Below are 57,671 nucleotides of genomic sequence, written 5' to 3'. Positions count from 1 at the left end.
TCCCGGCAAATCTTCTAATCCCAATATGGGATAATCCCAAAACCGACGCAAGGAAAGGCCTCCTTTTGTCGGTTCTTTCATGGCTCGGTCGCTTCGTACTCCCAAACATCGTCAGCTCCAATCCGGCCTTGCCGCGGCGCGCAAGGCGGCGGGGCTGACGCAGGTTCAGTTGGCGGAGAGATTGGGCCGGCCACAATCGTTCGTCGCCAAATATGAAGTCGGCGAGCGGCGGATTGATGTCATCGAATTCTGTGAGATCGCCGACGCGCTGAAGCTGGATGCCAGCGCCTTGCTGTCGTCCCTATTCACCGACCGATAGCTCCCCACCAACATTCATTCGGAAGGCCGCCGCCCGCCCCCAAAAGGCAGGGGCGGCGGCAAGCCGATGCCGGTCGCGGATTCGCGAACGCGCTTCACATCGCAGCGGAATTTTCTAGGTCGCCAGGTGGCGGTATTGACGTGGGGAGATTTCGTGGAGGCCGATTTCGCCATCGAGGATCGCGGCGATGACCAACTGCGTCCGGTTGTGGACCTCGTAACGGCCGCAGGCGGCTTCGATGTAGGATTTGATCGTCGCGGGAGTCAGGCCGAGGATGGTGGCGATGTCGGTGTTGCTCTTGCCCTGGGCGGCGAGGATCGCGCATTCACGCTGGCGCTGTTGGAGACCAACGGCGCGGATCGGGCGCGGGCGGCGGCCAATGATGCGGCGGGCTTTCTGGAAGGCAAAGCCGCCGACGATCTGGGCGGCGGCGATGTGGTGCTGCGTCAGGTCGGGGGTGCGCGGGCTACAGAAGTTGCAGGAGCCGCTGCGCTCGCCCAGCACGAAGGCGGGGACGGTGATGCCGTGGGCAACGCCGTGCCGCGCGCCGCGTTCCAGGAACGCGCGGTGGCGCGGGGCCAGTTCGATCAGGTCGGCCAGTTCGCACCATGCGAAGCAGGCGTTGGCGGCGATGCAGGCGTGAACGACCGGGTCGTCGCGGTGATAGAGGCCGCCGAAATAGGCCGCGGCATAGTCGGGCGGATAGTTGTTCATGTTGATGAGGCCGGGCGACGCGGCGCGGTGATCGTCGTGATGGATCATCGCATAGTGGCGGAAGCCCAATTCGCGCGCTGCGGCTTCGAGCAGCCGTTCGACGTCGGCGAGGCCGGCCGCCCGCTGGATTTCAGCGAGGAACGCCGCCGCGAAATTCAGCGCGCCCGCGTCCAGGCCTTGGTTCGGCACAAAGTCGTCGCCTTGCATCCCTTCACCTCCGGTTGGTCGTCGGGGCGGAGCGCCATGTTGGCCGCCTTCGCTGCCGGACAAATAAGGCCGCCGCCCGGTGCCGGGACTGGCGGGACGGCGGCCAAGGTGTCCCTCAGGGGAGAGGGAGTGCGAGAGACTGTTCCGCTAGGTCCAAAAAACCGGGCCGATGCTTGCCCGGGAGCAAGCGAGGCATCGGCCCGAGGCGTTCCCTCAGTGGAGAGAGGACTCAGAATTTCTTGGCGATGCTGAACCCGATGATGCGCGGGTCGAGCGTGAAGACGTTGGTCGTCAGGCCCGAGTCATCCGAGTTGAGGAAGGCATCGGTGATCGGCGTCGAGTTGAAGACGTTTTTCACATAGGCTTCGATCGACAGATCGTCGGGGCCATCGACACGCAACGAGATGTTGAAGTTCGTCCAGTCGCGCAGCCGGTCGTAGGGGTTGAGGTTGTAGACCCGCGCCCAGCTCTTCGCCTGCCAATAGCCGTCGCCGCGGATCGTCGCGCTCCAGTCGGTGCCGAACGGGATCGTATATTCAGCACCAAGATTGACCGTCCAGTGTGGCGAGTTCGGCAGTTCATTGCCGCCAAGCTCGGTGTAGAGACCTGCACCGCCATTGAGCTCTGGGTAGTTGGCCGGGTCGTAGCGCTGGCCCGTCAAAGGATCGAGTACCCGCGCTCCAAAGAGACCGCCGACGAGGCCGCGGATACCGCCACAAACATTCGCGGCGTATTGGAAACCCTGTGACATGTTGAGCCAACCTTCGGCGATGTGCGTGGGCACAACGCAGTTTGAAGGCAACTGAACCCATGGCTTGAAAACCGTATAATCGGGATTGCCGAGGTTGCGGTTCATCGGGTCGATCGACTTTTCACCTTCCCCGATTCGCGTACCAAGATAGCCGATATTGGCATTAAAGCGCAGACGATCGACGGGCTCAAACTGAGCCGAAAGCTCCGCGCCCCAGACCTTGGCGTCGAAATTCTCATTGACGGCCGTGCGATCGCGAATTTGCGAAACCTGATAATTTTTATAGTCATAGAAGAACGCCCCGGCATTCAACGTGAGCCTTCCGCCCATCAGCACATTCTTGGTTCCAATCTCGAAGGCATTTACGAATTCGGGTTCGAAGGTCGCGCCGTAGTTTACGGCCGTCAGTTCTAGCACCGGGAAGAATCCGGCCAGTTTGTAGAAATTTGCGTTTGCCTGGCTCACGATGCCAGCGTCGACCAGTTGCTCCGGAGTCGCAAATCCAGGCGTTGGCGGATTGATTCCTCCTGCTTTGTAGCCTCTGCTCAAGAACGCGTAGAGCAATGTATCATCGGTAAAGCCCAAATCAGGCTGCCAATCGATCCCCAAACGGCCAGTGAACTCGCCACCTTTCACGACAACATCGCGGTCTATCGGATGGCCGGTTCCGACAACGCCACCCGCAGCTATCGTCGGCGCGAGAAGCAGTTGACTGGGGACCAGGGTGAAACGCTTGTTGTCATTGGTGTAACGCAGCCCGGCTGTGAGCTTCAAATCGGGATTGATGTTGTAATAGGCCTCACCGAAGGCCGCATAACTGTTAAGTTCATAAGGGTTTGAACTTCTAAAATAATTGTGCCCTTCGCCACTTATATTTTCAACAGGGTTGGGGTCTATATAAGGACACATGGAATTCTTGATCGGAACGTTTGGTCCGGTAGCATAAATGGAGAAATATACATCCCAACTACATTGGGTCTGTGTGCCAGTAAAATTGAATGGCTCCGTCATGGCGATAGCCGTCAGAAGATTGCTCATGACATAATATTCATTTTTCGTCTTGAAATGCGTATAATTTCCGCCAACGCTGAAATTGAACGGACCATCGAAATCGGATTGCATTCGCACTTCTTGCGAAAATTGCTTTGAATCTGACGATGAAACATCAAAGACCGCTAGTCGGTCAGAGCAGCCGATTTGCGGATCGCAAAAAATTCCTCCCGGCGCCATGCCTCGCCACAGGCTCGGTGCCCCCTGTCCTCCGAACGCTTCCCAATTCGACGTATCGTTGAAGATCGGTACCGTGTTGAAGCGGTTATAATCCTGAAAGGAATAAACCCCGTCCCAGTTCCAGGCCGTCTGCGACGATAGCGTGAGGCTGTCCGACAGATCGACATCGAGGTTAAGCTGCAATATATCCGATTTGGCCCGATAACGCGGATCGCGGATCGACGCGACTTCTCGCAAGTCGCGGGATTGCATCATGCCACCATAGGGATCGATGGGTTTGAGTAGGAATCCCGATGACAACGGCGCACCCGGCGGCGCGTCGGACCCGTAGAGCCCCTGCGCTATGTTGAGGCCTGCCACATAGGCCAAACCCAACCCGTTCGGCGTGCCGAACGCTTCATCGGCATAGAGACTGCCTGCTTTGCAACCCGTGCTGAATAGGGCGGCGCGCTGTTCCTGAAATTCGGCAAAGAGTGGCGGAGGGTTCGGATCGCGAATGGTCGTCGAACCGATCACATCCGGACTTTCGTCGCGGTGGCAGAGCTGCTTGCCCGTGCGCGAACGATTGTCGTCCTCGCGGAAGCGCTCCCAGATAAAGCTGCCACGCAACCAGTCATTTTCGAAACCGAGGGTTGCCCGCAGCGAATAGAGATCTCGTCCGTTAATCCGATTGTCCGTTATCGAATTATAATCATAGCCGTCGCGCTGGGTCATCGCGCCAGCGACGCGCAGACCGAATGCGTCGGGAACGATGGGAATATTGAGCATGCCGACCATGCGGCGGCTGTTGTAGTTGCCGACCTCGCCCTTGATGTTGCCCTCGAACCGATCGAGCTTCGGCTTCGCCGTGATCAGGTTGACGACACCACCGGTTGCGTTACGGCCATAAAGCGTGCCTTGCGGCCCGCGCAGCACCTCCAAGCGCTCCAGATCGAAGAATTCCTGTTCGAAGAAGCGGTTATTGATCATCGCGACGTTATTGAAGCTCACGGCCACGCCCGGATCGGTGGATGCCGAAATCGCCTTGGTGCCGATACCGCGGATCGACAGGTTATAGCTGGTGAAGTTGGATTTGGAGAAGGTCAGATTCGGCACGGCGCGCATGATGTCGGAGCCGCTTTCGATTTTCTGTTCGTTGAGGTCGTCCTGCGACAATGCCGTGACGGCAATCGGCACGTCCTGAATTGATTCCACGCGCTTCTGCGCGGTGACGACGATTTCGTTGCCGCGGTAATCGTCACCGGTGGTCGATTGCCCCTCCGACGCGGCGACGATTGTTATGACGGCCGCGCTAGCAGGGTCACCCCGGGCGACGAGGCCGGTGCCGGCCAGAAGCGCGCGCAGCCCCTCGCTGACGCTCATGCTGCCGTGAACCGCGTTGGTCGTCTTTCCGCGCGTCGTGACGCCGCTGGCGACGATCTGGATACCCGCTTGCCGGGCAAATTCGGGAATGGCGCGCGCGGCGTCTTGCGCCGGGACGTCGAAACTGCGTTCTTGCGCCATCGCCGGGCTGCTCACCGCCACCGCGACGATCGCCGCCACGCTCGCCATCGTGCGTGCGCCGTTGAACTCGAGAATTCCCCGCATCTTGTCCCTCCCATGTAAGAGGCGCGTTGTGCGCCTTCATAAGGTAGGATGCAGCGCCGCCGCGTTTCCGATGCCTGCGCCGGAAAAAATCAGGAGCCGGTCGCGACGAGGTGCATGTCACCCGACCGCATTTCCACGCGCGCGCCGACCAGCGGCGCGACGGCGCGGGCGAAATCTCCGGGTTCGTCGGTGCGAAAATAGCCGACGATCGGCATCCGGGCGAGAACCGGGTCCTCCACCACCAGCTTGCGGTGATTGTAGCGATTCAGCTCCGCGACGGCATAGGACAGGGGCTCGCCATTGAGGGCGAGCCCGCCGTCGCGCCAGGCCAGAGCGCGGTCGATCTCGTCCGCGGCCTTCACCGCCACGATGGCCTGCGTGCCCGTCGCGACGAAGCTGCGTTCCCCCCGCGCGATACGGGTCCGCGCCGCCTCGTTGCCCTCTATCCATGTCTCGACCACGCCCTCGGTCACGAGGACGTCGACGCCTTCGGGATTGCGCCGGACTGAAAAGGCCGTGCCGACGGCGCGGACGCGGACGGCGCCGACATCGACCACGAAGGGCCGGTGCGCGTCGTGCGCGACCTGGAACCAGGCCTCGCCTTCCTCCAGCGTGATATGGCGCCGTTCGGGTTCGAGCGCGACCGCGATGCGGCTGGCGGTGTTGACCGTGGCGACCGAGCCGTCGGCCAGCGGCAGCCGCCGCACCTCGCCGACCGTCGTCGAATATTCCTGGCCCGACGGCATCAGCAGGACGCCCGCCACGCCGGCCGCGACCGCTGCCGCACCTCCGGCGAGAAAATGACGCCGGCCGAACCGCGATGGCGCCGGGGCCTCCTCCTCCAGTGCGGCGGGGCCGCTCTCCGCATCGATCAGAATGGGGTCGCCGGCGATATAGATCAGCGCCGCCTCGGCACGCAGCAACGCGCCCTCCCGCCGCTCGTCGGCGGCGATCCAGGCATCGAATTCCCGCTGTTCGTCGGAGGAAAGCGGGCCTGCATCGCGGCGGATGGCCCAGCGCGCCGCGCCGTCGTCATCCATTGCCCGATGTCCCTTTGACCGCCGTGTGGCGCGTTTCCGAAGGGTCGGCGCCTTCGCGATCTTCGTTCGTGATCGCCTTGAGAATGAGCTTGAGGCCGCGAATGGCCTGCTGCTCGATGGTATGTTCGGGCAGGTCGAGCCGCTCGGCGATCTCGCGCTGCGAGACGCCCTCGACGCGGCGCAGCTCGAATATCTCGCGGCAGCGCGGCGGCAAATCCTCGATCATGCGCCGCACGCGGGCCAGTTCGCGGCGCGCGGCGACATGCCGCTCCGGGCCGGGGGCGTCATCTTCGAGCGCCAGTGCCTGCGTGTCGGTCAGATGGTCGATCCGCACGATCCGGTTGCGGCGAATGCGCTGGAGCATCACCATCCGCGCGGCCGTGAACAGATAGCCGCGCCCGTCGCGGATATGTTCGACGCTCTTCAGCCGGGCGATGTTCAAATAGGTTTCCTGCACGATGTCGTCGATTTCCTCACCCGCAACCGCCATGCGCCGCAGACGCGCGCGCAGCGCGGCCTCGTGCGGAATCACGTTGCCGGCCACCCACGCGATAATCTCGGCACGGCTTTGCCCCAAGCCGATACTCCTCCTCTCCCCATTTCGCCTCGGTCGTTCCGTCCCTTTCTCGCCGCGGCTAAATAGTAGGATGCACCGCGGCGACTTTTCCGATTGCCGGGCGAAAGTTTTTGAAGAATCCCGCTAACGGGGCTTCTTTCCCTGCGCGCGTAGCTCGTCGAGGTGGTCGCTCCACCATTGCGCCATCTTCACGCGCTCCTTCCAATGCGTGCCGCGATGATAGGCGGCGCGGACTCGGTCGCCATCGCCGTGCGCCAGCGCGCGCTCGATCGCGTCGGGCGACCATAGGCCGGATTCGTTGAGCAAGGTGCTCGCCATCGCCCGGAAGCCATGCCCCGTCATTTCGTCGCTGGCATAACCGAGCCGCCGCAGCGCGGCGTTGAGGGTATTGTCCGACATCGGGCGCTTGCGGCTGCGGATCGACGGGAACGCATAGCCGCTGTTGCCCGAGAACATTTGCAGCGACCGGAACAGCTCGATCACCTGAAGTGACAGGGGAACGTGATGGGGTTTGCGCATCTTCGTCTTTTCCGCCGGGATCGTCCATAGCGCGGCTTCGAGGTCGATTTCGCTCCATTCGGCGTGCCGCAGTTCGCCGGGCCGAACGAAAACATGCGGGGCGATCTGCAAGGCGAGCTTGGTCACGACGTGCCCCTCATAATCGTCGATCGCGAGCAGGAGTTCGCCGACCTCCTTGGGATCGATGACCGCGCCATAGTGCGTCACCTTGGGCACGATGAGAGCGCCCCGCAAATCGCGCGTCGGGTCCGAATTCAATCGCACGGTGGCAACGGCGTAGCGGAACACGCCGCTGGCGAGTTGCAGCGTCCGGCGGGCGCTTTCGTAATTGCCCTTGGCCTCGATCTTACGGATGGCGGTGAGGACATCGGCGGGTCCGATGTCGGTGACGGGCAGGCGGCCGATGGAAATGCTAAGCTGCGAAAGCAGATACTCGCTTCGTTTCGCCGTCGCCGGCGCCCAGGCACGCGTGCCGTCACGCCGCCGCTTGCGGCAATATTCGTCGGCGATGGCAGCGAAGGTGTTGGCTGCCTCCATGAACGCGCGGTGCTTTTCGAGCTGCTTTTCGCGGGCGGGGTCGCGGCCATGGGCAACCATCTGGCGCGCTTCATCGCGGCGGCGGCGCGCTTCGCTCAAGCTGATGTCGGGATAGGTGCCCAGCGCGAGCTTTTTCTCGCGTCGGAGGACCCGATATTTGAATCGCCAAAGCTTTCCGCCGCTCGGCTGAACCAGCAGGAAGAGGCCGAGCGAGTCGCCCATCTTATAGGATTTTTCCCGGGGCTTGGCGTTGCGGATCGCGACATCTGAAAGCGGCATGGTTCAAGCCTTTCCACCGAGTGGCCCCCACGCTGGGGGCTACTCGAATTGAAGCCCGACGCTAGAATCGGCAAAATGGCCCCCAAACACGCTCGGATGCTGTCGGATCGCGCTGGACATCGTCGGAGAATGAAAGCCAATATACCGCAGTTTTCTGCGGTTTTCAAAAGCAAACTCGGACGATGTCGGATGAGGTCATGGAGCGGGTGAGGGGAATCGAACCCCCGTCGTCAGCTTGGGAAGCTGCTGCTCTACCATTGAGCTACACCCGCATTTCGGCGACCTGACCATGTCCAAGGCCGGGGGCCGAAGGCACTTGCCTTTGCCGCCATCCGTGTCGCCGGTCAATGGGTTCCTATCGGTCAATTTGCGCCTGCGCCCCGGAAGCGTGGAAAGTCGTCCCGGCTAAACCTCGAGGCGGAATATCGGGCCCGATCCGTCGAGAACGAGCTCGTGGATCATATCGATCCGCTCGCCGTTCCAGTGATAGCGGAAATGGCGGCCTTGCACCGGCCTCGCGACGACGTCGGGCCAGAAGGCGGCGATACATTCGCCGCCGGGGTTGCGAACCGAGGGGTAGACGATCCCGTCGCTCCCGGCCTCGCGCTGCCGGCGCGCGAAATTCTGCGACGGCGCATAATCGTCGGGGGCGAGGAGCGCATCGAAGCCGCTCGTCCGGATGTCGACGAGCTCGGCCGCCACGGCGCCGACGAGTTCGCGCATGTCCGAGATCCAGCCTGGCTCATCCCTCGTGTCGAGCAGGCGCCGGGCCTGATGGTGGGTGACTTCGGCGACCGCCGTCTCGAAATCCCCGGCGGTATAATAGGCGCCGAAATGTCCGTCATGGAATCGCCCCGGCCGGTCGGGCGAGCAATGGGTGAAGGGCGCCATCACATAGCTCGCGCCCGGCCCCGCGACGCGCCGTTCGACGGGCACGAGGTCGAGATTGCCGATCGTCTCGGCGATCCGGGGGTTCGTCTTCGCCTCGGCTGCGGCGAGCAAGTCCCAATCTTCCGGGTCGGCGAGGTCTTCGAACAGGTCGATCGGCGGAAATCTGCTTTCGATCAGGCGGACGGCCGACGGCCAGTCGACGCGAGACAGCGGCGCGTCCGGCATTCTCCCGTCACCAGACGCCGCGATAGCTGTCGAGATAGCGGCGCACGCGCATCAGGTCGGTCAGCTGGCCGCCGAGCATGATCTCGAGCGCCGAGCGGTCGCCGAAGGCGCGGTTGGGCGCCTTGATCCAGCGATAGCCGCGCTTCGCGTCGGTATAGAGAAGCCGCAGCGCCTTGTGGATGCCGATGAGGTTCGAGAGGCGCGCCGCCAGATCGACGGTCCAGCGGCCATATTCGCCTTGCTTCCAGCGCTGATAGGTCCGCACGGCGATGTCGCCGAGCAGCACCGCCGCCTGCGCGTCGGTCACGCCCCAATGGTCGAAGAGCCGGATCGCCGCGCGCTGCATGGCCTGCACTTCCGCGTCGGAGAAGCGGAGAGCGGGCGGCGGCGGTGCGTTTTTGACGGCGACGAGCTGCATGAGTCTTCCTGTGACAATTGACGTATATATAGACTAATAACGCCAATTGTCAATCTGCGATGGCAGAGCCTTAGCGCGCCGATTCGAGGATCGTCTCCATCGCGACGAAGGTCGAGGAGCTCGCGACGTGCGGCAGGCTCGAGATTTTCTCGCCGAGCACGATGCGATAGCGGCGGATGTCGGGGGTGCGGACCTTGAGCAGATAGTCGAAGCTGCTCGCGATCATGTGGCATTCCTCGACCTCGGGAATGCGCCGCACCGCATTGTTGAACTCCTTCAGCGCCGCCTCGCGCGTGTCGGACAGCTTGACCTCGGTGAAGGCGACATGGTCGAGCCCGACCTTGGCCGGGTCGACGATCGCGCGGAAGCCGACGATCAGCCCGCTGTCGACGAGGCGCTTCACGCGCTGCTGGCACGGAGTCTTCGACAGGCCGACCTGGAGCGCGAGCTCGGTGAAGGTGATCCGTCCGTCGCGCCCCAGAATCGCGAGGATCTTGCGATCGAATTCGTCCAGTTCGACTGTCGATGAGGGCTTTTTCATATGATTCGACTAGGATTGATATGAAACTTGGTCAATTCATATATAAAATGCCGGTAAACAAGTCGGATCGACTTTCTTCGATATGGTAGCAGGACGCCATGACCCAAAGCCCCGACCGTGCGTCTCTCCGCGCCCCCCTTCGCACCTTGGCCCGCCGCAGCGAAGCCGACATCGTCGCCGAACTGCGCGCTACCCTCGCGACCTCGCCGGCGAGTGTCGAGGCGGTCACGCGCCGCGGCCTCGAACTGATCCGCAAGGCGAAGGCCGACGGCGAGCGCGAGACGCTCGTCGCGCAGCTGATGAACCGCTATCGCCTGTCGACCGAGGAGGGCGTCGTGCTGATGTGCCTCGCCGAAGCGCTGCTGCGCGTTCCCGACAATGCGACCGCCAATGCGTTGATCCGCGACAAGATCGCCGGGCGCCACTGGGCCGAGGGCGACGATGACGACAGCCCGCTGATCGTCGCGCTGTCGGCGCGCGGCCTGTCGCTCGGGTCGGCGACTTTGATGCTCGACGCGATGGGCAGCAAGGCGAACCCGCTGACGCTCTTGAAGTCGATGATCCGCCGCTCGGGCGAACCGGTGATCCGCCAGGCGGCGCTCGCCGCGATGAAGCTGCTCGGTCAGCAATTCGTGATGGGCGAGACGATCGACGCGGCGGTCAAGCGCGCCGATAAGGAAAAGTCCGAACTCGCGAGCTTCGACATGCTCGGCGAAGCGGCGCGCACCGCCGAGGACGCGCTACGTTATTACGACAGCTACGCCCATGCCATCGCGCGCATCGGCAAGAATGCGAAGCCGGGCGATCCGCATGCCAATCACGGCATTTCGATCAAGCTGTCGGCGCTCCACCCGCGCTATGAATATCTGCAGGGCGCGCGCGTGGCGGGCGAGCTGATCCCGCGGGTGATCGAACTCGCTAGGGCGGCGCGCGCGGTCAACATCCCGCTGATGATCGACGCCGAGGAAAGCGACCGGCTGGAACCGCATATGGATGTGTTCGCGGCGCTGATCGACGCCGGGATCGCCGACGGCTGGGCCGGGCTCGGCATCGTGATCCAGGCGTATCAGAAACGCGCGCCGGCGGTGATCGACTGGCTCGCGGATCGCGCGCGGGCGCGCGGGGTCAGGCTGTCGATGCGGCTCGTCAAGGGCGCCTATTGGGACACCGAGATCAAGCGCGCGCAGACGCTGGGCCTCGGTGACTTTCCGGTGTTCACCGCGAAGCTCCATACCGATCTCAACTATATGCGCTGCGCCCAATTGCTGCGCGACTGTCAGGATTGCATCTTCCCGGCCTTCGCGAGCCACAATGCGATGACGCTCGCTTTCGTCGCCGAGCTGTTCGCGGGCGCCGATTATGAGCTGCAGCGGCTGCACGGCATGGGCGAGGGCGCGCATGACGCCTTGGTCGCGCTGTTCCCGCCGCCGCGCCCGGTGCGCGTCTATGCGCCGGTCGGCACACACCGCGACCTGCTCGCCTATCTCGTCCGCCGCCTGCTCGAAAATGGCGCGAACTCGAGCTTCGTGCATCAATTTTCGGACCCCGGCGTCACCGCCGAGGAGCTGGCGGTCGATCCGCGCGGCGTGACGAGCGCGGCATCCTCGACCATCGCCACAGGGCTCGGACTGTTCGACCCGGTGCGGCGCAACTCGCGGGGCTATGATCTTGGCGATCCGGGCGTGCCCGAGGCGCTGGTCGCGGCGATCGGCGCGGCGCGGCGAAGCGACCTCGTCGCGGCGCCGATCGTCGGCGGCGCGGCGCGCCAGGGCAAGGCCGAAGCGGTGCGCAATCCCGCGACGGGGGCCATCCTGGGTCAGGTGGTCGAGGCCGACGCCGCTACTGTCGCCGATGCCGTCGCCGCCGCGCGAAAGGCGCAGGACAATTGGAGCCTCGCGGGCGGCGCCTTCCGCGCCGAACGGCTCGAACGCGCCGCCGACCTGCTCGAAGAGCGTGACGCGCTGTTCCTCGGCCTCGCGATCGACGAGGCGGGCAAGACGGTCGTCGATGCGGTCGCCGAGGTGCGCGAGGCGGTCGATTTCCTCCGCTATTATGCGGGCCAGGCGCGCGCCGATTTCACTTACCCCGTCGCGCTCCCCGGCCCCACGGGCGAGCGCAACGAGCTGATGCTCGAAGGCAAGGGCGTGTTCGTCGCGATCAGCCCGTGGAACTTCCCGCTCGCGATCTTTCTGGGGCAGGTGTCGGCGGCGCTCGCCGCGGGCAATGCAGTGCTCGCCAAGCCCGCCGAGCAGACGCCGCTGATCGCCCACGCCGCGGTCGAGCTGCTGCTCGAAGCGGGCATCCCCGGCGACGTGCTCCATTACCTCCCGGGCCGCGGCGAAACTGTCGGCGCGGCATTGACGAGCCATGACGACATCATCGGCGTCGCCTTCACCGGCTCGACCGAAGTCGCGCGGATGATCAACCGCAGCCTCGCGGGGCGTAACGGCCCGATCGCGACGCTGATCGCCGAGACGGGCGGCGCCAACGCGATGATCGTCGATTCGACCGCGCTGCCCGAACAGGTCGCGCGCGACGCCGTCGCTTCGGCCTTCCAGTCGGCGGGGCAGCGCTGCTCGGCGCTGCGCCTGCTCTGCGTGCAGGAGGATGTCGCCGAGACGATGATCGAGATGGTCGCGGGCGCGATGGCCGAGCTCAATGTCGGCGACCCGGCGATCCTGTCGACCGACGTCGGCCCGATCATCGACGAGGAGGCACGGGCGAATATCGCCGCCTATGTCGCCGAAGCGCGCGCCGCGGGCCGCGTGATCGCCGAAGCCGGACGCACCGACCTGCCCGCGGACGGCCATTTCGTACCGCCGGTCCTGATCCGGCTCGACCATGTCACCGACCTCAAGCGCGAAATCTTCGGGCCGGTGCTGCACGTCGCGACGTGGAAGGGCGGCGAGCTCGATGCGCTGATCGATGCGATCAACGCCTCGGGCTATGGCCTGACCTTGGGCGTCCACACGCGCATCGACGGCGTGGCGGCGCATATCGCGGCGCGCGCGGCGGTCGGCAACGTCTATGTCAACCGCAACCAGATCGGCGCGATCGTCGGCTCGCAGCCCTTCGGCGGGCGAGGCCTGTCGGGGACGGGCCCGAAAGCGGGCGGCCCGCACTATCTGCACCGTTTCGCCGAGGAAAAGTCGATCTCGACCGACATCACCGCGGCGGGCGGCAATGCGGCGCTGATGGCAGGGTAAAAGGCGGAAAGATCGCGATCCCCTTGACCGGCATTTAAGAAAATCCTGTGTCCCCGCGAAGGCGGGGACCCATCTCCCGCCGGCTCGAAATGGCACGGACCGGAGATGGGCTCCCGCCTTCGCGGGAGCACGCAGCTTGATAATCAGAGGTTCCGGCGGAAAACCACGAGGCCCGATACAGAGTGGACGGCTGTCCCGGGCAATACGTCCGAAAGCGTCTCGCGGCGAAATGCCGCGGCGACCCTATGTTCTGGTTGCCCCCCGCAGCGGCGCCGGGATTAGCCTTTTCCCGGCGGCACGCCAACGGATATTTTACGCGCCGGGCACGCCGAGAAGCTGTGCCTGCGCCTTGAGGCGCGCTGCTGCCGCCGGGTTGGCGGCGATGCCGTCCTTCAGCGCCTGCGCCGCCTTCGCCGTTTCGCCCAGCGTCATCCGGCTGCGCATCAGCATGATCCAGCGGTCGACGTCGGCCGGATTGGCCTGAAGCTTGGCTTCGAGGCCGCTCACCATGCCCTCGATCATCGCGTCCTGCTGCCCTTTGGGAAGCTGCGACGCGGCTTCCATCTCGGCGCGGCTCGGCCCTGGAATCGCGCGCGCGGCGACGGGCATTTCGTCGGGCGTCAGCGCGCGCGGCTGCGTGGCGGCAAGCCGTCCGGCGACCTCGATCTTGTGGATCGCGCCGACCTGTTCGATCGTGCGGCGCAGGTCCGCTTCCCACGGCGCGCCCCGCGGCGTGTCGGCGAGCAGCGCGAACCAGTCCTCGATCGCGCCCTTGTGGTCGCCGCCGATATCCTTCCTGACCGCGAGGAAATAGCGCGCGCGCGGGTCCTTCGCGTCGAGCGCGATCGCCTTGTCGAACGCCTCCGACGCTGGGGCGGGCATCGGGTCGCTGTCGCTCGCCATCACCCGCGCTTCGCCGAGCGCCGACCAGAGACCCGCCGATTCGGGCGAAAGCCCGACGGCTTTTTCATAAGCCGCCACGGCGCCCGCGAAATCGCCGAGGTCGAATTTCGCCGCGCCGAGTGCGGTCCACGCATCGGCGCTGGCGGGTTCGCGCTGCGTCCGCGCTTCGAGCGCGGCGAGCTGGTCGGACGGCGCCGCGGCACTTTCGCCGGCCGGGCCGGCGGCGGACGGCGCGGAATCGCGCCAGATCGCATAGCCGATCGCAGCGGCGAGCAATATGAAGGCGGCGATCAATATCGCGCGATTGGTGCCCGTCATGCCGCCGGTCGCGGTTCCCGCCATCTTGTTGCCCTCGCTCATTTTTGCCCCTCATTTACGCCTCACAAAAAATGCGGGCTGTGCGCGCGGTCATATTGCCTTTGCTTGGCGATGGTGTAGCCTTTGGCCTATAAGGTCGGTCAACGATAAAATGGTCAGGGGTCGCACCGGCTTTCCCAGTCAACAGGGGAGGGGTGCATGGCAGTTTCGGATCACGTCGATTTTTCGACGTTCATGGAAGGCGTGAAGCGGCGCAACCCGGGTCAGCCCGAGTTCGTCCAGGCGGTGCAGGAAGTGTCCGAGGACATTTTCGATTTCATCGCCGACAAGGAAGAATATCACGCGCAGCAAATCCTGCGGCGTATCGCCGAACCCGACCGGGTCGTGTCCTTCCGCGTCTGCTGGGAGGACGACAACGGCAATATCCGCGTCCAGCGCGGCTGGCGCGTCCAGAACAACAATGCGATCGGCCCCTATAAGGGCGGGATCCGCTTTCACCCGAGCGTCACCGAAAGCGTGCTCAAATTCCTCGCGTTCGAACAGACGTTCAAAAATGCGCTCACCGGCCTGCCGATGGGCGGCGGCAAGGGCGGGTCGAACTTCAATCCCAAGGGCAAGAGCGTGCGCGAGATCATGCGCTTCTGCCAGAGCTTCATGACCGAGCTTTATCGTCACATCGGCGCCGACATCGACGTGCCCGCGGGCGACATCGGCGTCGGCGGGCGCGAGATCGGCTTCATGTTCGGCCAGTATAAGCGCATCACCAACGAATTCACCGGGGTGCTCACCGGCAAGGGGCTCGAATGGGGCGGCTCGCTGATCCGCACCGAGGCGACCGGTTATGGCGCGGTCTATTTCCTCGCCAACATGCTCGCGGCGAAGGGGCAGGACCTCGTCGGCAAGAGTGCGGTGATTTCGGGATCGGGCAATGTCGCGACGCACGCGGCCGAAAAGGTCGTCCAACTCGGCGGGAAGGTGCTGACGCTGTCCGATTCGGGCGGCTTCATCCACGATCCCGACGGCATCACGCAGGAAAAGATCGACTGGGTGAAGGCGCACAAGACGCACCGCCGCGGGCGGATCGAGGAATATTGCGAAGAGTTCAAGACCGCGACCTTCACCCCCGGCAAGACGCCGTGGGGCGTGAAGTGCGACGTCGCCTTGCCCTGCGCGACGCAGAACGAACTCACTGGCGAGGATGCGAAGACGCTGGTCAAGAATGGCTGCATCGCGGTCAGCGAGGGCGCCAACATGCCGACCAACCTCGAGGGTGTGCATGTCTTCAAGGATGCGAAGATCATGTTCGCGCCGGGCAAGGCGGCCAATGCCGGCGGCGTCGCGGTGTCGGGGCTCGAAATGAGCCAGAACAGCGGCCGCCGCGCGTGGAGCGAGGGCGAACTTCAGCAGATGCTCAAGGACATCATGGACGGTATCCACAAGAATTGCCTGACCTATGGCGATCAGGGGGGTGGCTATATCGACTATGTGAAAGGCGCCAATATCGCGGGATTCAAGAAGGTTGCCGACGCGATGCTGGCTTTCGGGGTGGTGTAATTCGGCTCAAGGCGTAATAAGCGCCGGGTTGGGAAAAAGGGGTACTGCGGATGACGGCGCACGCTGGGAAGGAGCGCGGCGATCGGCCTCGGACGGCATTTGCCGTCCGTCTTCCCACGCGCACGGCATTTGCCGTCCTCGTCGCCATGCTGTGCGCGCTGGCGATCGCCGCCTTCGTCTTCGCGCCGCCCGCGCGGTCGCAGGGCGAAAGCGGGGCGCGCTACACCGGCGTCGCCTCGTGCGCGGGGTCGACCTGCCACGGCCGGATGGAGGGCGACGGCACCATCGTCCGCCAGGACGAGCTGATGACATGGCAGGAGCCCTCGACCCCCGGCGGCGCGCACAGCCGCGCCTGGGCGGTGCTCAACAACAATCGCAGCCAGTTCATCGCGCGCAATCTCGGCATCGGCGATCCCGCCAAGGCGCAGATGTGCCTCGGCTGCCACAGCACCGCGGGCACGGCGCGCGCGGTGCCCGCCGAGGACGGCGTCGGCTGTGAATCGTGCCACGGCCCCGCGGGCGGCTGGCTCGCGAGCCATTATGCCGGGGTCGGCACCAACGCCGATCCCGACCGCGAAATGCGCGGCAAGCATCTCGCCAATCTGTCGGCGGGATTGAAGAAGCTCGAGGACCCGGTGGTCCGTGCAGGCGTGTGCGTCGACTGCCACTTCGGTTCGGCCGCCGACGGCCAGTTCGTGACGCACCGGATCATGGCGGCGGGGCATCCGCGCATCTCGTTCGAGCTCGACCTTTTCTCGTCGCTGCAGGCGCATCATCAGGAGGATGCCGATTATGGCTGGCGCAAGTTCGGCGCGCCGAACCGGCGTACCGACCATGTCCAGATGTGGGCGGTGGGACAGGCGACCGCGATCGAGCGCAGCCTGTCGCTGTTCCAGACGCGGCGCGGGACCGAAGGGATGTTCCCCGAATTTTATTTCCTCGACTGTCACAGCTGCCACCGCCGCATCTTCGACCAGGCGAAGCCGGTGCGCACCGGGCTCGACAATCCGGGCCGCAACCTTCCCGAAGGCATGCCGCCCTATAATGACGAGAATCTGATCATGCTCGCCGCGGCGGCGCGCATGGCCTCGCCCGCGCTCGCCGACCAGCTCGCGGCGCGCACCGCCGCCTTCCACAAGGCGATGACGAGCGACCGGGCGAGCGCGGTGCAGGCGGCGGCGCAGCTGTCGCAGACGGTGGTGGCGCTGAAGTCCGCCTTCGCGTCGCGAAATTTCTCGGGCGCCGACGCCTTCGCGATGGTCGATGCGATTTCGGCGAAAGCGATCGGCGACCGCTACACCGACTATGCGGGATCGCAGCAGGCGGTGATGGGCGTCGACACCCTGCTCAACGCGATGGTGTCGTCGGGCCGCATCACGGTCGGTGCGGCGGCGGGCATCCGCGGCGACATCGACCGTGCCTATGCGTCGGTGAAGGACCCCAACGCCTATAAGCCGTCCGAATTTCAGGCCTCTTTCGACAGCGCGGTGCGCGCGATTCAGGCGCTCAGGTAGGATCATGCGAAGCAGGACCCATATTTTCCGTTCGGCCACCCTCGCCGCCATGGGCGCGCTGTTGCTGACCTCGTGCGGCGGCGGCGACGGCGGCGGCACGCCGGCCCCGGCGCCGACCCCCACGCCGGCGCCGACCCCGACGCCGACGGGCAGCGTTTTCCAGATCCCCGCGCTGACCAACCTCACCACCGGCGACATCGAACGGATCATCGCGCAGGGCGTCGCCGAGGCGCAGGCGCAGAATTTCCGCGCCGGCTTCGTCGTCATCGACCGGGTGGGCAATGTGCTCGCCGTCTTTGCGATGAACGGCGCCGACCTGAGCTTGCGCACGCCGCGCGCGCCCGACGGCAGCGCGACCGACCTGCAGGGGCTGACGCTGCCCGCGCCCGCCGCGCTCGCGGGCGGCATATCGAAGGCGCTGACCTCTTCCTATTTCTCGTCGGCCGGCGGCGCCTTTTCCAGCCGCACCGCGAACGACATCGTTCAGGAAAATTTCCCGCCGTCGAGCCTGACGCGCGGGCTCGAAAGCGGCGCGCTGTTCAGCGTCCAGCTCAGCCAGCTTCCCTGTTCGGACGTGTCGCGCCGTTTCCTCGGCGTGGGCGTCCCCGGCAATCTGGCGGGGACGAAGCGCGGGCCGCTCGGCGTCGGCGCCGACGCGGGGGCCTTCCCGCTCTACAAGAATGGCGCGGTGGTCGGTTCGGTCGCGGTGGTCGGCGACGGCGTCTATGGCTTCGATTCCGAATATCGCGAACGCGACACCGACCTGCGCGAGGAAATCGTCGCGCTCGCGGCGACGCGGGGGTTCGAGCCCGCCGAGGAAATCCGCGCCGACCGGATCAGCATCGATGGCACGCTGCTGCGCTATTCCGAAGCGACGGCGGCGGACATAAAGAGCGGGTCGTCGCCGGCGCCCTCTTTCGCGTCGATCAACGGCTCGGTGGGCGCGCTCGTCTCGGTGCGCGGCTATTATGACGCGGCGTCGGGCATCGTCGCGGGGTCGGTCTATGGCGCCGAGGAATCGGGCGTGCGTCCCGCCAAGGCCAGCGACGGCTATAACGACCCCGACATCTGGGTGGTCAGCGACGGGCAGGGCAATACGCGCTATCTGCCCAAGGCGGGGACCGACGGCGCGACGGTGGCGCAGCCGCTGACCGCCGCCGAGGTGCGCACGATGCTCGTCGAGGCGTTCGACGTCCAGCGCCGCGCGCGCGCGCAGGTGCGGCGCCCGGTCGACAATCGGGCGCAGAACACGATCGCGGTCGTCGATACCAATGGCGAGATATTGGGGCTCGTTCGCGGTCCCGACGCGCTGGTCGATGCGATCGACGCGGTGCCGCAAAAGGCGCGCACGACGGTCTTCTTCTCGAACGCGCGCGCCGCCGCCGACCTCGCGGCCAATGGCGATCCCGCGATCCCGCCGTTTGTCGTCGCGTTCCGGGCCTTTTTGAACGATCCGGGCGCGCTGACCGGCGCGACCGCCTTTTCGGGCCGCGCGGTCGGCAATCTGTCGCGCCCCAACTTTCCCGACGGCGAGGCCGGGCGGCCGCCGGGGCCGCTTTCGGTGCCCGAGGCGAGCTTCAGCATCTTTTCGACCGGGCTGCAGTCGCGGCTGGTGACCCCCGACATCGTCGCGCATGTCGAATATATATTGGGCGCGCGGCCGGCCGACGTGCCGCAAAGCTGTTCGCAAAGCCCGGTGGTTCCAGCGACGGGGCGCAACCGCATCAACAACGGCCTCACCCTGTTCGCGGGCGGGGTTCCCATCTATCGCGGCGGGCAGCTCGTCGGTGCGATCGCTGCATCGGGCGACGGCGACGATCAGAGCGACATGATCGCCTTCCTCGGCCTTTATAACGCCGGGCAGAAGCTCGGCACGCTAGGGCCGCCTGATCCTTCGATCCGGTCGGACCAGATTGTCATCCCGCTTTCCGGCGGCAGCCAGCGGCTGACCTTCATCGCCTGCCCGTTCGCGCCCTTCGTCGGCTCGAACCAGCAAAATGTGTGCAGCGGGCTATAGGCGATGATGGAAGGGGGCAGCCTTTGGCCGATCATCGCGACGCTCGCGGCGCAGGGCGCGCCGGGCGCCGATGTGCCGCCGCCGCCGGCCGATCCGGCGGTCGCTGCCGATGATGCTGCCGCGGATCCGACGACGGCGCAGCTGCCTTCCGAAGAACCAACCCCGCCGCCGCCGCCCGTCGAATGGAAAGAGACGGTCGGCGACGATCTGATCACCCGGATCATCGAAGGGCGCCGCCGGCCGGGTTATCGCCCCGACCTTCCCGATCCATTGTCGCAGGACAATGAGGGCGCGCTGCGTCCGCCGCCGCCGCAGGCCTTTCCGGGCATCGAGGATCAGCTTCCCATTCCCGACCGCTGGCGCCTGATCGAGACGCTGGGGGTGGTCAAGGAACGCTGGTTCGATCCCTATAATCAGAACACGCTGAAGGGCGACCGGCCGATCGACCGCGCGAAAGTGCCGTGGCTGCCGATCGAGGGCGACGACTGGTTCTTCGCGCTGAACGCGGTGTCGGACAGCGTGCTCGAACCGCGCACCTTCCCGATTCCGGTCGGCATCCAATATCCCGAGCGGCCGGGCAGCACCGACGTCTTCGGCCGCCCCGAAAGCCTCGTCGCGTCGCAGACGTTCATCGTCGGCGCGGCGCTGATCAAGGGCAATACGACCTACAAGCCGCCCGACGTCGAATATCGGCTGACGCTGGCGTTCAACATGAATTATGTCGAGGTGCCCGAACGGCGGATTCTCTTCGTCGAACCGTCGAAGGGGCGGACGCGCTTCGACCATTTCCTCGGCGTCCAGGAAGCCTTCATCGACTATCACCTCCAGAACACCTCGGATCGCTACGACTTCGATTCGGTGCGCGTCGGCATCCAGCCTTTCCAGGCCGATTTCCGCGGCTTCCTGTTTCAGGACAGCCAGCTCGCCTATCGCCTGTTCGGCAACCGCGACAACAACCGCATCCAGTATAATCTGGCGGCGATCTGGCGGCTGGAGAAGGACACCAACAGCGGGCTCAACGACCTGACCCAGTCGCCGCGGCGCGACTGGATCCTGCACGCCAATCTTTACCGGCAGGATTTCCCCTTCGTCGGGCTGACCAGCGAGATTTCGGCGACGTGGAACATCAACCGCGAAGCGAACCGCGTCCAAATCGACGACAATGGCTTTCCGGTGCGACCCGCGCTGATCGGCAATCTGCAGGGCCGCGACTATGACGCGATCTATTTCGGCTATGGCGTCGACGGGCGGATCGGCCGGATCAACGTCACCGCGATGGGCTATGCCGCACTGGGCAGCGACCGCGACAATGTGTTCACGGGGCGCAAGGCGGACATCCGCGCCTGGTTCGGCGCCGCCGAACTCAGTTACGATTACGACTGGATGCGCTTTCGCCTGTCGGGCCTCTATGCGTCGGGCGACAAGGATCCCTTCGACGACAAGCAGACCGGCTTCGACGCGATCTTCGAAAATCCGATCTTCGCCGGCGCCGACACCAGCTACTGGATCCGGCAGGCGGTGCCCTTCATCGGCGGCGGCCGCGCGATCGGGCTGACCGGCCGCAATGGCGTGCTCAATTCGCTGCGCTCGTCGAAGGAAGAGGGGCAGTCGAACTTCGTCAATCCGGGCACGCTACTGCTCGGCGCCGGCGCCGATTTCGACCTGAGCCCGCAATTCCGCCTTTCGGGCAACGCCAACCATCTCTGGTTCGACGATACCAAGGTGCTGCAGGTCCTGCGCAGCGAAGGATCGATTCCGAAGGCGATCGGCTGGGACCTGTCGCTGGCCGCGATCTGGCGGCCCAAGGCGACGCAGAATATCGTCGGGCGCCTCAGCACCGCGGTGCTGCTGCCCGGAGCCGGGTTCAAGGACCTGTTCGAGAACCAGCGGCGCGACAAGGCCTATGTGTCGGTCCTCGCCAACATGATTTTGAGTTTCTAGCCCATGATGCGCACGCTCCTCATCCTGCTCGGTCTTGTGACGACGGCGCTGTTCGCGGGCGCGGCGGACCTCGGCGCGGCCGAAAAGGAAAAGCCGGTCAAGGTCGAATATCGCTTCACCCCGCCCGCGCCGCGCGAGCAGGGCGATGCCGAGGTCGCGGCGAAATCGAATGGCTGCTATTCGTGCCACACGCGCACCGACCAGCCGTCGATGCACGCGACGCCCGCGGTCAAGCTCGGCTGCACAGACTGCCATGGCGGCGATTCCACCTCGCCCGCCGCCTTCGGCAGGCCCGAGCTCGGCTATAAGGACCCCTATAATATCGCCGCGATGAAGGCCGCGCACCCGCAGCCGACCTATCCGCAGAGCTGGGGCGACACCTCGGCCAATCCGGTGCGCAGCTATACGCTGCTCAACCGCGAGGCGCCCGAATTCATCCGCTTCGTCAACCCCAGCGACTATCGCGTCGCGCGCGAGGCGTGCGGGGCGTGCCACCTCGAGATCATCGAGGCGACCGAACGCTCGCAAATGTCGACCGCGGCGATGTTCTGGGCGGGCGCCGCCTATAACAACGGCATCGTTCCGTTCAAGACATCGATCTTCGGCGAAGCCTATACGCGCGAGGGCGAGCCGGCGTGCGTCCTGTCGCCCTCCTCGCTGCTGACCGCGGAGCAATATAAGGAAGCCTGCAAGCCGTCCTTCGGCTTCGACAAGATCGTGACCGACGCCGAAGCCAAGCGCGGCGCGCTTGCCAAAATCTATCCGCTGCCGCGCTGGAACGTGATGCCGCCGAGCGACGTGTTTCGCGTGTTCGAACGCGGCGGGCGCAATATCAACTCGCAGTTCGCCGAGGTCGGCCTGCCGAACCCGACGGGCAGCATCCAGCGGCTCGAGGAACCCGGGCGACCCGACCTCAAACAGTCGAACCGCGGCCCCGGCACCGGGCTGCGCGTCGCGATCGCCGTTCTCAACCTGCACAAGACGCGCCTCAACGACCCCTATATGTGGTTCATGGGGACCAACGACCAGCCCGGCGACTATCGCCATTCGGGCTGTTCGGGCTGCCACGTCGTCTATGCCAACGACCGCGAGCCGCGCCACAGCCTGACCTATGCGGAATATGGGCGCGACGGCCAGACGGCGACGGTCGATCCGACGATCGCGGAAAAGCTGGCGGCCTCCGGCGGCGACGCGCATGGGGGCCATGACGACGCCGACGAGCATGGCGGCGGTCATGGGTCGCTGATCGACCCGACCCGTTCGCACATGTCCGACAATCCGCGGCGCAAGGAGTCGGGGCATCCGATCAGCCATGCCTTCACCCGCGCGATCCCGACCTCGCAGTGCATGACCTGCCATATGCACCAGCCGAACATCTTCCTGAACTCCTACCTCGGCTACACGATGTGGGATTATGAATCGGACGCGCCGCAGATGTGGCCGGGACCGGACAACACCGCGCCGCGTCCGCCGGGGATGAGCGACGAGGAGTATCGGAAGACATACAAGCAGCAACGCTATCCGACCGCCGCCGAGGTTCACGCGACGCTTGAGCGCAATCCCGAGGGCGCGGGGCCGCGCGGCCTGTGGTCCGACGTCGAATTTCTGCGCGACGTCTATGACGTCAACGCGACGAACAAGGACACCCAGTTCGCCGACTATCACGGCCATGGCTGGAATTTTCGCGGCATCTTCAAGCGCGACCGGAGCGGGAACCTGCTGACCGCCGACGGCAATATGGCGACCTGGGGCACTGACACGGCGAACATCGTCGATCCGAAGGACCCCGAAAAGTGGCGCAAGAGCTGCGCGCATTACAGCGATGTGACGGAACGCGAGCTGTGCCTGTCGAGCGCCGATCCCGGGAAGCCCGGCGTCGAGGGCAAGTTCGTGCCGCCCGGCCTCAATCCCGGCAAGACGGTCCATATGATGGACATCCACGCCGAAAAGGGAATGCAGTGCGCCGACTGCCACTTCGCGCAGGACAGCCACGGCAACGGTTATATCCAGGGCGAGGTCGCGAATGCGATCGAGATCAGCTGCAAGGATTGCCACGGCACCGCCGACGCCTTTCCGAACCTCTTGACCTCGAACGTCGCGGCGCGGCCGCAGGGGACCAACCTCGCGCTGCTCCGCAACCCCGACGGCCGGCGGCGCTTCGAATTCCAGTATAATGACGATGCCGAGGTGATCGGCCTCATCCAGCGGTCGATCGTCGATCCGAAGCTCGAATGGCAGGTCAGCCTCGTCAAGCAGGCGGTGACCCCGGGGCCGCATTTCAACGCCAAGGCGGCGCGCGCGAAGCTGATGGCGCGTTCAGGCAGCGAGGACGGCAAATATGAATGGGGCCCGGGCGTGGCGAAGGAAGACCGCGCGCACGGCGACGACCGGATGACCTGCTTCACCTGCCACCTGTCGTGGACGACGAGCTGCGGCGGCTGCCATTTGCCGATCGAGGCGAACTGGAAGACCAAGTCGCACCATTTCGAGGGCGAGGAATCGCGCAACTTCGCGACCTATAACCCGCAGGTCGCGCGCGACGAAATGTTCCAGCTCGGTCGGCACCAGCTGACCAAGCCCGGCGAACCCGGCCCGAACGGCGAGGTGCGCGGCATCATCACCCCCGTCCGCTCGAGCTCGGCGCTGATCCTGTCGTCGACCAACGTCAATCGCGAGCGCATCTATGTCCAGCAGCCGCCGATTTCGGCGGCGGGCTATTCGAGCCAGGCCTTCGCGCCGCATTTCCCGCACACGGTGCGCCGGGCGGAGACCAAGCAATGCACCGACTGCCACCTCTCGGCCGCCGACGACAATAATGCGATCATGTCGCAGCTGCTGCTGCTCGGCACCAATTTCGTCAATTTCGTCGGGCTCAACGTCTGGTCGGGGATGGAGGACGGCTTCCAGGCGACGCGCGTCACCGAATGGGACGAGCCGCAGGCGGTGATCGGCAGCTATCTCCAGAAATATGCCTATCCCGACTATTGGAAGCTGCACGTCGAACAGAATGGCCGCGAGCTCAAGAATTGGGTGCGCGGCAAGGTGTTCGACAAGAAGCTGTCGGGCGAAACCCGCGCGCTCGAGGAATTCGCCAACATCGTGCAGGACACGAGCGGCCGGGTGAACTGCCTCCAGCAGCGCGGCGAATATATGTTCGTGGCGGAGGGCAAGGGCGGTTTCCGCGTCTATGACGTCGCGTCGATCGGCAACAAGGGCTTTTCCGAACGCATCGTGCGCGCGCCTTTCTCGCCGCTCGGCCACGATACGCATGTGAAGACGAAGAACGCGACCTGCATGGCGATCGCGACGACCCAGCCGATCAGCGTGTCGCGCAACGAGAATATCGTGAAGAATTTCCCCCAGAATCACGAACAGGTGATGCACGACATCTATCGCTATGCGGTGATCACCGACAGCGTCGAAGGTCTGATCCTCGTCGACATCGACACGCTGGCCGACGGCGAATTCCGCAACAACAAGCTGAAGCGCGCGCTGACGTGGAACGAGGACGATGTGCTCGCGGGCGCGCGGCACATCACGCTCGCGGGCAGCATCGCCTATGTGGCGACCGACGCCGGGCTCGTCGTGCTCGACCTGACGGTCCCGCTCCAGCCCAAGGTAACCGCGCGGTTGCCGCTCACCGATGCGCGCGCGAGCGCCATCCAGTTCCGCTACCTCTGGGCCACCGACGCCGAGGGGGTGAAGCTGTTCGACGTCACCGACCTCGCGCAGCCGGTCGCGGTGCCCTCGGGCACGGTGCGGCTCGCCAACGCGCGGAAGATTTATATCGCGCGCACCTATATGTATGTCGCGGCGAAGGCCGAGGGGCTCGTCATCGTCGATGTGACGCGGCCCGCGGCGCCGGTCGTCTGGCCGGGGCTGACCTTCGGCGGCGCGCTGACCGACGCCGAGGATGTGATCGTCGGATCGACCAACGCCTCGCTGTTCGCCTATGTCGCCGACGGACGGGATGGCATCAAGGTGCTCCAGCTCACCAGCCCCGACAATCCGGGCCTCTATGGCTTTTCGCCCAAGCCGGTCCCCGAGCTGATCGCCTGGGCGAAGACGCCGTCGCCGGCGCTCGCGCTGTCGAAAGGCCTCGACCGCGACCGCGCGGTCGACGAGACGGGCGGGCAGATGGCGGTGTTCGGCCGCATCGGCTCGCGCCCCTTCACGCGCGGCGAGATGGAGAAATTGTTCCTGAACAGCAAGGGGATGGTCTACAAGGTCCGCGACGAGGTCGACGAAAGCGCGTGGCGGCCGCCTTTGCTGTATGCGGGCTGAGGGGCTGGTCTGCTTTCGGCCGGAAGCGGACATAGCTGAAAAGCAAGCCCCTCCCCTTCAGGGGAGGGGTTGGGGTGGGGGCCATCGGCCTTGCGCAAGGCCGGTAGCCCCCACCCACTGCGACTAGGCAGCAAGCTGCCAAGTCTCGCTGCCCTCCCCTGAAGGGGAGGGCATGATTTGGATCAACGCCCGCTTTCCACCCCCCAACCCGACGAAGTTGGCCGCCTAAAGCCGCTCGGCCTGCACCACCGTGTCGGACGCGCGCAGCGCCGACAATATGCGCATCACATGCTGGACGTCGCGCACTTCGACGACGACGTCATAGGTGTGGAAGCCGCCCTCGCGGTTCGACAGCCGCAAATTGGTGATGTTCGCCATATTGGCCGCGAGGATGCCCGACATTTCGGCGAGCGTGCCGGGTTCGTTGCGGATGACGATGCACAGTCGCGCGTTGCCGCCCTCGCTGTCCTCCTGCCATCTGAGGTCGATCCAGTCGGCATCGATCCCGTCGGCGAGGCTTGGGCAGTCGATGACGTGGACCTCGATCCCTTCGCCCGGGCGCGACAGGCCGACGATGCGGTCGCCGGGCACCGGATGGCAGCAGTCGGCGAGCTGATAGGCGACGCCGGGGGTCAGCCCCGCGATCGACACCGCCGCGCCCTGCACGAGCTTGCCGGGCTTGGCCTTCATCTCGGCGGTGATGCCGGGAACAAGCGCCTCGAGCACGGCATTGTCGGTCAGCCTTTGCTTGGCGATCGCGACATAGAGCGCGCTGTCGTCGTCGAGCTTCAGCCGCTCGCGCGCCGCCGCGCGGGCCTTGTCGCCGACCTTGTTCGGCAGCCGCGCGACGATCTCGTCGTACATGGTGCGGCCCAAGGCGGCGAGCTCGACCTTTTCCTTCGAGCGGACATGGCGGCGGATCGCCGCACGCGCCTTGCCGGTGACCGCGAAGCCGAGCCAGGTCGGCTGCGGCGTCTGCTTGTCCGACGACAATATTTCGACGGTGTCGCCGTTGGCGAGCTGGGTGCGCAGCGGCACGAGCCGGCCGTTGACCTTTGCCCCCACGGTGCGGTCGCCGAGCCCGGTGTGGACGGCATAGGCGAAATCGACCGGGGTCGCGCCCTTCGGAAGCTGGTGCAGGCTGCCCTTCGGCGTGAAGGCGAAGATGCGGTCCTGATACATGGCGATGCGCGTATTCTCGAGGAATTCCTCGGGATCGTGCGTCTGCTCGAGGATTTCGATGAGGTCGCGAATCCAGCCGGCCTGGCCGTCGGGGGTGCTGCCGCCCTGCTTGTAGGCCCAGTGCGCCGCGAGCCCGAATTCGGACTGCTGGTGCATGCCGAGGCTGCGAATCTGGATTTCGATCCGCATATTCTGCTGGTGCATGATCGTCGTGTGCAGCGACTTGTAGCCGTTGCGCTTGGGGGTCGAGATATAGTCCTTGAAGCGGCCGGGAACCATTTTCCACTTGCGGTGGATCAGGCCCAGCGCGGCATAGCAGTCGGCATCGGTCGGGGTGACGATGCGAAAGGCGATGATGTCGGTCACCTGCTCGAAGCTGACGTGGCGTTCCTGCATCTTGCGCCAGATCGAATAGGGGTGCTTCTCGCGCCCCGAAATCTCGGCCTCGATCCCCGCGGCGGCGAGCAGTTCCTTGAACTCGCGGGTGATCGCGGCGACCTTGTCCTTGCCGCCGGCGGTCAGCTTGGCGAGGCGGCCGGTGATCGTCGCATAGGCTTCGGGCTCGAGCTCGCGAAAGGCGAGCAGCTGCATCTCGCGCATATATTCATACATGCCGATCCGCTCGGCGAGCGGGGCATAGATGTCCATCGTCTCCTTGGCGATGCGGCGGCGCTTGTCGGGATTCCCGATGAAATGCAGCGTCCGCATATTGTGCAGCCGGTCGGCGAGCTTGACGAGCAGCACGCGGATGTCGTCCGACATGGCGAGCAGGAATTTGCGCAGATTTTCAGCGGCGCGCTCATTCTCGGTCTGCGCCTCGATCTTCGACAATTTGGTGACGCCGTCGACCAGCCGCCCGACGTCGCTGCCGAACAATCGCTCGATCTCCTCGGGCGTCGTCAGCGTGTCCTCGAGCGTGTCGTGGAGCAGCGCGGTGACGATCGTCTCGCTGTCGAGATGGAGGTCGGTCAATATGCCCGCGACCTCGACCGGATGGCTGAAATAGGGGTCGCCCGACGCGCGCTTCTGACTGCCGTGCTTCTGGACGGTGAAGACATAGGCGCGGTTGAGCAGCGCCTCGTCGACGTCGGGATCATAGGCGCGCACGCGCTCGACAAGTTCGTATTGACGCAACATCAGCCCCAATGTCGCCCCTGACGCATATATTGCAATGCGAAATTTGTGTGCGCGGCGCCGAAGTCGTTAGCAACTTTGGTAAAGCCCGTTGGAAGCATCGTTCGCCGCGGGTAGGAGAATCGTCCGATGGGGACCGAAGCTCTTGATTCGACGGCGCCGCCGCGCGTGTCGATGGTCATGCCCGTGCACAATGGCGCACGCTGGCTGGCCGATGCGATCGCGTCGGTGCTGGCGCAGGATTTCGCCGATTTCGAGCTGATTCTCGTCGACGATGCCTCGCGCGACGATTCGCCGGCGATCATGGCGGACGCCGCCGCGCGCGACCGGCGGGTGCGCGTCCTGCGGCTGGATACGAACGCCGGCCTGCCTGCGGCGCTCAACCACGGCTTCGCCGCGGCGCGCGGCGCGCTGCACAGCTGGACCTCCGACGACAATCTGCTGCGCCCGCAGATGCTCGCGCGGCTCGTCGCGACGCTCGACGCGCATCCCGCGGCGGACATCGTCTATGCTGATTTCACGCTGATCGACGATGCGGGCACCGAGCTCGGCCGGTCGCGCGTCGGCCCGATCGAGCGATTGCTCCACGGCAACAATGTCGGCGCCTGCTTCCTCTATCGCGCGCGGGTGACCGAGGCGCTCGGCGGCTATGACACGGCGCTGTTCGGCGTCGAGGATTACGACTTCTGGCTGCGCGCCGCGCTGCGCTTCGCCTTCGTCGCGCTGCACGAGGATCTCTATATCTATCGCAAGCATGGCGGCAGCCTGACGAGCCAGCGCGCCGAGCAGATTCAGGCGCTGACCGCCGCGATCGTCGAACGCGCGCTGCCCGCGGAACTGCCCGCGCGCAGCCGCAGCGAAATCCTGCTCGGGCTCGCGCTGCGCAGCCGCAGCCGCTGGCGGCTCGACCTCGTGCGCCGCGCCTTTCGCGCCGATCCGGCGCATGTCGCGGCGCGGCTGCCCGCGATCGCGCGCTGGTCGCTCGCCGTCGCGCGCAACCGCATCGCCGCCTGAGCGGCCGCGCGCACCGCTGCCCGGTATTTGCGTTGCGAAATGCAACGAAGGCCCTATATTTTTTTGGCGCATGGGGCGATTTTACGTTAGGGCATTGGGCATGGGAAAATTACGCGAAGTCTTGAACGATCTCGATGGGGGCAATTGCGCCCTGCCGCTGGCGCTCGAGGCGATGGGCGAGCGATGGTCGTTCATGATCCTGCGCGCGGCCTTCAACGGCGTGCATCATTTCGAGGAATTCCAGCAGGAATTGAGCATCGCGCGCAACATATTGTCGAACCGGCTGTCGAAGCTCGTCGACCATGGCATCATGGCGCGCGAGGTGATGGCCGAGGACCGGCGCAAGGTGCGCTACCAGCTCACCGAAAAGGGGATCGAGCTGCTGCCCGCGATGATCGCGCTGCGCCAATGGGGCGAAAAATGGGGCGCGGGCGTGCCCTCGACCCCGGTGCTGGTCGATGCGCGCGACGAACAGCCGATCGGCCCCGTCACGCTGACCGCGCACGACGGCCGCGTGATCGGTTACAAGGAATTGCTGTGGAAGCATCGTTCGGAATTGCAGCCGCTCGGGCAAGCGCGCGTGCGCGCCGACGCGCCCGCGGCGGCGGTCGCGGCCGAATGACGCGCCCCGCCGCCGCCCGCCTTCGCGCGCGCAGCCACTGACATCGCCAACGTAACGACCCTCATGCCGCTGTTTCGCCTGACCTCGCCCGGGCCCTTCTTCGACAACAAGGTCCGCGCCTTCTGGAATCTGCAGATATTGGGCTGGGCCGCGTGGCTCGGGCTGCGCGGCGTGTCGGGGCTTGCCAACGGACAGGCCTTCACCTTCTTCATTCCGCAGACGATTTCGGCGATCACCGGCTTTTCACTGACGCTGATCCTGTCGGTCTGCTACCGCGCGCTGATTCATCGCCGCCCGCTGCTGATGTGGGGGGTCAGCTTCGGCCTCGCCGGGGTCGCGACCGCGCTCTGGGCCTTCATCGACGCGTGGGTCGCGCAGATCCAGAACCCGGCGAGCGAAGCGGGCTTCACCAGTCTTTTGCTCGGCGCGATGTATATCGACGCGACCTCGCTCGCGGCCTGGTCGGCGCTCTATTTCGCGATCAACTATTTCCTCCAGCTCGAGGAACAGAATGACCGCGTGCTGCGGCTCGAGGCGCAGGCGGCGTCGGCGCAGCTCGCGATGCTGCGCTATCAGCTCAACCCGCATTTCCTGTTCAACACCTTGAACAGCATTTCGACGCTCGTGCTGCTGAAGCAGGCCGAGCCCGCCAATGCGATGCTGTCGCGCCTTTCGGCGTTCCTGCGCTACACGCTCGCCAACGAGCCGACCGCGCAGGTCACGCTGGCGCAGGAGATCGAGACGCTGAAGCTCTATCTCGACATCGAGAAGATGCGTTTCGAGGAGCGGCTGCGCCCCCATTTCGCGATCGATCCCGCGGTGTCGCGCGCGCGTTTGCCGTCGCTTCTGCTCCAGCCGCTGATCGAGAATGCGATCAAATATGCGGTGACGCCGCAGGAGGAAGGCGCCGATATCACGATTTCCGCACAGCTGGCCGGTCAAAATGTCCGGATCACCGTGTCCGACACCGGCGCGGGATTGTCAGCCGACCCCACGGACCCCACCACTGGCGTTGCAACGGAATCGACCGGTGTGGGTTTAGCCAACATCAGGGACCGGCTGGCGCAGGCTTTCGGCGATCAGCAGAGGTTCGACGTCCATATGGGCGCTGATGGCGGATTCACGGTGGTGATCGAGTTTCCGTTCCAGCCCGACGGGCACATGACGATTGGAACCGAACGCACATGACGATCAGAACCATCCTGGTGGATGATGAAAAATTGGCGACCCAGGGCCTGCAGCTGCGGCTCGAAGCGCATGGCGATGTCGAAGTCGTCGACACCGCGCAGAACGGCCGCGAGGCCATAAGAAAGATCAAGACGCACAAACCTGACCTCGTCTTCCTCGACATCCAGATGCCGGGGTTCGACGGCTTTTCGGTGATTCAGGGATTGATGGAGGTCGAGCCGCCGCTGGTCGTGTTCGTCACCGCTTTCTCGGACCATGCGATCCGCGCCTTCGAGGCGCAGGCGGTCGACTATCTGGTGAAGCCGGTCGAGCCCGAGCGGCTCGCCGACGCGCTCGACCGCGTCCGCCAGCGCCTGACCGAAAAGCGCGGCGCGGCCGAGGTCGAACGGCTCAAGACCGTGCTCGCCGAAGTCGCGCCCGAAGCGGTCGAGGATTATGACGCCGAGGCGCAGCCCGACGCGCATGCCGCCGACCGCTATGAAAAGATGATCAACATCAAGGATCGCGGCCAGATCTTCCGCGTCGATGTCGACAGCATCGAGCGGATCGACGCCGCCGGCGACTATATGTGCATCTATACCGCCGACAACAGCCTGATCCTGCGCGAGACGATGAAGGACCTTGAAAAGCGGCTCGATCCGCGCAACTTCCAGCGCGTCCACCGCTCGACGATCGTGAACCTGTCGCAGGTGAAGCAGGTCAAGCCGCACACCAACGGCGAATGCTTCCTCGTGCTCGGTTCGGGCGCGCAGGTGAAGGTCAGCCGCAGTTACCGCGACGTGGTGGCGCGCTTCGTGCATTAAGCCAGCAAACGAATACCGTCATTGCGAGGAGCGAAGCGACGCGGCAATCCAGGATGGCGTAAACCGCTCTGGATTGCTTCGCTTCGCTCGCAATGACGAGACTTTCTAAAGCTGGTGCCCGGTCCGGTCGCGCTTCGTCGCGAGATATTGCTCGTTATATTTGTTCGTCGGCAGCGTGAGCGGAATGCGTTCGATCACCTCGACGCCTTCCTTTTCGAGCCGCGCGACCTTTTCGGGATTGTTCGTCATCAGCCGGATGCGCGGCACGTTCAGCAATTCGAGCATCCGCCCGGCGATCGCGAAATCGCGCGCCTCGACCGGGAAACCGAGCCTGAGGTTCGCATCGACCGTGTCATAGCCCTGATCCTGCAACGCATAAGCGCGCAACTTGTTGACGAGGCCGATCCCGCGCCCCTCCTGCCTGAGATAGAGCAGCACGCCCCACGGCGCGTCCGCCATCGCGTGGAGCGCGGCGTGGAGTTGCGGCCCGCAATCGCATTTGAGGCTGCCGAGCACGTCGCCGGTCAGGCATTCGCTGTGCAGGCGCACCACCGGCGGGTTCGCGTCGCGCTGGCCGATGACCAGCGCGACATGGTCCGACGCCTCCTCGGGCGAGCGGAAGGCGACGATTTCGGCGCTCTCGCTCGCCGCGACGGGCAGGCGCGCGCGCGCCGCGATTTCGAGGCGTGCGGGGTCGAGCAGCGCGGCGACGTCATCGACCGAGCAGCATGTCTCGGCCTCCCCCGCCGCCTCGCGCACGAAGAAGGCCGGGAGCAGCCCGGCGTGACGTGCCATCGTCATCGCGGCCGCCGCTGCACGTTCGCCGCGCGTTGCGAGGGTGCGAAAGGGGCCCTTGAGCGGGTTCGCAAGGTCGAGCGCCGGGTCGGCGATCGCAAGTGCCGCCGCGACCGTATCGGCGGCATCGGCGAGCCGCACCGGCCCGGGCGTCGCGGCGGCGCGCTGATTGGTGAGCTTGAGCGTGACGGCGCGCTCGCCCGACAGCAGCATGTCGCGACTGGAAAATTCGGCGAGCGCCGCATCGCGCGCGCTTTCGACCGCGAGCAGGTCGAGCGTGCCGTCGGGTCCCGCGACACTGAACGGCCAGCCGCGGCGCAGCGCGTCGATGGCGCGCGCCGCCCTTCGGGCTCCGGCATCGCTCAAAAATCGAACTCGGTGATCAGCGGGATATGGTCCGACGGCCGTTCCCAGCTGCGCGCCGGCTGGACGACGCGGTGCGACACGGCCTTCGCCGTCAGATCGGGCGTCACCCACATATGGTCGAGCCGGCGGCCGCGGTTCGACGCTTCCCAGTCCTTCGCGCGGTAGCTCCACCAGGTGTAGAGCGGCGTCGGCGCCGCGATGAAGTGGCGCCCGAGATCGACCCAGTTCGACGCCGCCTGCAGCCGCGCGAGCGTTTCGACCTCGATCGGCGTATGGCTGACGACATCGAGCAGCGCCTTGTGGTTCCACACATCGCTTTCGAGCGGCGCGACGTTGAAATCGCCCGTCAGCACCGTCGGGGTGCCGTTCAGCGCCCCCGACCATAGAGTCATGCGCTCGAAGAAGTCGAGTTTCTGCCCGAATTTGGGGTTCAATTCGCGGTCGGGAATGTCGCCGCCCGCCGGAATATAGACATTGTCGAGCCGCACCCCCGACGGCAGCGTCACGCCGACGTGGCGTGCCTCGCCGTTGGCCTGCCAGTCATATTTGCGCACGTCGGCGAGCGGCACCTTGCTGACGATCGCGACGCCATGGTGCATGCGCTGGCCGTGGGTGACGATATGCTCATAGCCGAGACGTTTGAACATCTCGGGCGGGAACAGGCCGCATTCGACCTTGGTTTCCTGAAGGCAGAGGATGTCGGGGGCTTCTTCGCGCAGGAATTTCTCGACGATGCCGATGCGCGCGCGAACGCTGTTGATGTTCCACGATGCGATGCTGGTGCGAGTCATGCGCTCGGCTCTATCGGCGCGGAAGGTTGTTCGCAATGCGATTGCGGCACCCGCCCGCTCCCCCACCCAGCCTCCCATTTCAGGATAAGCTGTCGGGAGGCTGGGTGGGGGAGCGGGCTGGTGCCGCCTGCCGCATTAGCGGCAGAAAACAACTCCAGACAAATTAAACCCCCGTCCCAGGGGCGGTGGAACGGGGGTTCAAGGTCAGCGTTCGTCACGCTCTTGAATGAAGGTGCCTGGCAACCCGGGTGGGGCAACAGGGGGAAACCCAAATCCGGGGCCGTGTTGGCGCCTTCGAGAGTTGGAATAGCCGGTGTTCCCTGTCGCCAAGCTGAACAAAAAGGCGCGCTTGGCGCCGGTCCTGCAGTTCGTCGATACAGGGCGACGGTTGGTCCGGAAAATCGCGCCGCTCCCGTTCGAGAGCGCCGCCATGCCGGAGCCCGGACGGTTAACGGCCGCGCCGCTTCGGGCGGGGATCGGTCCAGCGGAAGGCCGAATCGGCGACCGCGACGTTGAACTTCTGGTTGCTGAGGTCGATCCGGGTGCGGTTGTTCTGCGAATCGAGCGCGACCCAGCCGCGCAAGCGCAGCCCGCCGGGCGCCGCGCCGTCGCGAACGAACACCATGGTGATCGTGCCATATTCGGGGCGCTTCGGATCCTTGACCTCGACGCTCAGCACGTCGTTGTTCCCGGTCGGCAGGACCTTGGCATATTTCGACAGGTCGCGGTCGGGATCGAGCAGCGCGCCGAGCGGCGAGTTCTTCACCGGCCAGCTCTGCACCTGGTTGACCTCATAATCGATCATCGTCAGGCGGCTGCCGTCGCCGACGATCAGCAAGGGCACGCCCTTCTGGTACTGGAAACGGATCTTGCCGGGGCGCTTGAGCGTCAGCTTGCCCGACACGCGCTGGCCGTTGCGGTCGGTCTGGACGAAATCGGCGGTCATCGAACTGGTCGACTTGAGGTGCGACTGCACCGACGCCAGCGCGTTCGCCGGCTGGGCGATCGCGGGCGAGGCGATCGCGAGGCCGACGGCGGCAACGGGGGCGAGCGTCCAGGCGGCAAGGCGGGTCATCGTCTTCTTGGTCATTTGGTTCTCATTCTCGATTTTGCAGTCCGCTTTTTTGCAACCGGGCATTGAACCCGCGCTGAACTGTCGTTTCATCTCCCCGTCATCCCGGCGAAGGCCGGAATCTCGACCCCGCGTTTCAAATGCACCGGCGAGATCCCGGCCTTCGCCGGGATGACGGGGAGGGAAAGTTCCTACCGCGGCTGCCCATATTGGTCGGTGAGCACGTCGCGGCGGCCGACATGGTTCGGCGGGCTGACGATGCCTTCCTCCTCCATCCGCTCGATCAGGCGCGCGGCGCTGTTGTAGCCGATGCGCAATTGCCGCTGGAGCCAGCTCGTCGAGGCCTTCTGGCTTTCGGCGACGATCTGGCAGGCCTTGGCGTACATGCGGTCCTCGGCGCTGTCGCCGCCGGCGGGAGCGCCTTCCATCGCGAAGCCGCCGTCCTCGGGGTCCTCGGTGACGCTTTCGATATAGTCGGGGCGGCCCTGCGCCTTCCAATGTTCGGCGACCAGCCGCACCTCGTCGTCGGAGACGAAGGGGCCGTGGATGCGCGTGATCTGCTTGCCGCCGGGGACGTAAAGCATATCGCCCTTGCCGAGCAATTGTTCGGCGCCGGCTTCGCCGAGGATGGTGCGGCTGTCGATCTTCGACGTGACGTTGAAGCTGATCCGCGTCGGCAGGTTCGCCTTGATCACGCCGGTGATGACGTCGACCGACGGGCGCTGCGTCGCGAGGATCAGGTGGATGCCCGCCGCGCGCGCCTTTTGCGCCAGTCGCTGGATCAGGAATTCGACCTCCTTGCCCGCGGTCATCATCAAATCGGCGAGTTCGTCGACGACGACGACGATCTGCGGCAGCGGCTGGTAATCGAGCGTCTCTTCCTCATAGACCGGTTGGCCGGTGTCGGGGTCGTAGCCGGTCTGGACGCGGCGCCCGAGCGATTTGCCCTTGGCGAGCGCGCCGCGCACCTTGTCGTTGTAGGATGCGAGGTTGCGCACCGACAGCGACGACATCATCCGGTAGCGGTCCTCCATCTGCTCGACCGCCCATTTCAATGCACGGATCGCCTTCTTGGGCTCGGTCACCACCGGCGCGAGCAGGTGCGGAATGTCGTCATAGACGCTGAGTTCGAGCATCTTGGGGTCGATCATGATCATCTTCACCTGGTCGGGACCGAGGCGATAGAGGAGCGAGAGGATCATCGCGTTCAGACCGACCGACTTGCCCGACCCGGTGGTGCCCGCGATCAGCAAGTGCGGCATCGGCGCGAGGTCGGCGATCATCGCGTCGCCGCTGATATTCTTGCCGAGGATGATCGGCAGCGCGCCGGTCTGGTCCTGGAACAGCGCGCTGCCGATGATCTCGTGCAGCACTACCGCTTCGCGCTGCGCGTTGGGCAGCTCGATGCCGATCACCGTACGCCCGGGGATCGGCGCGATGCGCGCCGACAGCGCCGACATGTTGCGCGCGATGTCGTCGGCGAGGTTCGACACGCGGCTCGCCTTGGTGCCCGGCGCGGGTTCGAGTTCGTACATGGTGACGACCGGGCCGGGGCGCACCGCGGTGACGACGCCCTTGACCTGGAAATCCTCGAGCACCGATTCGAGCAGGCGCGCGTTGCGTTCGAGCGCCGCCTTGTCGATCTGTCCCGCCGGCCGCTCGGGTGCGGGGGCGAGCAGGTCGATCGAGGGCAGCTGATAGTTGGTGAACAGCTCGGTCTGCGGCTTGGGCCGGGGTTTCGAGGGCGCGCTACGCTGTGCGGGGTCGGCGATCTCGGGCGGGGCGCGGTCGACGGGCTCGGCCACCGCGCGCGGGCGCACGGCGGGCTCCAGCGAGTTCGACACCCGCTCGTCGGCGCGCGGCGCGCGGACGGGCTCGGCGATGCGGCTGCTCGTCGCGGCGGGCAGCCGGAAGCGCGATGCCCAGCCCTTTTCGAGGCGGAGCGCGCGCCACGCGAGCCACAATCCCAGCCCCACGAGCAACAGGATCGTCGCGAAGCGGATCAGCGCCGCGGCGGGTTCGCCCGCTTGTGCAAAGAGGGGCGCGATGGCGCCGCCGAGCAGCAGCGCGATGATACCGCCCCAGCCCGCGGGCAGCGGCGCGTTGGTCGCCGGCGACCAAAGCTCGGCGCCCAGCCCGACGAGCAGGATGCCGATAAAGCTGTAGGCGAGCTGGCGCGGCCAATAGGGCTGCGCTTCGCCGGTCCACAGCCGCCAGGCGATGATGCCGAGCAGCGGCAGCAGCAGCGCGACGCCGACGCCGCCGATCGACAGGCCGAGGTCGGCGAACCAGGCGCCCGCGCTGCCCATCCAGTTCGCCGCGGTGCCATGCGCCGCGGTGTTGAGCGCGGCGTCGGTGCTGTCGTAGGTGACGAGCGCGAGCGCGAGGAACAGCGTGAAGAGCCCGAGCGCCACCGCCGCCGCGATCACCAGCGATCGCGCGATGCTTTGGCGGAAAACGGTGCGCCAATCGGCCTTTGCGGGTGCGGCCTTGCGGCTTGCCATGCTCTTGTTCCGGTCCCTGTGAGTTGGTCCGGCGATATGCGCATGCGCCGGACTCGTCGTCAAGCGCGGCTCCGTCAGTTCAATCCTCCCTGCGGCGAAGCCGTGGGGAGGGGGACCGTCCGCAAAGCGGATGGTGGAGGGGCGGCGGCCTTGCGTCATGGCCCCTCCGTCAGCGGCTTCGCCGCTGCCACCTCCCCATCGCTGCGCGACAGGGAGGATCTTTGACTTTTCTTGAGGCTGAAAAATGCTCTAGGGCAAAGCCATGACCGAACTCCTGCGCAGCGATGTCCTGATTTCGGGTGGCGGCCTGGTCGGCCAGGCGCTCGCCCTTGCCCTCGCTCATCACGGCCTGTCGAGCCAGATCGTCGATCCCGCCGACCCGGTGGCGACGATCGCGCCGGGCTTCGACGGCCGCGCTTCGGCGATCGCCAGCGCGACGTGGCAGATGTTCGAGGTGCTGGGGATCGCGGACCGTCTCGCCGGTCATGGCTGCCCGATTCGCGCGATCAGAGTGGGCGACGGCGCACCCGACAGCGGGCGCGGCGGCGAGCTCGATTTCGTCACTGCGGGCGACGATCCGCCGCTCGGCACGATGGTCGAGAACCGCCAGCTTCGCCTCGCGCTCGCCGCCGCGCTCGCCGACGCGCCGCTGGTGCGGCGCTGGATGCCCGCGGCCGTCGCCTCGCGCGCGATCGACGGTCATGGCGTCACGCTGACGCTCGCCGACGGCACGAAGCTCGCGGCGCCGCTCCTCATCGTCGCCGAGGGCCGCCGCTCGCCGACGCGCGACGAGGCGGGGTTCAGCATTGCGAGCTGGTCCTATCATCATCATGCGATGATCGGCGCGGTGGCGCATGAAAGGCCGCATGGCAACGTCGCGCACGAAATCTTCTATCCCTCGGGGCCCTTCGCCTTGCTGCCGCTCGTCGCCGACGAACAGGGGCGGCATCGCTCGGCCTTCGTGTGGACGGTGTCCGAAAAGGACGGTCCCGGCTTCGCCAAGCTGGGCGACCGCGGTTTCACCGCCGAGCTCGAAAAGCGCGCGGGCGGCGTACTGGGTGCGATGGAACTCGTCGTGCCGCGCATGACCTATCCGCTGGGCTTCCACCACAGCGCCTCGATCGTCGCCGAGCGGCTGGCGCTCGTCGGCGACGCGGCGCACGGCATCCACCCGATCGCGGGGCAGGGCCTCAACCTCGGGCTGCGCGACGTCGCGGCGCTCGCCGAGGTGCTCGTCGACGGCGCGCGGCTCGGGCTCGACCTCGGCGATGCGGCGCTGCTTGCGCGCTATCAGCGGTGGCGGGGGCTCGACAATATGATGGTCAGCCTCGCGACCGACGGGCTGACGCGGCTGTTCGGCATTCCGGGGCGCACCGCCGCCGCGATTCGCCGCACCGGGCTCGGCGCGGTGCAGCATATGCCGGCGCTCAAGCGATTCTTCATGGACGAGGCGCGCGGCGAGGCCGGCGACCTGCCGCGCCTGCTCGCGGGCACGGAGGTCTAGGATTCTCGTCGCCCCCGCGCAGGCGGGGGCCGCTGGAAGCATGGCACAAGGCCGATGGCGGCCCCCGCCTGCGCGGGGGCGACCGTAAGTAATAATGCTTAGGCGCGCGGCAGGCGCCCGCTAAGCATGATCTCCTATCCCCGGCGGCGCGGCAACGGGCCGCGGACGATGGGGGACAGGACCATGTCGGCAAAAAGCGACGTACTCGAACAGGCGGTGACGGACTATATCCGGGCGCGGACCGCCTGCGATGCCGCGCCGGGGGCGCGAGCGCGGGCGGCCGCCGACCGGGCCTTCGCCCGCCTCGCCGCGCTGGCGGCGCCGCGCATCCGTTATTTCACGCGCAGCTACGGCCTTGCCGACGTCGCCGACGATGCGGCGCAGGTCTGCGCGATCGCGCTCCACCGCGCCGCCGAACGCTATGATCCGGCCCGCGCGCGCTTCACCACCTATGTGAACTGGCAATTTCGCGCCGAGCTGCAGGCGCTGCGCCACCGCCTCCACGGCGACCAGCGGTGCGCAGGGCGGCGGCAGGTGGCAGCGATGCTATCGCTCGAGGCGCTGGCGGACGAAGGGATGGACGAGCGGCTAGCGGATTCCGCGGCTGAAGAAGCGGTCGAACGGGGCGCCGCCGACCGGCTCGCGGGCCTCACCGCCGACCGGCTGGTCGCCGATTGGGCGTCGCGGCGCGAAAAAGCCCTGCTGCGAACGCCGCGCGGAGCGGCCGCGCCCGCGCGGGTCCGCGTGAAACTGCGCGCGGAAGGCGCGCTGATCCGCCGCCAGCTGACGCATGCCGAAGCGCCGCTCGAACGGCTCGGCGAGGCCGACCGCCACATCGTGCGCCGCGCCTTCGCCGACATGGCGCGGCATGCCGGCGCAAAGCCGCATTGAGCTCGATTATTGCAGCGTCGCGCGCCCGTCGTCGCTGTCGAAGCGGCCGAAGAATTGCATCAGCTGCACGACCAGCTCGGCGCGCGCGTCGATCGGCGAGGCTTCGAGCAGCGCCTGTTTCGCCGCCGCGTCGAACGGCGCGACCTGCGCGATGCCGTTGACGAGCGTCGCGTCGTCGAGCTGGCCGACCGAATCCCAGTCGACGACATAGCCCTGCCGCTGCGCGAACCGCTTCGCTTCGCGCTCGAGGCTCGCGCGCTCGATGCTTGCGAGCACGGCGTCGTCCTCGGCTTCGACCTCGATCTCGGCCTCGACCTGCCGGAAGGGCGTCGTGACGTCGAGCTCGCGCCGGACGCGAAAGCGCGCGACGCCTTCGAGCACGAGGTTGAAGCGCCCCTCGTCGAGCGCCTCGACGTCGACGATGCGCCCGACGCAGCCGACGTCGTAGAGTGCGGGGGGCTCGCGATCCTCCTCGCCGGGCAACTGGCGCGGCTGGATCATCCCGATCTGGCGGTCGCGCGCGAGCACCTCCTGCACCATCGCCGCATAGCGCGGCTCGAAGATGTGCAGCGGCAGGTGCAGCCCCGGAAACAGCACCGCGCCGGTGAGCGGAAAGATCGCGATCCGCTGGATGGTCAGGGGCGCGGTTTCGCCCATCAGCCGAAGAGGATCAGCGACAGGCGGCGGCGCTGCGCCGCGACCCACGGGTCTTCGAGCCCGACCGCCTCGAACAGCGACAGCAGCTTGGCGCGCGCCGCATCGTCGTTCCATTCGCGGTCGGCGGCGACGATGTGGAGCAGATTGTCGGCGGCGGCATCGCGCTGCCCCGCGCCGATCTGCGCGGCGGCAAGGTCGAAGCGTGCCTGATGGTCGGCGGGATTCGCGGCGAGAGCCGCTTCGAACGCCGCAAGCTCGCCGGCGTCGGGGGCGTCGGCGGCGAGCGCGAGGGCGCTCTTGGCCTGCGCGATCGCGGGATCGTTCGCCATATCGGCGGGCAGCGCCCCCAGCACTTCCTGCGCGCCCGCCGTATCGCCGATGAGCAGCATCGCGCGGATCAGGCCGCCGTGCGCGGCGGCATTGTCGGGCGCGATCTCGACGATCTGGCCGAAGATGCCCGCGGCGCGCGCGCCGTCGCCCTCGGCGAGCACGCTCTCGCCCATTTCGAGCAGCGGCGCGATCTCGACCGCGCGGGCGCTCGCCTCGCTCTCGATCGGCAGCTGCGCAAGCAGCTGGTCGAGCATCGCCTTCAGCTGGCTTTCGGTGCGCGCACCCGTCAGGTTGGCGACCGGCTGCCCCTGAAAGATCGCATAGACGGTCGGGATCGACTGGACCTGGAACTGGCCGGCGATGAAGCGATTCGCATCGACGTCGACCTTGACCAGCACAACGCCCTTGTCGGCATAATCCGCGGCGACCTTTTCGAGCACGGGGCCGAGCTGCTTGCACGGACCGCACCATTCGGCCCAGAAGTCGAGGATGACGAGGCTGGTCATCGACGGTTCGACGACGTCGCGGCGGAAGGCTTCGACGGCTTCCTTTTCCTGCGGGTTCAGACCGAGAGTGGCCACGAAAGGGGTGCTCCTGTTTTGAATGGCGCCATTTCCGCGCCAGCGGAAAGGACTCTTGCCCCGCTTATGTGGGATTTGCGGGCGATATGCCAACCCTTCGGAGAAAATGCGCAATCAGGGCTTGCCGAGTCAAAAAGCCGGTGCTAATCGCCCGCCTCACCCGCTGGAACCGACCGGTTTCCAGCCGCCAGAGCGGGCGTAGCTCAGGGGTAGAGCACAACCTTGCCAAGGTTGGGGTCGAGGGTTCGAATCCCTTCGCCCGCTCCATCGTTACCATATATTTTGACGGAACGTCCTTGCCGGTGGCGAGGGCGAGCATGTTTGCCAGCTTGCCGGAGACATAGATTGGGACGCCCTTTTGGCTTCCGGTAGCCGGGAAGACGTGGGCGCTGTTTATCAGGGCGCGGAGCTTGGGAATCACACCGCGATGTGAGCGGTCTCGTATCCACGATTGGGCGGCGGGACCGCCGGAAATGACGAAGGGGATGGCGCTCTGATCTGCGACCACCAATCCCTTGAGGCCCGCTAGATTTTCGCCAGCGGTCAAACGCGGGCCTGGCATCCGTGAGGGCTCCTGAAAATATTGTTATTCCAAGGTGCATTTTGCGATGACATCGGCTTCCGCCCCGCTGCCCAACGCGACCCGCGACAGGCTGATGTTCAGGCTGCCGCCGGTGCTCACTCGAAACGGCGCGGTGATGCGCGCCGTGTCGGCGCCTGTCGCTGCGAAACATTTGAGCGGCACCCCCAGCACGCGCCACTGGCCGGGCGCCATTTCCGCCAGTTCGGGTAGCGCAAGCGGACGGCCGCAGTCGGCGCCGTCGCAGCGAACCGAGATGGAAATGGGTGCCGAGGGCGGCGCGTCGAGGCGCAAGGTCGCAAGCAGCATGACGTCGCCGTTGGTTTCGCGCGACAGGTCAACCGCATTCTGCGCGTTGATCTCGATCGCGGCGCCGTCCGGGCCGGCGGCGATGGCGAATTGCCGTGCGCTTTCCTGAACCTCGTGATCGACCGCATGGACGGTCGCCCGTCCCGACAGGCCGGTAGCGGGAACCGTCGTCACGCGCAGCGGGTCGCCGCCATCGGCCTCAGACACGGTCAGCGACCAGGATGCCGCGGCCCGTCCCTTGTCGAAATAGACGCCGCCGCCGCTGCCCTCGTCGGCGACCCGGCTGTCTTGCGAAAGCCTTTTCCACGGCCGCGGTCCGTCGGCATAGGTCAGGCCATAGCCGAAGGGGAACAGCGTCGGCCCGTCATGTCTGGCCGTGGCCGGCCAGGCTGTCGGAAGGCGTCCCTGAAAGTCGAAGGCCACGCTGCCGTCCTTGCGGGCGAACAGCAGGTCGGCGACACCGCCGCCTTCGGACCCCGGAAGCCAGGCCGTGACAAAGGCATCGGCCTCGTTCAGCGCCTCGTTGACGAAGAGCGGCCGGCCGGTGATCATGACCGCGATCACCGGAATGCCTGCCGCTTTCAGCTTGCGCATCGTCGCGAAGGGACGGCGCAGTTCGGGGCGCAGTTGAAGCGAGGGAATGTCGCCCTGAAATTCGGCATAGGGGGTTTCGCCGAAGACGACGATCGCCGCATCCGGGCGCTGCTTATAGTCGCCATCGGGGGCGAGTTCGGCGCTGCCCCCCGCGGCGGCGACATTTTGCTCGATGCCGCGCCACAGCGAGGTCGCGCCGGGGAAATCGCCGTTGTCGAGCCCCGTGCCCTGCCAGCTCAGCGTCCAGCCGCCCGACTGGCGGGCGATGTCGTCGGCGCCGTCGCCCGCGACGAGGATATGCGCCTGCGGCTTGAGCGGCAGTACGCCGGTGTTCTTGAGGAGAACGAGCGATTTGCGAACCGCTTCGCGGGCGACGGCCCGGTGCTCGGGCGCGCCGAGCAGTTCGTAACGGCCCGAATAGGCACGCGCGGACGGCTTGCCCGCGTCGAACAGGCCGAGCCGCTGTTTGACGCGCAGGACGCGCAGGACGGCGTCGTCGAGCCGCGCCATCGGGATCGTGCCATCCTTCACCTGGGCCAGCGTGCTCGCGTAAAGGGCGCGCCAGCTGTCGGGCGCCATGAACATGTCGATCCCGGCGTTGGCGGCAACGGGGCAGCTGGCGTTGCTGCAGCCGGCGACCTGACCATGGGCATTCCAGTCGGTGACGACGAAACCGCCGAAGTGCATCCGGTCTTTCAATATGCCGGTGACCAGCCCCTTGTTCCCGGCGATTTTAACGCCCCGCCAGCTCGAGAAACTGGTCATGACGGTGGCGACGCCATTTTCCATCGCGGGAATATAGGGCGCGCCGTGGACGAGGCGCAGTTCGAGTTCGGACACGGTCGCGTCGCCCTGGTCCTTGCCGTCGACGGTGGCGCCGTCGGCGAGGAAATGCTTGGTGCTCGCGGCGACATGCGGCCCCGCGAGAATGGGCGCGGTCGATGGCGGACCTTGCAGCCCGCGGATCATGCTTCCGACATAGGAAGCGACGAGCGCGGGATCCGACGAATATCCTTCATAGGCGCGCCCCCAGCGATAATCCTGCGGGACGGTCACCGTCGGTGCGAAGGTCCATTCCTGACCGGTCACGCGGATCTCGATCGCCGTGATCCGGCCGATACGCTCGATCAGCCCGGGATCGCGCGCGGCGCCCAGGCCGACATTGTGAGGAAACAGGGTGGCGCCGACGATATTGCTGTGCCCATGCACGGCGTCGGTGCCCCACATCACGGGTATCGCCGGATCGCTATCCATCGACGCCGCGTAAAAGGCGTCGGCCAATGCAAGCCAGTCGCGCGCGGGCGCGAGGTCGTTGCCGCCGGGTCCGGAGTTCCCGCCGTTGAGCACCGAGCCCAGATGATATTCGCGCACGTCCCGAGGCGTCACGCTGCCGATGTCGGCCTGGATGATCTGGCCGACCTTCTGCTCCACCGACATGCGCGCCAGAAGCGCCCGGACATGGGCTTCGCCGCTCGCGGTGAGGACTTGCGGATAAGCAACTTCGGGCCATTGCTCGGGATGGACCGAGCTGGATTGGGTGCTCGGGACAGGAGCGGGCTGCGACGCCGCTGACGTGGCGGTTGCGGAAATCCCGGCAGCATAAAGCATTGTTTTAAGAAGCATAAATCCCTCTCCGGACGTGGCGTTTTTGCCAGAATTGGACCGAATCTCTCTATGTCAACCTTGACATAAAAAAGTTCAAATACCGGCAATTTCGAAAGTTTGTTTGACAACGTTGACAGAAATATGCAACAAAAATGGGGCACGGGGGTGATCGCCCTTCGAGTCTGCTTGTCGGCGTCGGCGAGTCGGTCCCCGTGAGACCAGGATTTCATTGTCCGCACACCAAGATGCGGTTTGGGAGGGATGGATATGATCAGCGGGACTTTGCGCCATCGGAGGATGTTGTTTGCGGCGGCATCGGTCTTGGCGATGGGATTGGCCGCATCGCCGGCGTCTGCGCAATCCGAACCGGCGGCCGGCGACGGCGCGGAAGCCGAAATCGTCGTGACCGGCTTTCGCGCGTCGCTGGAAAATGCGCTGAATGCCAAGCGCGATTCCAACCTGATCATCGAATCGGTGACGGCCGAGGACATCGGGAAATTCCCCGACCAGAATGTGGCCGAATCGCTGCAACGCCTCCCCGGAATTCAGATCGACCGCGAAAATGGGCAGGGGTCGAAGGTCCGCATTCGCGGCCTCGAGCAGAATGTGACGCTGCTGAACGGCGAACTTTTCGTCAGCGGGCTCGAAGTCTATAAGGTCGGCGAGGGCAATTATAACCGCAACGACAGCCTCGAAGGCGTTCCGTCCGAACTGATCGGCGGCATCGAGGTTTTCAAGTCGCCCAATGCCTCGCTTCTCGAAGGCGGTTTGGGCGGCATCGTCAACCTCAAGACCCGCAACCCGCTGGACTTGCGGGACGGCCTGACGGTTGCCGGCAATTTCAAGATGAGCAAGGGCAGCGAAATCGGCGGCTGGGAACCCGCCGGCGCGGCGGTGCTCGGCTATAATTTCAACGACCGGCTCGGGATCATCGCATCGTTCAGCTACGAACAGACGAACAATCACGTCAATGTCCTGGGTGGCGACAACCGCGGCAACTGGGCCTTTGCCGAGGGGCGCCGCGACACCGCGACCGTGCCGACCAACTATTATGCGCCCGAATATCGCTATATCACCGACCGCGACCAATATCGCCGGCGGTGGGGCGCGTCGCTCGGGGTCAATTTCAAGCCGACCGACGAACTCGAGGTCAGCGCGCAATATTTCCATTCGGACCTGAAGATCGACACGCGCGAGGCGTCGGTGAAATTCCCCTTCGGGCAGGGCGAATCGCAGGGGCTGGTGGGCAGTTACAATATCAACGAAAACGGCGTCCTGACCGATGGGACCGTGCGCGCGCAGTCGGCCGAGGTCATTTCGTTCGTCGACGTCTCGAAGATCAAGTCGGACAATCTCCAGTTCGGAATCGACTGGGACAATGACACCAACTTCCGCGCGTCGATCATGGCCGATTATTCCTCGTCCAAGATGGGCCGCGAGGTGGCGAACAACGACGTGCGCTTCACTGCCTATGGCGTCCGCGGTCCCGGCACGTCGGGGCCGCAGCCGGGGTTCATTCCCAATCCGGCGGCGCCGGCGACCTTCGATTTCACATATAAGAACGGTGATTTTCCCAGCTTCGGCATCGCGCCGGGCAGCCCGCAGGACCTGTTCAGCAATCCGGCCTACGGCTTCTTCAAATCGCATTGGGCCTTTGGCGACCGGTCCGACATCAAGGGACATTCGATCCGCGCCGACTTCGGCTATGACGTCGATGACAGCGACACGAACACGATCACGCTGAGCGCGGGTTTTCGCTATGGTCAGCGCACGGTCGATTTCACCTCGGGCCGCTATCTCGCCGATTACAGCGGCAAGGGCGAGCTCGACGCGACCGCGATCCCCGAAGCCGAGCGCGTGCCCGGCTTCTCGTACAACTGGACGCCCTATGGTTATTTTCAGGACGGGGCGATCGGCTACAAGATTTGCGATCTGCCCGAAGCGAACAAGCCCGCGGCCTTTGCCGGATGCACCCGTTTCGGCAACTCGCCGGCCTTGATCACCCCCTATCAGACTTTGACGAGCAATCCCGAGCGGGTCGAGACGATCGACAATTTTGCCGGCGGCGGCCATGTCGCGGGCGACACCGTCCTCGTGGCCGACCGGTCACAGATGACCAATGCCCTGCAATGGATCCAGTCGCTCTATCCCGACACGCCGTTCAGCTTCTTCGCCGACCCCCTGCAGACCTATCGGGTCAAGGAGGAGACGAAGTCGGGCTATGTCATGGCCGACCTAGGCGGGCTCGACGATCCCTATCATGTCAATGTCGGGCTTCGCGTCGTCAACACCAGCCTGACGGTCGATCAGAACCAGCCGGCCAGCGCCGATCCCAGCTATTGGGGAACCGACAGCTGGAACGGGGTGCTGCGCGATTTCACCACCGACCGGGTCGTTCGGCGCTACACCGACTTCCTGCCGAGCGTGAATGCCGTCTTCGACCTCAGCGAAGGCGACAAGGTCCGCTTCTCGGCCGCCCGCGTCGTTGCCCGCCAGCCGCTGGTTTCGCTCGGGCAGGGTTTCGCTACCCAATTTACCCGCGACCCCGCGGACGATCTGTTCAAATTCACCAATGGCAGCCGCGGCAACGCCGAACTCGATCCGTTCCGCGCCTATCAATTCGACCTCGGTTTCGAGCATTATTTCGGAAATCAGGGACTGCTCTCCGCCGGCTTGTTCTGGAAGGAGGTCGACAGTTTCATCGTCAACGAAACCGTCGCCGTGTTCGTGAACGATCAGGCCGGCGGTCGGCTCGGGCCCGTATCGCAGCCTGCGAATGGATCGGGCGGCCGGGTGAAAGGGTTCGAACTCGCCGCGCAATATGCCTTCGACTTCGGCCTGGGCTTTACGGCCAACTATACTTTCTCGGACACCAGCACCGATTTCAGCACCGACTTCAGCGACAATCTTCCCCTGCCGGGCGTGTCGAAGCATTCGGCGAACGGGCAAATCTACTTCGAGAAATATGGGTTTGCCGCACGCGCTTCGTACAGCTGGCGCTCGAAGCAATATCTCGGGAACTTCGGCTTCGCCGACGGGACGACGACAAGAACGCTTGGCATCTACCAAAAATCCTATGGTCAGCTCGACGGCCAGATCAGTTACAAGATCACCGACAATTTCGAGGTCTTCGCCGAAGCGATCAACATCACCAAGGCCGACACCAGCGTCTATCTGCAGTTTCCCGAACTGCCCTTCCGCTATGAATCGGGTTCGCGGCGGATCTACGGCGGGGTGAAATTCAACTTCTGATTTCGGCATCCCCCGAAACATGGCAGCGGCTCTTCTCTTGAAGGGCCGCTGCTCCTTTTTGCGCGAGGCCCGTCGAACCATGCTCGATGGTGCGCAAACCCGCTCTTCGGCTAGGACGAGCTCGGCGGCGGTGCGGCCCAGCTCGGGCAGCATGGTCAACCGGTCGACGAACGCATGCGCATGGATGACCATCGTTCCCGGATCCTCGCCCGCGAGTTCGCGAAGCAGCATGTCGGTCGCGGTCTTCGCCATTTCCATGACAGGTTGGCGGATCGTCGTGAGGCGCGGCCACACCACGCGGGCGATCTCCGAATCGTCGAAGCCGACGACCGTGAGATCGGCGGGAACGTCGAAACCCAGTTCGCGCGCCGCGGACATGGCGCCCACCGCCATGTCGTCATTCTGCGCCAATATGGCGGTTGGCCGCAGCTTGCGCGACAGCAGTCGCTTGGTCGCTTCATAGCCCGATTCAAAGCTGAAATCGCCGGTTTCGATAAGTTCGGGCCGCTGCGACAGCCCCTTGGCGTCGAACGCCTGGCGATAGCCGATCAGGCGCTGGCCGCTGGCCGCGTGGGCCGGATCGCCCATGATGATCGCGATCGTCCGGTGTCCGAGCCCGATGACATGAGCAGCGATCTCGCGCGCCGCGGCGATGTCATCCATCGCCGTCGACAGGCCGACGTCGAGGCGCGACTGGGGCGCAATCCGGGCGAAAGGAATGTGCGCGTTCATCAGTCCGTCGAGAATCTCGGGGTGGTCGGATGCCGGTGGTGCGAGGATCACGCCGTCCAGTGCCGCGGATCGTACGAGGCTCACCACTTCGCGGGGGCGGTCCATGACCGATTCGACCGGCAGCACGATCAGGCGGTAGCGTCCGCCATGCAATCGTTCGAGCGCGCCCCGCTGCAGTTCGACCACATAGCTCGGGCTCGGCTTTTCATAGATCAGACCGATGAGATAGGATTGCCGCCGGACAAGGCCCTGCGCAAGAACATTGGGATGGTAGTTGAGTTCCTTGGCCGCGCGGAGCACTTTTTTGCGCAATGCGGGCGAGATATGCGGTTCGTTGTTGAAGACGCGCGACACGCTTTTCGGCGACACTTGAGCCAGCCTGGCGACATCAATGCTTGTCGAGCGCTTTCCTCCCTGAGCCATGCTTCAGCTCGTGACCGGATTGTCCTTCGTTGTCAATTGCGCGGTGCGGTTTCGGCCGCCGCCCGAATCCAATATGTCCGCCTTTTCAACCCTCCGTCACCACAAGGAGGGGGGGGCGGCCGGGAACCAATTCGGCGTCGGACTGTTCCAGCCCAACGAACCTTCCCGATCGATCGGCGGTCAAATTGGGGGAATCGCTTGCTTCGCGTCGTCCACTGCCTTTGCTGGCTGGCCTGCATCGCGATGACGGTGCAGGCCGGTGCGCTTCGGGCGCAGGTCGCTGCGCCGGCGGACGGCGCCGCGATCCAGGCACTGGTCGCAGCCCGCAAATATCCCGAGGCCGAAACGATCCTGCGCGGCCGGCTGAAGGCGCATGAGGCGGCGGGTACGACGGACTCGGCCGCCGCCGCGGGCGACGCCGAAACGCTGGCGTTCGTGCTCCTCATGACCAAGCGCGCCGGGGAGGCCGAGCCCTTGATCCGCGCGGCGGTGCGGACGCGCGAGCGGCTCGGCGACGACCGGGCGACCGGCCGCAGCCTCAACCGCCTGGCGTCCATCCTCCTCGAGCGCCGCGACCATGCCGAAGCCGAAGCGGCGGCGGGCCGCGCCATCGACCTGCTCGCCGCCCCGGGGCCGGCCGACGACCGGCTGATTGCCGCATGGGGCAATCTGGGACGCATCCTCGAAGCTCGTGATCGCCTGCCGGAGGCGATCATCGCCTATGATCGGGGGATCGCGGCTGGCCGCGCGATGCCCGGAGAAGGCGATGCGGTGGTGGCGGCGCTGCAATTGCTGCGCGCCGATGCCGAAACGGCGCTGTCGGCCTATCGCGAGCGCACGGCGGCACAGCGACGCAAGGTCGCGGCGGCCGCCGAAACGACGGCGCCCGACAGCCCGGAAACCGCCAAGGAACTCTATCTCCTCTCGCTTTATCTGGCGCGGCAGGGCGAGATCGACGAAGCCTCGACGACCGCCGAAGAGGCTTATGCGATACAGGCGCGAACGCTCGGCCGCGACCATGCCGATACGCGCGCCTCGCTCTATCAGCTTGCAGCGATGCTTCGCCGCGAGGCCGAAATGCGCCCGGCGGCCGGCACCGCCCCGCCGGCGCATGCTGACGCTGCGTTGTCCGCCGACAGCGACGAGGAAATCCGTCGGCTCATCGACCGCGGCATATTCGTCAGGGCGGAGGCCGCGGTCCGTGCGCGCATGGCGCGGCGCGCGGCAGACGCCGGCCCTGCCGCGGCGGCGACCGACAAGGAACTGCTCGCCAACATCCTCTACCTCACGGGGCGCGCCGACACGGCCGAAACGCTGATGCGCGATGCCGTCGCCATCCGCGAACGGCTGGGCGACGCCAAGGCCCGTTCGGCGGCGCTGCGGCGCCTCGCGCTCGTGCTGTCGGCGCGCGGCCGGTATGGCGCCGCCGAGAGCCACGCCCGCCATGCGATCGAGCTGGTGGAGCCGCTGGACGGGGAAGGCCGATCGCTGTCGGCGGCATGGGGCACGCTCGGCGAAATACTCGCCGGGCAGCGCCGCCGCGCCGAAGCCTCGGCGGCGCTGCAGAAGGCGATCGATCATGGCAAGGCGGCGCTCGGCGACGAGGATCCCTTCGTCGTCGAGGAGTATAACGGCTTTGCGCTGAACCTCGAGGAGATGGGCGATGTCGCGGGCGCCGAGGCGATCTATCGCCGCAACCTCGACATCCTTGTCCGCACCAAGGGGCGCGGCAGCCTCGAAACCGCTCGCACGCTCGCGCTGTTGTCGAACAACCTCGACCGGCAGGACAAGGCGCTCGAAGCCGAAGTGCGGTTGCGTCAGGCGATCGCGATCCGCGAGCGCCACCTCGGGCCCGGCAATCCCGACACGCTCCGCTCGCTCGGGAATCTCGTCGGCCTGCTGACCAGGGGCGGAAAATATGACGAGGCGAGCGCGCTGCAGGCGCGCGTCATCGCGCTGCGATCGGCACTGCCCGAACGCAACCGCGAGGAGAGCATCGGCGACCTCGGGCGGATGGGCGCGATCCTGACCAAGCAGGGCAAGCATGATGAGGCGATCGCCTATCAGCGCCGCGCGCTGGCGTTCGCGACCGACACGCTCGATCCCGGCCATCCCTATGTCGCGATCGCATCGATGGCGCTTGCGCGTTCGCTCGCGCGGAAGGCGCCCGAATCGGAAGAATATGTCGCGCTGATACGCAGCGCGGTTGCGCGCGCACGCGACGAGCGGACGCGCGTTCTGTCGGCGGCCGATGTATCGGGAGCCACCGCGGGAGAGCGCGCGGTCGCCGCCGCAATCAGCGACGACGACTGGTCCGGCCGCCCGGGCGCGGGAGTCTTCGCGCTTGCGCTGACCCTCAACGCCAACCATGCGACGGTCGTCCGCAGCAAGGAAGACGCGCTGCGCGCCGAATCCTTCCGCATCGCGCAGGATTCGGCGTCGAGTGCCGCGACCCGCGCGCTCGCCGGAATCGTCGCGCGCGAGGCGCTCGGCGACACGCCGCTTGCCCGGCTGGTGCGCCGCCAGCAGGATATTGCTTCGGAAATCCGCGATCTTAACCGCACCCTCGGCGCCGCGATGATCGGCGCGCCCGGCGCGGCGGCCGATGCGAAGGACCGGATCGGCACGCTCGGCCGCGAACTCGCCGGAGTAGAGGCGCGGTTGCGCCGCGCCCATCCCGACTATGCGCGGCTCGCGGTCCCGCAGTCGCTGAGCGAGGACGAGGTGCGCCGCCGCCTGCGTCCCGGCGAGGCGCTGCTGCTCGTCACCGAGGGCGAGCTTTATGATTTCACCTTCGTCGTCACGCCCCAGGGCGCCGGTTGGAATGCGGTGCCGCGGCTGCAATCCTATCTGCGCGGGACGATCGAAGCGTTCCGCTGCGAGGTCGACCCGCAAACCTGTTCGGGGATATGGACGGCGTCGCCGCTGTTCGAGCGCCGCTATGCCTGGGACCTCTATCGCTTCCTCGTCCAGCCGCACGAGGATCTGCTCGGGGATGTGAAGACGCTCTATGTGACGACCTCGGGACCGCTCGCCGATCTTCCCTTCGCGGCCTTCATCACCGCCGAACCCCAGGGCGAAGACACCGGCACGGCGCTCGCAGCGACCCCGTGGCTCGGCGACCGGTTCGCGATCGTCAACCTGCCGTCGGTCGAATCGCTGCGGATCGGCCGGCAGCAACCGGCAAAGCGCGGCACGCTTCCCTTCATCGGCTATGGCGCGCCCGCGCTCGCCGAAGTCGGCGGCAAGCGCGCCGTGAACGCGGACCTGTCGCCGCAGGCCGGTGCGGCCGGCCCCGCGCTCGCCGATCCCGCGCGGCTGCGCGCGCTCCGCTCGCTCCCCGGAACCGAGGTCGAGTTGAACGCGATGGCGCGCATATTGGGCGCGGATACGGCGTCGATCCATCTCGGCCGCGACGCGACCGAGGCGGCGGTCCGCACGGACGGCCGCTTGCGCGACGCGCGGATCGTCGCCTTCGCGACGCACGGAGTCCTGCCCGGCGAGATCGAAGGCTTCGCCGAGCCCGGCTTGATCTTCACCCCGCCGGAGCGCGCGACCACCGCCGACGACGGCATCCTGACCGCCGCCGAGGCGGCCGAGCTCGACCTCGCGGCCGAGTGGATCATCCTGTCGGCGTGCAACACGGGCACGACCCAGGGCGCCGGTGGCGGCCAGGCGCTGTCGGCGCTTGCCCGCTCTTTCCTTTATGCCGGCGCCGATGCGCTGCTCGCGAGCCGATGGCGGGTCGACGACAAGGTCACCGCGGCGCTCACGGTCGAAACACTTCGCAGCGCAAAGCGAAATCCCGGCGCGGGAAAAGCACGGGCGCTACAATCCGCCATGCGCGCGATCCGTACGGGGAAGCGCGAAGATGGATCGGCGGTCGAAGGCTGGACCAGCGACTGGGCGCACCCCGCCGCATGGGCGCCCTTCACCCTGATCGCGACCGGAGATTGATCCGCAGGCGAGCGGCCAAGCGAGACCTATGGTGGCGCCATCCGTGCGCCGCTCCTATCCGGCGACCTGCCCGGGCGTGCGCTCGAACGGATCGTCGCGCAGTGAACGGCCGGCCGTTTCGGGCATGTAGCGCAGCGCGGCGAGGCCGACGAGGCAGGCAAGCATCATGTAATAGGCAGGCATGAGCGGGTCGCCGGTCAGCGTGATGAGGCCGCTGCCGATCATTGGCGCGGTGCCGCCGAAGATCGAGGTCGAGACATTATAGGCGATCGCGAAACCCGCGAAGCGCACGGCGGTCGGGAACATCGCGGGGAAGGTCGCCGAGATCGTCGCAAGCTGCGGCACATAGAGCAGACCGAGCGCCATGAAGCCGATCAGCGCGCCGGCGAACCCCGTCCCGATCAGCATGTAGAGCGGCACGACGGCGAGCAGCAGCCCGACCAGCGACCAGCGCCACATCGCGCGGCGGCCGACGCGGTCGGACAGCGCGCCCGCGAAGGGCAGGAAGAGCATCATGAAGACCATGCCGATGATCGGCACGAGCAGCGCCTCTTCGTTCGACAGGCCGATCCGCCGCTGGAGATAGGTGGGCATGTAGCTGAGCAGCGAATAGTTGACGACGTTGAGCGCGACGACGAGCCCGCCGACGACGAGCAGCGGGCGCCAGTGATCGCGCAGCAATATCGCGACGCCGGGCGGCTCGCGCCGTTCGGCCGACGCCATTTCCTCGCGAAAGATCGGCGTGTCTTCCATCTTCGAACGCACATACATGCCGATGAGGCCGATCGGGCCCGCGATCAGAAAGGGGATGCGCCAGCCCCATTCGTGCATCGCTTCATCGCCAAGGTGCAGCGAATAGCCGAGCATCAGCGCGGCGCCGAAGGAAAAGCCCGCGAGCGTGCCGAATTCGAGGAAGCTGCCGTAGAAGCCGCGCCGGTCGTCGGGGGCATATTCGGCCATGAAGGTCGCCGCGCCGCCATATTCGCCGCCGGTCGAAAAGCCCTGAAGCATCCGGAGGATGATCAGCAGCGTCGGCGCCCAGAAGCCGATGCTCGCATAGGAAGGGATCAGCCCGACCGCGAAGGTCGCGCCCGCCATGAGCAGGATCGTCATCGCGAGCACCGACTTGCGTCCGATGCGGTCGCCGAGCGGTCCCCAGAACAGCCCGCCGAGCGGCCGGACGAGGAAGGAGATGGCGAAGGTCGCGAGCGCGAACAGCACCGCTTCCTCGGTATCGCCGGGGAAGAGTGCGGCGGAGATATAGGTCACGCCATAGGCATAGATGCCATAGTCGAACCATTCGACCGCATTGCCGAGCGCCGAGGCACCGACCGCGCGGTGCAGCGGCGAGGGTTCGCGAAAGGGGGGCGGGTGCCCCGGGGCGTGGATCGTTACGGGCTCTTCCATGGGTCACCTGTTTGCGGATGGGATTCGGTTGACGGTTCGGGGCCGGCGGGGTCGAGGAGCGCGGCGACGGGTGTCGTGCGCGGCAGGATCTGGAAATCCTGCTGTGCCGCGCCGGGCACCGGATCGCTGGTCGCGAGGCGCCACAGCCCGAAGCCGAGCATTGCCGCCGCCGCGAGCGCGATGAAGAAAAAGAGTCCGCCCGCACCCGCCAGCGTCATTGCGACGGCGGCGCCGAGCGGGCCGAGCGCCGCGCCGGCCGAATAGAGGAGGACGAGCTGCCCGCTCGCGGTGACGCGCTCCGAGGGCAGCAGGCGGTCGTTCGCGAAGGCGACGCAGAGCGGGTAGAGCGCGAAGCTGAGGCCGCCGAACAGCGTGCCAAGGCCGAGCAGCAGGACTCCGGCCGGCGCCATGGCGAGCGCGAGGCTGACGGCGAGGGTCGCGGCGAAGCAGGCGATGATGACGCGGCGCCGGTCGTAGCGGTCCGACAGGCGGCCGAGCGGCCATTGCAGCGCGACCCCGCCGAGGATCACGGTCATCATGAAGGTCGCGGTGTCGGCGAGGCTCAGGCCGATCCGGCGCGCGTAAATCGCGGCAAGGCCATAGAAGGCGCCGAGCAAGAGGCCGGTGATCCCCGCGCCCGCGACCCCGAGCGGTGAGGCTTCGAACAGGCGCTTGAGCGGCAGCGAGGCGGCATCCTCGAGCAGCGGCGCGGTTGCGCGGGTCAGGCAGACGGGGATGATCGCGAGCGTGATCAGGATCGAGGCGAGTTCGAACGGGATCTGCGGCGCCGTGTTGCCCGACCGCAAGATAAGCTGGCCGAGCGCCTGCCCCGAATAGAGCGCGACCATATAGCAGGCGAGCACCGTGCCGCGCGTCGCCGGTTCGGAACGGTCATTGAGCCAGCTTTCGACGCAGATGAAGACCCCCGCGACGCACAGCCCGTCGACGAGGCGCAGCGCCGCCCACAGCGCGGGATGCTGAAACAGCGCATAGGTGAGCGTGCTCGCCGAGAGCAGCGCGACGAAGGCGGCGAAGGCGCGGATATGGCCGACGCGGCGCACGACCTCGCCCGCGCGCAGCGCGCCGGCGACGAGCCCGGCGAAATAGGCGGTCGCGACGAGGCCGATCACCATCGTCCCGCTGCCCGCGCGTTCGAGCCGGAGGCCGATCAGCGTCGACAGGAAGCCGCTGCCCGCCATCATCACGAAAATCGCGACGAGCAGGCTCCGCACGGGCAGGATGATTGCGAACATCGGCCGCGCCCGGCCGCCGCGTCAGGCGGCGCGCCGGCCCTCCGCGCTGGCGTCCATATCCTCGACCAGCGCCTTGTGCAGCGCGCGCACCGCCGCGTCGAAATCGCGGCTTTCGACGATGAACTGGACGTCGACGTTGCGGATCTGGTGCTGCATCGCGATCATGCCAATTCCGGCCGCATCGAGCGCGCGCAGCGCGTCGGGGACGAGCCCGGGGCGCGAGATGTCGCTGCCGATCGCCGCGACCATCGCCACCGGCTGCGCCGAGATGGCGGCCTCGGGATAATGTTTCTGCAAATCGGCGATCACGCCCTTCACCGCGTCGGCGCTCGCCGACAGATAATGGGTGATCGTGTTGGCGTTCGACGATTTGCTCACGATCCACAGCCGGTGGCGCGTCAGCGCGTCGAGGATCGCGGCGTCATAGCCCTTCACCCCGACCATATCCTGCTCGAAAAAGGTCAGCGCCTGCATCTGGCGGATGCCGGTGACGATCTCGACGCGCGGCACGTCGGAGACATAGTCGCCGGTCACCAGCGTCCCCTCGTCCTCGCGGTCGAAGCTGTTGCGCACGCGCAGCGGAATGTCGGTCTGGCGCAGGCCGCGCCCGGCGCCGGGATGGATCGCCTCCATGCCGAGGTTCGCGAGCTGGTCGGCGACGTCGTAATTGGTGCGGCCGATCTTGCGCGCCTTGTCCTCGCCGACCAGCTTCGGGTCGGCGCTCGACAGGTGAAATTCCTTGTGGATGATCGCCTCGCGCGCGCCGGTGACGACCGCGAGCCGCGAGAAGGTCATTTCGGTATAGCCGCGCGCATAGCGCCGCACCATGCCGCCTTCGCAACCCGCATAGCCGGTGACGATCGGCAGGGTGGCGGTCAGGTCGATCGCCGCGAAGGCGTCGCCGATCCGTGCGTCGAGACTGCGTAGATCATCCTGGTCCCACAATGTCAGGTCGACGAATTGGGCGTTCACGTCGCGGTCGCGCAGCAGCAGCGCGGTGCTGTGCGCGCTGTGCGCCTCGCCGATCCCGGCGAGCAATTCGCGCACCGTCATCAGCTGTTCCTTGACGCAGAAGCGGCCATGGGCGCGCAGGCGCGCGAGGTCTTCGAGGCACGCCGCGACGGCGGCGATGCGTGCATCGACGAAGGCGTCGGCTTGTTCGCGGCTTTCGGGCCGGGCGAACATGCCGGCGTTGCGTTCGTGCATCGCGCGGCGGACATCCTCCATCGCTTCGCGCCAGCCGTCCGCCTCGTCGTCGGCGACGAAGCGGCCGTAGACGCCCGGCGCGCCGCTCTTCTTGTTCTCGAGCAGCAGGTCGGTCATCCCGGCATAGGCCGAAACGACGAAGATGCGGTTGTAGAGATCGGCGCCCGAGCGGCCCGCGATCAGCACATTGTCGAACAGGGTCGCGGTCGCGGCCATCGACGTGCCGCCGATTTTCTCAACGCTATGCCCGGTCATGCTGCCACCGCCTCGGCGAGCGGGCCGCGTTCGACCGCCAGCGGTTCGGGCTCGCCGCGATGCGCGAGGAACCAGGGACGCGGCTTGTCCACGCCGAACGGCGCTCCCAGCCGGTTGCTGACCGCATTATAGACGAGAAAGGCGTTGGCGCGCGGGAAGGGGGTGATGTTGCCGTTCGACCCGTGCATCAAATTGCAGTCGAACAGGATCACGGTTCCCGGCTTGCCCGTCGGCGCGACGATTCCGTGCCGGTGCGCGAGTTCGGCGAGGCTTTCCTCGTCGGGGACGCCATATTCCTGTTTCTTGAGCGAACTCAGATAATGATCGTCGGGGGTTTCGCCGACGCAGGTGAGATAGGTGCGGTGCGACCCCGGGATGACCATCAGCGGCCCGTTGTGCGGGGTATTTTCGGCGAGCAGCACCGACATCGACAGCGCGCGCATCCGCGGCATGCCATCCTCGACATGCCAGGTCTCGAAGTCGCTATGCCAATAGAACTCCTTGCCCTTGAAGCCGGGTTTATAATTGAGCCGCGACTGGTGGATATAGACCTCGTCGCCGAGCAGGAAGCGCGCGACGTCGGCGAGCCGCGCGTCGGCGGCGAGGCGCGCCATCACCGGGCTCTGCGCGTGAATCTCGAAGATCGATCGGATTTCGCGGCTTTGCGGCTCGGTGACGATCGTCTCGGCGTCGAGCGCAGCGGGGTCGGCGAGCAGCGCGCCCGCTGCCTTTTGCAGGAAGGCGACTTCGCCGGCCGCGAAGATGTCTTCGAGGACGATATAGCCGTCGCGGTCGAACTGCGCGGCCTGGGCCGGGCTGATCGGTGCGTCACCCGTCCATTCGCTATGGACGACGGGGTCCTGCCGCGGCCGCATTTCGGCCTCGGGTGCGTGGCGCGAGGGGTAGAGGTCTTGCATCGGACGTCTCCCTTTCTGGTTTGTGGTGGTCAGTCGGCGGCGACGAGATCGGCGTCGGCCGGATAGGCGCCCGTTTCGTCGTGGACTTCCTTGCCGGTCACCGGCGGGTTGAAGGCGCAGGCGGTCAAAATGTCGGTTTCGGGCCGCACGATGTGCCGGTCATGCTCGTTGAGCG

37 protein-coding genes, 2 tRNA genes and 1 pseudogene (1 of these 40 running past the window's edge) are annotated in these 57,671 nt (G+C 66.1%); 16 read left to right on the top strand and 24 right to left on the bottom strand.

The annotated features are described in order from the left end of the window. Positions 1 to 79: 79 nt before the first annotated feature. Complete coding sequence (locus QZL87_RS16645; protein WP_295321517.1) at positions 80 to 319, top strand: helix-turn-helix transcriptional regulator; 240 nt, start codon at positions 80 to 82, stop codon at positions 317 to 319. A gap of 114 nt (positions 320 to 433) precedes the next feature. Here QZL87_RS16645 and QZL87_RS16640 read toward each other — a convergent pair whose 3' ends face one another. The 9 genes from QZL87_RS16640 to QZL87_RS16600 form a co-directional block, all read right to left on the bottom strand. Further along, complete coding sequence (locus tag QZL87_RS16640) at positions 434 to 1,222, bottom strand: LuxR family transcriptional regulator (RefSeq protein ID WP_295321516.1); 789 nt, start codon at positions 1,220 to 1,222, stop codon at positions 434 to 436. A gap of 247 nt (positions 1,223 to 1,469) precedes the next feature. Further along, a complete protein-coding gene (locus tag QZL87_RS16635; RefSeq protein WP_295321515.1) occupies positions 1,470 to 4,808 on the bottom strand; it encodes a TonB-dependent receptor in 3,339 nt (1,112 codons plus the stop codon). An 89-nt stretch (positions 4,809 to 4,897) separates the two neighbouring features. Beyond that, positions 4,898 to 5,848, bottom strand: a complete 951-nt coding sequence (locus QZL87_RS16630; RefSeq protein WP_295321514.1) for a FecR domain-containing protein — start codon at positions 5,846 to 5,848, stop codon at positions 4,898 to 4,900. Then, positions 5,841 to 6,425 carry a sigma-70 family RNA polymerase sigma factor gene (locus tag QZL87_RS16625; RefSeq protein WP_295321513.1) on the bottom strand — a complete coding sequence of 195 codons (585 nt, stop codon included), beginning with the start codon at positions 6,423 to 6,425 and terminating at the stop codon, positions 5,841 to 5,843. The genes QZL87_RS16630 and QZL87_RS16625 overlap by 8 nt, the downstream gene beginning before the upstream one ends. Positions 6,426 to 6,548: 123 nt before the next feature. Further along, positions 6,549 to 7,760, bottom strand: coding sequence for an integrase arm-type DNA-binding domain-containing protein (locus QZL87_RS16620; protein WP_295321512.1), 1,212 nt, complete (start codon positions 7,758 to 7,760; stop codon positions 6,549 to 6,551). Positions 7,761 to 7,958: 198 nt separating this feature from the next. Then, positions 7,959 to 8,032 (bottom strand) — tRNA-Gly (locus QZL87_RS16615). Positions 8,033 to 8,165: 133 nt separating this feature from the next. Then, a complete protein-coding gene (locus QZL87_RS16610) occupies positions 8,166 to 8,876 on the bottom strand; it encodes an RES family NAD+ phosphorylase (protein ID WP_295321511.1) in 711 nt (236 codons plus the stop codon). Positions 8,877 to 8,883: 7 nt separating this feature from the next. Continuing rightward, entirely contained in the window at positions 8,884 to 9,294 is a 411-nt protein-coding gene (locus QZL87_RS16605) for an MbcA/ParS/Xre antitoxin family protein (protein WP_295321510.1), read from the bottom strand. A 70-nt stretch (positions 9,295 to 9,364) separates the two neighbouring features. Next, a complete protein-coding gene (locus QZL87_RS16600) occupies positions 9,365 to 9,835 on the bottom strand; it encodes an Lrp/AsnC family transcriptional regulator (RefSeq protein ID WP_295321509.1) in 471 nt (156 codons plus the stop codon). Between the two features lie 98 nt (positions 9,836 to 9,933). Between QZL87_RS16600 and putA the strand changes: the two genes are divergently transcribed. After that, positions 9,934 to 13,041 (top strand): bifunctional proline dehydrogenase/L-glutamate gamma-semialdehyde dehydrogenase PutA, encoded by a 3,108-nt coding sequence (gene putA / locus QZL87_RS16595; protein WP_295321508.1) that lies wholly within the window; start codon positions 9,934 to 9,936, stop codon positions 13,039 to 13,041. Positions 13,042 to 13,353: 312 nt separating this feature from the next. On the opposite strand, the gene QZL87_RS16590 is transcribed toward putA, so the two are convergent. Further along, on the bottom strand, positions 13,354 to 14,304 hold the full coding sequence (locus QZL87_RS16590; RefSeq protein ID WP_295321507.1) for a tetratricopeptide repeat protein: 951 nt from the start codon (positions 14,302 to 14,304) through the stop codon (positions 13,354 to 13,356). Positions 14,305 to 14,460: 156 nt separating this feature from the next. On the opposite strand from QZL87_RS16590, the gene gdhA reads away from it, so the two are divergent. The 5 genes from gdhA to QZL87_RS16565 are packed head-to-tail and all read left to right on the top strand — an operon-like array spanning position 14,461 to position 25,572. Then, the gene (gene gdhA / locus QZL87_RS16585; protein ID WP_295321506.1) at positions 14,461 to 15,816 is read left to right on the top strand and encodes an NADP-specific glutamate dehydrogenase; all 1,356 of its coding nucleotides are present in this window, start codon (positions 14,461 to 14,463) and stop codon (positions 15,814 to 15,816) included. A gap of 50 nt (positions 15,817 to 15,866) precedes the next feature. Next, the gene (locus QZL87_RS16580; RefSeq protein ID WP_295321505.1) at positions 15,867 to 17,330 is read left to right on the top strand and encodes a multiheme c-type cytochrome; all 1,464 of its coding nucleotides are present in this window, start codon (positions 15,867 to 15,869) and stop codon (positions 17,328 to 17,330) included. A 4-nt stretch (positions 17,331 to 17,334) separates the two neighbouring features. Further along, positions 17,335 to 19,347, top strand: coding sequence for a heme-binding protein (locus QZL87_RS16575; RefSeq protein ID WP_295321504.1), 2,013 nt, complete (start codon positions 17,335 to 17,337; stop codon positions 19,345 to 19,347). A gap of 3 nt (positions 19,348 to 19,350) precedes the next feature. Further along, complete coding sequence (locus QZL87_RS16570; RefSeq protein WP_295321503.1) at positions 19,351 to 21,288, top strand: hypothetical protein; 1,938 nt, start codon at positions 19,351 to 19,353, stop codon at positions 21,286 to 21,288. A 3-nt stretch (positions 21,289 to 21,291) separates the two neighbouring features. Continuing rightward, positions 21,292 to 25,572 (top strand): hypothetical protein, encoded by a 4,281-nt coding sequence (locus QZL87_RS16565; protein WP_295321502.1) that lies wholly within the window; start codon positions 21,292 to 21,294, stop codon positions 25,570 to 25,572. 225 nt (positions 25,573 to 25,797) lie between these two features. On the opposite strand, the gene QZL87_RS16560 is transcribed toward QZL87_RS16565, so the two are convergent. Beyond that, positions 25,798 to 27,891 (bottom strand): bifunctional (p)ppGpp synthetase/guanosine-3',5'-bis(diphosphate) 3'-pyrophosphohydrolase, encoded by a 2,094-nt coding sequence (locus tag QZL87_RS16560; RefSeq protein WP_295321501.1) that lies wholly within the window; start codon positions 27,889 to 27,891, stop codon positions 25,798 to 25,800. A 126-nt stretch (positions 27,892 to 28,017) separates the two neighbouring features. Between QZL87_RS16560 and QZL87_RS16555 the strand changes: the two genes are divergently transcribed. The 4 genes from QZL87_RS16555 (at position 28,018) to QZL87_RS16540 (ending at position 31,515) form a co-directional block, all read left to right on the top strand. Continuing rightward, on the top strand, positions 28,018 to 28,902 hold the full coding sequence (locus QZL87_RS16555) for a glycosyltransferase (RefSeq protein ID WP_295321500.1): 885 nt from the start codon (positions 28,018 to 28,020) through the stop codon (positions 28,900 to 28,902). A 100-nt stretch (positions 28,903 to 29,002) separates the two neighbouring features. Then, positions 29,003 to 29,524, top strand: coding sequence for a helix-turn-helix domain-containing protein (locus QZL87_RS16550; RefSeq protein ID WP_295321499.1), 522 nt, complete (start codon positions 29,003 to 29,005; stop codon positions 29,522 to 29,524). 63 nt (positions 29,525 to 29,587) lie between these two features. Then, entirely contained in the window at positions 29,588 to 30,712 is a 1,125-nt protein-coding gene (locus tag QZL87_RS16545; RefSeq protein ID WP_295321498.1) for a histidine kinase, read from the top strand. After that, positions 30,709 to 31,515 (top strand): LytTR family DNA-binding domain-containing protein, encoded by an 807-nt coding sequence (locus QZL87_RS16540; protein ID WP_295321497.1) that lies wholly within the window; start codon positions 30,709 to 30,711, stop codon positions 31,513 to 31,515. Before QZL87_RS16545 ends, QZL87_RS16540 begins: the two co-directional genes overlap by 4 nt. 105 nt (positions 31,516 to 31,620) lie before the next feature. Here QZL87_RS16540 and ribA read toward each other — a convergent pair whose 3' ends face one another. From ribA to QZL87_RS16520, 4 genes are all read right to left on the bottom strand, one after another. Further along, a complete protein-coding gene (ribA, locus tag QZL87_RS16535) occupies positions 31,621 to 32,676 on the bottom strand; it encodes a GTP cyclohydrolase II (RefSeq protein WP_295321496.1) in 1,056 nt (351 codons plus the stop codon). After that, a complete protein-coding gene (locus tag QZL87_RS16530; protein ID WP_295321495.1) occupies positions 32,673 to 33,467 on the bottom strand; it encodes an exodeoxyribonuclease III in 795 nt (264 codons plus the stop codon). Before QZL87_RS16530 ends, ribA begins: the two co-directional genes overlap by 4 nt. A 448-nt stretch (positions 33,468 to 33,915) precedes the next feature. Further along, positions 33,916 to 34,542 carry an outer membrane lipoprotein carrier protein LolA gene (locus tag QZL87_RS16525; protein WP_295326984.1) on the bottom strand — a complete coding sequence of 209 codons (627 nt, stop codon included), beginning with the start codon at positions 34,540 to 34,542 and terminating at the stop codon, positions 33,916 to 33,918. 188 nt (positions 34,543 to 34,730) lie between these two features. Next, on the bottom strand, positions 34,731 to 37,043 hold the full coding sequence (locus QZL87_RS16520; RefSeq protein ID WP_295321494.1) for a DNA translocase FtsK 4TM domain-containing protein: 2,313 nt from the start codon (positions 37,041 to 37,043) through the stop codon (positions 34,731 to 34,733). Positions 37,044 to 37,305: 262 nt separating this feature from the next. On the opposite strand from QZL87_RS16520, the gene QZL87_RS16515 reads away from it, so the two are divergent. Continuing rightward, positions 37,306 to 38,547, top strand: a complete 1,242-nt coding sequence (locus QZL87_RS16515) for an FAD-dependent monooxygenase (protein WP_295321493.1) — start codon at positions 37,306 to 37,308, stop codon at positions 38,545 to 38,547. A gap of 183 nt (positions 38,548 to 38,730) precedes the next feature. Next, a complete protein-coding gene (locus QZL87_RS16510) occupies positions 38,731 to 39,438 on the top strand; it encodes a sigma factor (RefSeq protein WP_295321492.1) in 708 nt (235 codons plus the stop codon). Between the two features lie 6 nt (positions 39,439 to 39,444). Here QZL87_RS16510 and QZL87_RS16505 read toward each other — a convergent pair whose 3' ends face one another. Together QZL87_RS16505 and QZL87_RS16500 are read right to left on the bottom strand one after the other, a co-directional pair. After that, positions 39,445 to 40,095, bottom strand: a complete 651-nt coding sequence (locus tag QZL87_RS16505; RefSeq protein WP_295321491.1) for an LON peptidase substrate-binding domain-containing protein — start codon at positions 40,093 to 40,095, stop codon at positions 39,445 to 39,447. Further along, a complete protein-coding gene (locus QZL87_RS16500; protein WP_295321490.1) occupies positions 40,095 to 41,006 on the bottom strand; it encodes a tetratricopeptide repeat protein in 912 nt (303 codons plus the stop codon). Before QZL87_RS16500 ends, QZL87_RS16505 begins: the two co-directional genes overlap by 1 nt. A 192-nt stretch (positions 41,007 to 41,198) precedes the next feature. Between QZL87_RS16500 and QZL87_RS16495 the strand changes: the two genes are divergently transcribed. Beyond that, positions 41,199 to 41,273, top strand: a tRNA-Gly gene (locus tag QZL87_RS16495). Between the two features lie 319 nt (positions 41,274 to 41,592). On the opposite strand, the gene QZL87_RS16490 is transcribed toward QZL87_RS16495, so the two are convergent. Beyond that, positions 41,593 to 44,112, bottom strand: coding sequence for an exo 1,3/1,4-beta-D-glucan glucohydrolase (locus QZL87_RS16490; protein WP_295321489.1), 2,520 nt, complete (start codon positions 44,110 to 44,112; stop codon positions 41,593 to 41,595). A 315-nt stretch (positions 44,113 to 44,427) separates the two neighbouring features. Between QZL87_RS16490 and QZL87_RS16485 the strand changes: the two genes are divergently transcribed. Further along, positions 44,428 to 47,346, top strand: a complete 2,919-nt coding sequence (locus QZL87_RS16485) for a TonB-dependent receptor (RefSeq protein WP_295321488.1) — start codon at positions 44,428 to 44,430, stop codon at positions 47,344 to 47,346. Positions 47,347 to 47,559: 213 nt separating this feature from the next. Here QZL87_RS16485 and QZL87_RS16480 read toward each other — a convergent pair. Continuing rightward, a pseudogene (locus tag QZL87_RS16480) lies at positions 47,560 to 48,501 on the bottom strand (LacI family DNA-binding transcriptional regulator); the annotation flags it as partial. A 198-nt stretch (positions 48,502 to 48,699) separates the two neighbouring features. Between QZL87_RS16480 and QZL87_RS16475 the strand changes: the two are divergent. After that, the gene (locus QZL87_RS16475; RefSeq protein ID WP_295321487.1) at positions 48,700 to 52,458 is read left to right on the top strand and encodes a CHAT domain-containing protein; all 3,759 of its coding nucleotides are present in this window, start codon (positions 48,700 to 48,702) and stop codon (positions 52,456 to 52,458) included. Between the two features lie 54 nt (positions 52,459 to 52,512). On the opposite strand, the gene QZL87_RS16470 is transcribed toward QZL87_RS16475, so the two are convergent. The 5 genes in view from QZL87_RS16470 to QZL87_RS16450 are tightly spaced (at most 29 nt apart) and all read right to left on the bottom strand, a layout consistent with a single transcriptional unit that may run on beyond the window. Further along, on the bottom strand, positions 52,513 to 53,865 hold the full coding sequence (locus QZL87_RS16470; RefSeq protein WP_295321486.1) for an MFS transporter: 1,353 nt from the start codon (positions 53,863 to 53,865) through the stop codon (positions 52,513 to 52,515). After that, entirely contained in the window at positions 53,850 to 55,118 is a 1,269-nt protein-coding gene (locus QZL87_RS16465) for an MFS transporter (protein ID WP_295321485.1), read from the bottom strand. The genes QZL87_RS16470 and QZL87_RS16465 overlap by 16 nt, the downstream gene beginning before the upstream one ends. Positions 55,119 to 55,139: 21 nt before the next feature. Beyond that, entirely contained in the window at positions 55,140 to 56,579 is a 1,440-nt protein-coding gene (locus tag QZL87_RS16460) for an aspartate kinase (protein ID WP_295321484.1), read from the bottom strand. Continuing rightward, entirely contained in the window at positions 56,576 to 57,496 is a 921-nt protein-coding gene (gene thpD / locus QZL87_RS16455) for an ectoine hydroxylase (protein ID WP_295321483.1), read from the bottom strand. The genes QZL87_RS16460 and thpD overlap by 4 nt, the downstream gene beginning before the upstream one ends. A 29-nt stretch (positions 57,497 to 57,525) precedes the next feature. After that, positions 57,526 to 57,671: the end of an ectoine synthase gene (locus tag QZL87_RS16450; RefSeq protein WP_295321482.1), read on the bottom strand. Its footprint extends 256 nt past the window's final position; the window shows 146 of its 402 coding nt (coding positions 257-402); its start codon lies beyond the right edge, outside the window; its stop codon occupies positions 57,526 to 57,528.

The sequence above is a fragment of the uncultured Sphingopyxis sp. genome, assembly GCF_900078365.1.
GTDB lineage: Bacteria > Pseudomonadota > Alphaproteobacteria > Sphingomonadales > Sphingomonadaceae > Sphingopyxis.
The sequence above is the reverse complement of the archived record's forward strand: the minus strand, read 5'-3'. Positions and strand labels throughout refer to the sequence as shown.

Excerpts from the sequence above, each read along its gene's own strand:
- QZL87_RS16645 (WP_295321517.1), top strand. The coding sequence starts at position 80 with ATGGCTCGGTCGCTTCGTACTCCCAAACATCGTCAGCTCCAATCCGGC.
- QZL87_RS16635 (WP_295321515.1), bottom strand. The coding sequence starts at position 4,808 with ATGCGGGGAATTCTCGAGTTCAACGGCGCACGCACGATGGCGAGCGTG.
- QZL87_RS16630 (WP_295321514.1), bottom strand. The coding sequence starts at position 5,848 with ATGGATGACGACGGCGCGGCGCGCTGGGCCATCCGCCGCGATGCAGGC.
- QZL87_RS16620 (WP_295321512.1), bottom strand. The coding sequence starts at position 7,760 with ATGCCGCTTTCAGATGTCGCGATCCGCAACGCCAAGCCCCGGGAAAAA.
- QZL87_RS16610 (WP_295321511.1), bottom strand. The coding sequence starts at position 8,876 with ATGCCGGACGCGCCGCTGTCTCGCGTCGACTGGCCGTCGGCCGTCCGC.
- QZL87_RS16605 (WP_295321510.1), bottom strand. The coding sequence starts at position 9,294 with ATGCAGCTCGTCGCCGTCAAAAACGCACCGCCGCCGCCCGCTCTCCGC.
- QZL87_RS16600 (WP_295321509.1), bottom strand. The coding sequence starts at position 9,835 with ATGAAAAAGCCCTCATCGACAGTCGAACTGGACGAATTCGATCGCAAG.
- putA (WP_295321508.1), top strand. The coding sequence starts at position 9,934 with ATGACCCAAAGCCCCGACCGTGCGTCTCTCCGCGCCCCCCTTCGCACC.
- QZL87_RS16590 (WP_295321507.1), bottom strand. The coding sequence starts at position 14,304 with ATGAGCGAGGGCAACAAGATGGCGGGAACCGCGACCGGCGGCATGACG.
- gdhA (WP_295321506.1), top strand. The coding sequence starts at position 14,461 with ATGGCAGTTTCGGATCACGTCGATTTTTCGACGTTCATGGAAGGCGTG.
- QZL87_RS16580 (WP_295321505.1), top strand. The coding sequence starts at position 15,867 with ATGACGGCGCACGCTGGGAAGGAGCGCGGCGATCGGCCTCGGACGGCA.
- QZL87_RS16575 (WP_295321504.1), top strand. The coding sequence starts at position 17,335 with ATGCGAAGCAGGACCCATATTTTCCGTTCGGCCACCCTCGCCGCCATG.
- QZL87_RS16570 (WP_295321503.1), top strand. The coding sequence starts at position 19,351 with ATGATGGAAGGGGGCAGCCTTTGGCCGATCATCGCGACGCTCGCGGCG.
- QZL87_RS16565 (WP_295321502.1), top strand. The coding sequence starts at position 21,292 with ATGATGCGCACGCTCCTCATCCTGCTCGGTCTTGTGACGACGGCGCTG.
- QZL87_RS16560 (WP_295321501.1), bottom strand. The coding sequence starts at position 27,891 with ATGTTGCGTCAATACGAACTTGTCGAGCGCGTGCGCGCCTATGATCCC.
- QZL87_RS16555 (WP_295321500.1), top strand. The coding sequence starts at position 28,018 with ATGGGGACCGAAGCTCTTGATTCGACGGCGCCGCCGCGCGTGTCGATG.
- QZL87_RS16550 (WP_295321499.1), top strand. The coding sequence starts at position 29,003 with ATGGGAAAATTACGCGAAGTCTTGAACGATCTCGATGGGGGCAATTGC.
- QZL87_RS16545 (WP_295321498.1), top strand. The coding sequence starts at position 29,588 with ATGCCGCTGTTTCGCCTGACCTCGCCCGGGCCCTTCTTCGACAACAAG.
- QZL87_RS16540 (WP_295321497.1), top strand. The coding sequence starts at position 30,709 with ATGACGATCAGAACCATCCTGGTGGATGATGAAAAATTGGCGACCCAG.
- QZL87_RS16530 (WP_295321495.1), bottom strand. The coding sequence starts at position 33,467 with ATGACTCGCACCAGCATCGCATCGTGGAACATCAACAGCGTTCGCGCG.
- QZL87_RS16525 (WP_295326984.1), bottom strand. The coding sequence starts at position 34,542 with ATGACCCGCCTTGCCGCCTGGACGCTCGCCCCCGTTGCCGCCGTCGGC.
- QZL87_RS16520 (WP_295321494.1), bottom strand. The coding sequence starts at position 37,043 with ATGGCAAGCCGCAAGGCCGCACCCGCAAAGGCCGATTGGCGCACCGTT.
- QZL87_RS16515 (WP_295321493.1), top strand. The coding sequence starts at position 37,306 with ATGACCGAACTCCTGCGCAGCGATGTCCTGATTTCGGGTGGCGGCCTG.
- QZL87_RS16510 (WP_295321492.1), top strand. The coding sequence starts at position 38,731 with ATGTCGGCAAAAAGCGACGTACTCGAACAGGCGGTGACGGACTATATC.
- QZL87_RS16505 (WP_295321491.1), bottom strand. The coding sequence starts at position 40,095 with ATGGGCGAAACCGCGCCCCTGACCATCCAGCGGATCGCGATCTTTCCG.
- QZL87_RS16490 (WP_295321489.1), bottom strand. The coding sequence starts at position 44,112 with ATGCTTCTTAAAACAATGCTTTATGCTGCCGGGATTTCCGCAACCGCC.
- QZL87_RS16470 (WP_295321486.1), bottom strand. The coding sequence starts at position 53,865 with ATGGAAGAGCCCGTAACGATCCACGCCCCGGGGCACCCGCCCCCCTTT.
- QZL87_RS16465 (WP_295321485.1), bottom strand. The coding sequence starts at position 55,118 with ATGTTCGCAATCATCCTGCCCGTGCGGAGCCTGCTCGTCGCGATTTTC.
- QZL87_RS16460 (WP_295321484.1), bottom strand. The coding sequence starts at position 56,579 with ATGACCGGGCATAGCGTTGAGAAAATCGGCGGCACGTCGATGGCCGCG.
- thpD (WP_295321483.1), bottom strand. The coding sequence starts at position 57,496 with ATGCAAGACCTCTACCCCTCGCGCCACGCACCCGAGGCCGAAATGCGG.